Source organism: Streptomyces sp. NPDC048441 (genome assembly GCF_043200235.1).
Taxonomy (GTDB): Bacteria; Actinomycetota; Actinomycetes; order Streptomycetales; family Streptomycetaceae; genus Streptomyces.
Genome location: NZ_JBICXM010000007.1, coordinates 111,401 through 167,356, shown reverse-complemented (window position 1 = coordinate 167,356; position 55,956 = coordinate 111,401). Strand labels below are relative to the sequence as shown.

Annotated in this window: 50 protein-coding genes (2 of these 50 only partly in view); 21 read left to right on the top strand and 29 right to left on the bottom strand. The window is 70.5% G+C overall.

Annotated elements, in window-relative coordinates; genetic code table 11:
* Together ACGFSB_RS19515 and ACGFSB_RS19510 are read right to left on the bottom strand one after the other, a co-directional pair.
* On the bottom strand, window positions 1–790 hold the 5' portion of the coding sequence (locus ACGFSB_RS19515) for a sensor histidine kinase (RefSeq protein WP_393400552.1). The gene continues 518 nt to the left of window position 1, outside the view; only the first 790 of its 1,308 coding nucleotides appear in the window; it begins with the start codon at window positions 788–790; its stop codon lies beyond the left edge, outside the window.
* Between the two features lie 152 nt (window positions 791–942).
* On the bottom strand, window positions 943–1,332 hold the full coding sequence (locus ACGFSB_RS19510) for a VOC family protein (protein WP_393400550.1): 390 nt from the start codon (window positions 1,330–1,332) through the stop codon (window positions 943–945).
* 181 nt (window positions 1,333–1,513) lie between these two features.
* Here ACGFSB_RS19510 and ACGFSB_RS19505 point away from each other — a divergent pair, with 181 nt between their 5' ends.
* Window positions 1,514–1,870, top strand: coding sequence for a DoxX family protein (locus tag ACGFSB_RS19505; RefSeq protein WP_393400548.1), 357 nt, complete (start codon window positions 1,514–1,516; stop codon window positions 1,868–1,870).
* Between the two features lie 30 nt (window positions 1,871–1,900).
* Here the strand turns inward: ACGFSB_RS19505 and ACGFSB_RS19500 are convergent, their stop codons facing one another.
* The gene (locus tag ACGFSB_RS19500; protein WP_393400546.1) at window positions 1,901–3,535 is read right to left on the bottom strand and encodes an AMP-binding protein; all 1,635 of its coding nucleotides are present in this window, start codon (window positions 3,533–3,535) and stop codon (window positions 1,901–1,903) included.
* Window positions 3,536–3,581: 46 nt separating this feature from the next.
* Complete coding sequence (locus ACGFSB_RS19495) at window positions 3,582–4,664, bottom strand: polyprenyl synthetase family protein (protein ID WP_393400544.1); 1,083 nt, start codon at window positions 4,662–4,664, stop codon at window positions 3,582–3,584.
* 333 nt (window positions 4,665–4,997) lie between these two features.
* Between ACGFSB_RS19495 and ACGFSB_RS19490 the strand changes: the two genes are divergently transcribed.
* The 4 genes from ACGFSB_RS19490 to ACGFSB_RS19475 all read left to right on the top strand — a co-directional run bounded on the left by ACGFSB_RS19490 (window position 4,998) and on the right by ACGFSB_RS19475 (window position 8,971).
* Complete coding sequence (locus ACGFSB_RS19490; RefSeq protein ID WP_393400542.1) at window positions 4,998–5,549, top strand: cupin domain-containing protein; 552 nt, start codon at window positions 4,998–5,000, stop codon at window positions 5,547–5,549.
* Window positions 5,549–6,700 (top strand): DegT/DnrJ/EryC1/StrS family aminotransferase, encoded by a 1,152-nt coding sequence (locus ACGFSB_RS19485; RefSeq protein ID WP_393400540.1) that lies wholly within the window; start codon window positions 5,549–5,551, stop codon window positions 6,698–6,700. Before ACGFSB_RS19490 ends, ACGFSB_RS19485 begins: the two co-directional genes overlap by 1 nt.
* 118 nt (window positions 6,701–6,818) lie before the next feature.
* On the top strand, window positions 6,819–7,946 hold the full coding sequence (locus ACGFSB_RS19480; RefSeq protein ID WP_393400538.1) for a type III polyketide synthase: 1,128 nt from the start codon (window positions 6,819–6,821) through the stop codon (window positions 7,944–7,946).
* Window positions 7,943–8,971: a methyltransferase gene (locus ACGFSB_RS19475; protein ID WP_393400536.1), complete on the top strand. Its 1,029-nt coding sequence runs from the start codon at window positions 7,943–7,945 to the stop codon at window positions 8,969–8,971. Before ACGFSB_RS19480 ends, ACGFSB_RS19475 begins: the two co-directional genes overlap by 4 nt.
* A 124-nt stretch (window positions 8,972–9,095) precedes the next feature.
* On the opposite strand, the gene ACGFSB_RS19470 is transcribed toward ACGFSB_RS19475, so the two are convergent.
* The 7 genes from ACGFSB_RS19470 to ACGFSB_RS19440 form a co-directional block, all read right to left on the bottom strand.
* Complete coding sequence (locus tag ACGFSB_RS19470) at window positions 9,096–10,202, bottom strand: BTAD domain-containing putative transcriptional regulator (protein ID WP_393400534.1); 1,107 nt, start codon at window positions 10,200–10,202, stop codon at window positions 9,096–9,098.
* A 171-nt stretch (window positions 10,203–10,373) separates the two neighbouring features.
* Window positions 10,374–12,485, bottom strand: a complete 2,112-nt coding sequence (locus tag ACGFSB_RS19465) for an MMPL family transporter (protein WP_393400532.1) — start codon at window positions 12,483–12,485, stop codon at window positions 10,374–10,376.
* A gap of 69 nt (window positions 12,486–12,554) precedes the next feature.
* Window positions 12,555–14,165, bottom strand: coding sequence for a prenyltransferase/squalene oxidase repeat-containing protein (locus tag ACGFSB_RS19460; RefSeq protein ID WP_393400529.1), 1,611 nt, complete (start codon window positions 14,163–14,165; stop codon window positions 12,555–12,557).
* A gap of 102 nt (window positions 14,166–14,267) precedes the next feature.
* A complete protein-coding gene (locus tag ACGFSB_RS19455) occupies window positions 14,268–15,785 on the bottom strand; it encodes an FAD-binding oxidoreductase (protein ID WP_393400527.1) in 1,518 nt (505 codons plus the stop codon).
* A gap of 49 nt (window positions 15,786–15,834) precedes the next feature.
* The gene (locus ACGFSB_RS19450) at window positions 15,835–17,616 is read right to left on the bottom strand and encodes an FAD-dependent monooxygenase (RefSeq protein WP_393400525.1); all 1,782 of its coding nucleotides are present in this window, start codon (window positions 17,614–17,616) and stop codon (window positions 15,835–15,837) included.
* Window positions 17,617–17,725: 109 nt separating this feature from the next.
* A complete protein-coding gene (locus ACGFSB_RS19445) occupies window positions 17,726–18,658 on the bottom strand; it encodes an aromatic prenyltransferase (RefSeq protein WP_393400522.1) in 933 nt (310 codons plus the stop codon).
* A 114-nt stretch (window positions 18,659–18,772) separates the two neighbouring features.
* Window positions 18,773–20,614, bottom strand: a complete 1,842-nt coding sequence (locus ACGFSB_RS19440) for a BTAD domain-containing putative transcriptional regulator (protein ID WP_393400519.1) — start codon at window positions 20,612–20,614, stop codon at window positions 18,773–18,775.
* A gap of 273 nt (window positions 20,615–20,887) precedes the next feature.
* Here ACGFSB_RS19440 and ACGFSB_RS19435 point away from each other — a divergent pair, with 273 nt between their 5' ends.
* Window positions 20,888–21,049 carry a hypothetical protein gene (locus tag ACGFSB_RS19435; protein ID WP_393400517.1) on the top strand — a complete coding sequence of 54 codons (162 nt, stop codon included), beginning with the start codon at window positions 20,888–20,890 and terminating at the stop codon, window positions 21,047–21,049.
* 42 nt (window positions 21,050–21,091) lie between these two features.
* Here the strand turns inward: ACGFSB_RS19435 and ACGFSB_RS19430 are convergent, their stop codons facing one another.
* Window positions 21,092–24,127 carry a BTAD domain-containing putative transcriptional regulator gene (locus ACGFSB_RS19430; RefSeq protein ID WP_393400515.1) on the bottom strand — a complete coding sequence of 1,012 codons (3,036 nt, stop codon included), beginning with the start codon at window positions 24,125–24,127 and terminating at the stop codon, window positions 21,092–21,094.
* Window positions 24,128–24,234: 107 nt separating this feature from the next.
* Window positions 24,235–26,907, bottom strand: coding sequence for an AMP-binding protein (locus tag ACGFSB_RS19425; protein ID WP_393400512.1), 2,673 nt, complete (start codon window positions 26,905–26,907; stop codon window positions 24,235–24,237).
* Between the two features lie 274 nt (window positions 26,908–27,181).
* Between ACGFSB_RS19425 and ACGFSB_RS19420 the strand changes: the two genes are divergently transcribed.
* On the top strand, window positions 27,182–27,712 hold the full coding sequence (locus ACGFSB_RS19420) for a hypothetical protein (RefSeq protein WP_393400510.1): 531 nt from the start codon (window positions 27,182–27,184) through the stop codon (window positions 27,710–27,712).
* A 467-nt stretch (window positions 27,713–28,179) separates the two neighbouring features.
* Here ACGFSB_RS19420 and ACGFSB_RS19415 read toward each other — a convergent pair whose 3' ends face one another.
* From ACGFSB_RS19415 to ACGFSB_RS19380, 8 genes are all read right to left on the bottom strand, one after another.
* Window positions 28,180–29,160: a DUF2804 domain-containing protein gene (locus ACGFSB_RS19415; RefSeq protein WP_393400508.1), complete on the bottom strand. Its 981-nt coding sequence runs from the start codon at window positions 29,158–29,160 to the stop codon at window positions 28,180–28,182.
* 79 nt (window positions 29,161–29,239) lie between these two features.
* Complete coding sequence (locus ACGFSB_RS19410; RefSeq protein ID WP_393400505.1) at window positions 29,240–30,445, bottom strand: NADH:flavin oxidoreductase; 1,206 nt, start codon at window positions 30,443–30,445, stop codon at window positions 29,240–29,242.
* Between the two features lie 141 nt (window positions 30,446–30,586).
* A complete protein-coding gene (locus tag ACGFSB_RS19405) occupies window positions 30,587–31,264 on the bottom strand; it encodes an N-acetylmannosamine-6-phosphate 2-epimerase (protein WP_393400503.1) in 678 nt (225 codons plus the stop codon).
* Window positions 31,261–32,205: an ROK family protein gene (locus tag ACGFSB_RS19400; protein WP_393400501.1), complete on the bottom strand. Its 945-nt coding sequence runs from the start codon at window positions 32,203–32,205 to the stop codon at window positions 31,261–31,263. Before ACGFSB_RS19400 ends, ACGFSB_RS19405 begins: the two co-directional genes overlap by 4 nt.
* Window positions 32,202–33,161, bottom strand: coding sequence for a dihydrodipicolinate synthase family protein (locus ACGFSB_RS19395; protein ID WP_393400499.1), 960 nt, complete (start codon window positions 33,159–33,161; stop codon window positions 32,202–32,204). Before ACGFSB_RS19395 ends, ACGFSB_RS19400 begins: the two co-directional genes overlap by 4 nt.
* Window positions 33,162–33,227: 66 nt before the next feature.
* Window positions 33,228–34,688 carry an exo-alpha-sialidase gene (locus ACGFSB_RS19390; protein ID WP_393400497.1) on the bottom strand — a complete coding sequence of 487 codons (1,461 nt, stop codon included), beginning with the start codon at window positions 34,686–34,688 and terminating at the stop codon, window positions 33,228–33,230.
* Window positions 34,689–34,714: 26 nt separating this feature from the next.
* On the bottom strand, window positions 34,715–35,728 hold the full coding sequence (locus tag ACGFSB_RS19385) for an acetylxylan esterase (RefSeq protein WP_393401165.1): 1,014 nt from the start codon (window positions 35,726–35,728) through the stop codon (window positions 34,715–34,717).
* Between the two features lie 244 nt (window positions 35,729–35,972).
* Window positions 35,973–36,719, bottom strand: coding sequence for a FadR/GntR family transcriptional regulator (locus tag ACGFSB_RS19380; protein ID WP_393401163.1), 747 nt, complete (start codon window positions 36,717–36,719; stop codon window positions 35,973–35,975).
* A 211-nt stretch (window positions 36,720–36,930) separates the two neighbouring features.
* Here ACGFSB_RS19380 and ACGFSB_RS19375 point away from each other — a divergent pair, with 211 nt between their 5' ends.
* The 5 genes from ACGFSB_RS19375 (at window position 36,931) to ACGFSB_RS19355 (ending at window position 44,086) form a co-directional block, all read left to right on the top strand.
* Entirely contained in the window at window positions 36,931–38,487 is a 1,557-nt protein-coding gene (locus tag ACGFSB_RS19375; protein WP_393400495.1) for an ABC transporter substrate-binding protein, read from the top strand.
* A gap of 107 nt (window positions 38,488–38,594) precedes the next feature.
* Window positions 38,595–39,545, top strand: a complete 951-nt coding sequence (locus ACGFSB_RS19370; RefSeq protein ID WP_393400493.1) for an ABC transporter permease — start codon at window positions 38,595–38,597, stop codon at window positions 39,543–39,545.
* Window positions 39,545–41,524, top strand: a complete 1,980-nt coding sequence (locus ACGFSB_RS19365; RefSeq protein ID WP_393400490.1) for a dipeptide/oligopeptide/nickel ABC transporter permease/ATP-binding protein — start codon at window positions 39,545–39,547, stop codon at window positions 41,522–41,524. Before ACGFSB_RS19370 ends, ACGFSB_RS19365 begins: the two co-directional genes overlap by 1 nt.
* A 110-nt stretch (window positions 41,525–41,634) precedes the next feature.
* A complete protein-coding gene (locus ACGFSB_RS19360) occupies window positions 41,635–42,675 on the top strand; it encodes an oligopeptide/dipeptide ABC transporter ATP-binding protein (protein WP_393401161.1) in 1,041 nt (346 codons plus the stop codon).
* Window positions 42,676–42,694: 19 nt separating this feature from the next.
* Entirely contained in the window at window positions 42,695–44,086 is a 1,392-nt protein-coding gene (locus ACGFSB_RS19355) for a hypothetical protein (RefSeq protein ID WP_393400487.1), read from the top strand.
* A 160-nt stretch (window positions 44,087–44,246) separates the two neighbouring features.
* Here the strand turns inward: ACGFSB_RS19355 and ACGFSB_RS19350 are convergent, their stop codons facing one another.
* The 3 genes from ACGFSB_RS19350 to ACGFSB_RS19340 form a co-directional block, all read right to left on the bottom strand.
* Window positions 44,247–44,660: a DNA-binding protein gene (locus tag ACGFSB_RS19350; RefSeq protein WP_393400484.1), complete on the bottom strand. Its 414-nt coding sequence runs from the start codon at window positions 44,658–44,660 to the stop codon at window positions 44,247–44,249.
* Complete coding sequence (locus ACGFSB_RS19345; RefSeq protein ID WP_393400481.1) at window positions 44,642–44,926, bottom strand: hypothetical protein; 285 nt, start codon at window positions 44,924–44,926, stop codon at window positions 44,642–44,644. The genes ACGFSB_RS19350 and ACGFSB_RS19345 overlap by 19 nt, the downstream gene beginning before the upstream one ends.
* Window positions 44,927–45,470: 544 nt before the next feature.
* A complete protein-coding gene (locus ACGFSB_RS19340; protein ID WP_393400479.1) occupies window positions 45,471–46,082 on the bottom strand; it encodes a TetR/AcrR family transcriptional regulator in 612 nt (203 codons plus the stop codon).
* Between the two features lie 144 nt (window positions 46,083–46,226).
* Here ACGFSB_RS19340 and ACGFSB_RS19335 point away from each other — a divergent pair, with 144 nt between their 5' ends.
* The 7 genes from ACGFSB_RS19335 to ACGFSB_RS19305 all read left to right on the top strand — a co-directional run bounded on the left by ACGFSB_RS19335 (window position 46,227) and on the right by ACGFSB_RS19305 (window position 50,309).
* The gene (locus ACGFSB_RS19335; RefSeq protein WP_393400476.1) at window positions 46,227–46,961 is read left to right on the top strand and encodes an SDR family NAD(P)-dependent oxidoreductase; all 735 of its coding nucleotides are present in this window, start codon (window positions 46,227–46,229) and stop codon (window positions 46,959–46,961) included.
* Between the two features lie 38 nt (window positions 46,962–46,999).
* A complete protein-coding gene (locus ACGFSB_RS19330) occupies window positions 47,000–47,623 on the top strand; it encodes an NADPH-dependent F420 reductase (RefSeq protein WP_393400474.1) in 624 nt (207 codons plus the stop codon).
* Window positions 47,624–47,657: 34 nt separating this feature from the next.
* Window positions 47,658–48,548: a TIGR03619 family F420-dependent LLM class oxidoreductase gene (locus ACGFSB_RS19325; protein WP_393400472.1), complete on the top strand. Its 891-nt coding sequence runs from the start codon at window positions 47,658–47,660 to the stop codon at window positions 48,546–48,548.
* Window positions 48,549–48,760: 212 nt separating this feature from the next.
* Window positions 48,761–49,021, top strand: a complete 261-nt coding sequence (locus tag ACGFSB_RS19320; protein ID WP_393400470.1) for a type II toxin-antitoxin system Phd/YefM family antitoxin — start codon at window positions 48,761–48,763, stop codon at window positions 49,019–49,021.
* Window positions 49,018–49,287 carry a Txe/YoeB family addiction module toxin gene (locus tag ACGFSB_RS19315; RefSeq protein ID WP_164295355.1) on the top strand — a complete coding sequence of 90 codons (270 nt, stop codon included), beginning with the start codon at window positions 49,018–49,020 and terminating at the stop codon, window positions 49,285–49,287. Before ACGFSB_RS19320 ends, ACGFSB_RS19315 begins: the two co-directional genes overlap by 4 nt.
* A gap of 342 nt (window positions 49,288–49,629) precedes the next feature.
* On the top strand, window positions 49,630–49,905 hold the full coding sequence (locus tag ACGFSB_RS19310) for a hypothetical protein (protein ID WP_393400468.1): 276 nt from the start codon (window positions 49,630–49,632) through the stop codon (window positions 49,903–49,905).
* The gene (locus ACGFSB_RS19305; protein ID WP_393400466.1) at window positions 49,902–50,309 is read left to right on the top strand and encodes a PIN domain-containing protein; all 408 of its coding nucleotides are present in this window, start codon (window positions 49,902–49,904) and stop codon (window positions 50,307–50,309) included. The genes ACGFSB_RS19310 and ACGFSB_RS19305 overlap by 4 nt, the downstream gene beginning before the upstream one ends.
* A gap of 238 nt (window positions 50,310–50,547) precedes the next feature.
* On the opposite strand, the gene ACGFSB_RS19300 is transcribed toward ACGFSB_RS19305, so the two are convergent.
* The 3 genes from ACGFSB_RS19300 to ACGFSB_RS19290 all read right to left on the bottom strand — a co-directional run bounded on the left by ACGFSB_RS19300 (window position 50,548) and on the right by ACGFSB_RS19290 (window position 52,734).
* On the bottom strand, window positions 50,548–51,861 hold the full coding sequence (locus ACGFSB_RS19300; protein ID WP_393400463.1) for a replication-associated recombination protein A: 1,314 nt from the start codon (window positions 51,859–51,861) through the stop codon (window positions 50,548–50,550).
* A 103-nt stretch (window positions 51,862–51,964) separates the two neighbouring features.
* Window positions 51,965–52,342, bottom strand: coding sequence for an MmcQ/YjbR family DNA-binding protein (locus ACGFSB_RS19295; protein ID WP_393400460.1), 378 nt, complete (start codon window positions 52,340–52,342; stop codon window positions 51,965–51,967).
* Window positions 52,339–52,734, bottom strand: a complete 396-nt coding sequence (locus ACGFSB_RS19290) for an MmcQ/YjbR family DNA-binding protein (RefSeq protein WP_356856400.1) — start codon at window positions 52,732–52,734, stop codon at window positions 52,339–52,341. Before ACGFSB_RS19290 ends, ACGFSB_RS19295 begins: the two co-directional genes overlap by 4 nt.
* Window positions 52,735–52,822: 88 nt before the next feature.
* Between ACGFSB_RS19290 and ACGFSB_RS19285 the strand changes: the two genes are divergently transcribed.
* Window positions 52,823–53,770 carry a helix-turn-helix domain-containing protein gene (locus tag ACGFSB_RS19285; RefSeq protein ID WP_393400457.1) on the top strand — a complete coding sequence of 316 codons (948 nt, stop codon included), beginning with the start codon at window positions 52,823–52,825 and terminating at the stop codon, window positions 53,768–53,770.
* 69 nt (window positions 53,771–53,839) lie between these two features.
* Here the strand turns inward: ACGFSB_RS19285 and ACGFSB_RS19280 are convergent, their stop codons facing one another.
* Window positions 53,840–54,832, bottom strand: coding sequence for an aldo/keto reductase (locus tag ACGFSB_RS19280; protein ID WP_393400454.1), 993 nt, complete (start codon window positions 54,830–54,832; stop codon window positions 53,840–53,842).
* A 124-nt stretch (window positions 54,833–54,956) separates the two neighbouring features.
* On the opposite strand from ACGFSB_RS19280, the gene ACGFSB_RS19275 reads away from it, so the two are divergent.
* Window positions 54,957–55,580 (top strand): TetR family transcriptional regulator, encoded by a 624-nt coding sequence (locus tag ACGFSB_RS19275; protein ID WP_393400452.1) that lies wholly within the window; start codon window positions 54,957–54,959, stop codon window positions 55,578–55,580.
* Window positions 55,581–55,835: 255 nt separating this feature from the next.
* Here ACGFSB_RS19275 and ACGFSB_RS19270 read toward each other — a convergent pair whose 3' ends face one another.
* Window positions 55,836–55,956, bottom strand: partial view of an alcohol dehydrogenase catalytic domain-containing protein gene (locus tag ACGFSB_RS19270; protein WP_393400450.1) — the final stretch only. The gene runs 902 nt beyond the window's last position; only the last 121 of its 1,023 coding nucleotides appear in the window; the start codon falls outside the window, past its right edge — the gene reads right to left on this strand; the stop codon is at window positions 55,836–55,838.

The window sequence follows — 55,956 nt, the reverse complement described above, 5'->3', positions numbered from 1 at the left end:
CCGCGGCGTCCAGGGTCATGCCCATCGCCACCAGGCGGGCCTGGGCGCCGTCGTGCAGGTCGCGTTCGATGCGGCGGATCTCGGCCATCTGCGTGTCGACGGCGTCGGAGCGGGTCGTGGCGAGGTGCTGGATCCGGCCGGCCATCAGCTCGCTCTCGCTCGGGGCGAGCATCGCGCGGGTGTAGAGGGCGTGTTTGCGTACGGCTCGTGGTGCCGCCCACAGGGACAGCGGCAGTTGCAGCACGCCGAGCACACCCGCGAGCACCGCGGTGGCCTGGCCCTCGATCGGGATGAACTGGTACCAGAGGCCGTCCCATTCCATGGAGAGGGGGACGCCGAAGAACGCGAGGAAGACACCCCAGAGGCCGCTGAGGAGCAGTGCGATCGGGAGAAAGGCCAGGAAGGCGCCGGCCACGGGGTCCACGAGGGCCCAGACCCACTCACGCCGGGTCTGCGGATCGCTCATGATCCACCGGTAGCGGGCGACGGCGCCCGAAGCGCCCGCGGGCACGGGCGGCGGCGGTCCCGCCGGGGCCTGTATCTCCACCCCGGACCAGCGCAGGGCCAGTTCGCGCTGCCGGTCGCCAAGACCGCGTACGCCTTCCATCGCTCGCGGCACCATGCCGAGGCCCGGTCCCACCAGGGCGATCGCCGAGGAGACCGCGAGGGAGCGGCCCAGGGCCGCGGCCGACATCCAGCACAGGCTCATCGCCCGCCGCAGGCCGACCGCCCCTGCCGCGACGGAGAATCCCCTGATCTCTCCTGCCGGGCGGCCTTCTCCGAGCTGCATTGTGCGGTCCACTGGACTCGCCCCCCTCTGACGCCGTTCACCATTCCCGGGCCGATGGGCCCGTGCCCTCATTGTGTCGGCGTACAGACACGGAAATCGGTAGTACTACGTCCCCTCTTCCTGCTTCCGTGTCTTCCCGCGCGTCCGCCGGATCAGGGGCGGCGCCCCGCGAGAACGCAGAACTCGTTCCCCTCCGGATCGGCGAGCGTGACCCAGCTCTCGTCCCCCTTCTGACCGACGTCGGCGTGCCGGGCACCCAGGTCGAGCAGGCGACTGACCTCTTCGTCCTGCTCCCTGTCGGTCGCGTTGACGTCGATGTGGAGCCGGTTCTTGACGACCTTGCCCTCGGGCACGAGCGCGAAGGTCAGCGTCGGCGGCACCGGGCCGAGGCGGCTCCTGCCCTCGGGCACCGCGGGGGAGCCGATGGTGACGACTCCGTCTTCCTCTTCCCGCACCTCGTAGCCGAGGACCGAGCACCAGAACCGGGCGAGAGCGTCAGGGTCGGCACAGTCGATCGCGAGCTCGGTGAACTTACTGGCCATGTCAGGACCTCCAGTGCCTCCTGTGTGCAAAGCCAGTCGCCGGTGCCGGGAGGGCTGTACGATCACCAGCGCACAGGAAGTATCCACAACCCCAACAGAACTATCACGTAGCGGTGTTGAACAGCCGCTGCCAGGCGTTGGGGCACTGGCACAGCAGGCGTCCCCTCAGAGCGGAGAGAACGTGTCCACCGCCTTCGTCACGGTCACCATCCTCGGCGTGCTCTTCAACGGGGCCGCCGCCGTCACGTACCTGATCGGCCACGAATACCCCAAGACCCAGGCGGACATGAAGGGGATTCCCCGGAAGTACGTACCGGTACTGGGGTCCTTGCTGGCAGCGGGTGCCGTGGGGCTGCTGGCCGGGCTCGCCGTACCGCTCCTGGGGACTCTCGCCGCCTGCGGCCTCATCCTGTACTTCATCGGCGCGATCATCGCCCACGTGCGGGTGGGCTCCCGCGACATCGTGGGCGGCATCGCCTTCCTGGCCACCGCTACGGCCGTCCTTGTCCTCGGCCTGCTCGACCACGGCCCCTGGTAGTTCGCGGGGTCCACACGTTCCGCGGCCGTTCTACAGGCCGGCCTCCAGGCGGCGGGAGAGTTCGACCCGGCGGGTCTTCAGCGTGGCGGTGCGCGGCAGTTCGGCCAGCGGGATCTGGACAGGCTCCGCCAGCTGCGGGTACGCGGCCGTGGCGGTGCGCCAGCGGTCCGGGTCGAGCGGCTCGTCCCGGTGGGTGCAGACGACCGGGACCGCATGGGACCCGGGGCCCGGCACCACGACGACCTCGGTCAGCTCCGCAAGGGCGTCCAGGAGGATGTCCTCGATCTCCAGGTTGCTGCCCACCCCGGGGATCGAGTCGAACTCGCGGTCGAGCATGTGCAGGCAGCCGAACGAGGTGCGGTAGCCGACGTCCCCGGTACGCCACCAGCCGTCGTGCAGATTGGCGTCGTAGCGCTCCTGCTCGCCGTGGTACGTCTTCGCTATCCCGTCCCAGCGGACGTCTATGAAGCCGGGGTTCCGCTGCGAGGGCCGCCTGCCGTCCCGGCTCACCAGCCTGACCTGAGCGCTGCCCGGCAGGGGATAGCCCACGCAGCGGCCGTCCATCCGGTGAGCGAACCGGCGGTAGTACGGCCGGCCGACCGCGGGGCCGACCTCGCTCTGCCCGTAGATCTGGAAGAACTGCGCTCGCTGAGCGGACGCCTCCAGCAGACGGCGCACCGTCCTCGGGTGGATCGCGTCGAAGGTGCTGCTGAAGTACTTCACCGACGCGAACGGGCGGCGCGTGTCGTCGGCCAACTCCTCCCAGGCCAGGAAGGAGTTGGGCAGTGCCTCGATCAGCCAGGGGCGGCGCTCGGCGAAGAACCCGGCGATGGCGTCCGGGGTGCCGTCCTTCACCAGCAGCGCCGGCATCCCCAGGAGGAGGCAGAGCGACAGCGCCGCGAACGTCCGGGAGTGGCCGAAGGGGATGTGGATCGCTACGGTCCCCCGCTTCCTCATCAGCCCCAGCAGGAACAGCTGCGGGCGCAGCCGGGACCGCATCGTCCGCGGCGTGTGCACGACCAGCTTGGGCAGCCCTGTCGTGCCGGAGGTGTGCGTGATCATGGCCGGCTCGTCAAGACCGCGCAGCACCGGCCGCACCGGCACCGTGCCGTCAAGATCGGCGAGCGCGACCGCACCCGGACCGGCGTCCCCCACCCCGATCACGCCCCGGGTCAGCTCCGCCAGGTCCACGGCATCCTCGGTCAACGCGCGGAGCTTGGGCCCGTCGGTGACCAGGTGCGGCCGCTCAAGACGGGCCAGCAGCGCGGCGATGGCCTCGGAGTCCAGGTGCTGCGAGAGCATGACAGGGACCGCACCGATGCGCTCCACGGCCGTCGCAAGCAGCCAGAGGTCGAAGTTGGGGGCCTTGCAGATCACCACATGGCCGCCGGGGCGCACCCCGGCGACCGCGAGCCGGTTCGCGATGTCCGCGACGTGTCCCGCGAGTTGACTGACCGTCAGCCGTCGCCCGGACTCCGGCAGGACGTCGAGGTCGTGGTCGAGGACGAGCGGCATGGCGCCGCGGAGGCGCGCGGCTCGCTCCGGTACGACGCCGAGATAGAGGCCGCGCTTGTGTATCGACGTACGGGCCGACGTACGGGCCGACGTACGGGCCGACGCTCGGTTCGGCTTGTGACTCAGCTTGTACAGCAACGTGCTTCCCATCAGATCTCCCTTTGCGTCCGGCTGAGCGGTGGTGCGGGGTACGGCATCAGCGGTCGCGGTGGGCGACCATCTCGGCCAGTTCCTCGAGGCGCAGGCGCCAGCGGCGCGGCAGGCCGGCGTCCACCAGGGCCGCGCGGGCATCGGCGACCAGGGCGTCGATCCGCTCCTCGACCTCCGCACGCACCCCGGAGGCGAGCAGGGCGGCACGGAGTCCGGCCGGGTTCCAGTCCGCGTGGCGGCTGTCCTCGACCAGCCGGGCCACCCGCGGGTCCTTGGCCGCGGCCAGCGCGATCAGCAGCGTCATCTTGTGTTCGCTGAGGTCAAGGCCGGTCGGCTTGCCTGTCATCGCCGCGTCACCGAACACGTCCAGCAGGTCGTCCCGCAGCTGGAACGCCTCACCGGCCGCGACCCCGTACGCCTCGAACACCGCGTGCAGCCCGGGGCGTCCGGCGATGGCCGCGCCGAGGGCGAGGGGGCGGTGGATGGTGTAGCGGCCGGACTTGCAGACGGCGACCCAGCGGGCCAGATCCGGGTCCGGCTCCACCTCGGCGGCCAGGGCGATGTCCAGCTGCTGGCCGATGATCATCTCCGTGACCAGCTCGTGCCACACCTGCGCCGCCGGTCCTGTCAGCCTGCCCGCGAGCCGGTTCGCGTAGCTGAGCGCCAGGTCTCCGGCGAGGATGGCGACACCCTCCCCGTACCTGCGGGACTCCCCCGCCCAGGCGCGCCGTGCGTGGAGGTCCGCGTACGCGACATGGACGGTCGGTGCGCCGCGCCGGGTGGGCGAGTTGTCCATGACGTCGTCGTGGATGAGCGCGAACGCGTGCAGCAGCTCGAGCGCCGCCGCCGCGTCGACGACCGTGTCCTCGTCCCCGGCGGCGCCGGCCGCCAGATAGCCGGTGACGCAGAACAAGGGACGCAGCCGCTTGCCTCCCGCCGCGACCAGCTCCGCGACGACCGCCACCGGCACCGCCACCCGGGCGTCCACGGCACCCCAGCGCTTCTCCTCGGCAGTCAGCAACTCCTCGATCCGCCGGTCGACGCGATCCAGCAGCTTGCCGCAGGTCTCCTCATCGATGCCGCTGGGCTCTTCGAGTTCGGCCGGCTCCACCGGCAGTTTGAACGCCACGTTTCCCCCTCGGGGTGGTCAGAAGAAGAATGCGCCGGACTTCTGAATTCCGTACGGGTGCTGCCGTCCCGACGGCGATCGGCGGACCGCGAAATGCATACTCGACGCCGCCCCTTGCCGGGGAATACGCGGCGAGTTGGCCCCGGCTTGGCGGCAAGCAGGCACCAATCCCGGACCCAGTCGCCGCCAAGTCGCCGCTGGCATTCTCACTGCGGGGGCAGGCCGCCAAGCCCGGGGCGCGGATTTCACGGTGTGCCGCCGCTGTCTCCAGAATTCCGCCGTCTCCCGGCCGCCAAGGCCGCGCCCGCATTCCACCCGAGAGAGCGACACCACATGAGCGGTCTCATAGTCCCGCCCGGTCAGGGCCGAAAACTCCTCACGAAAGCGCAGGACGTGACCTTCAAGGTCACGGCCGCGGACGGCTCCTCCTCCTCCGTGTTCGAGGTGGTCGTGCCGCCGGGGTTCGACGTCGGCGCGCACACCCACAGCCATTCCCAGGAGTTCTTCTACGTCCTGGAAGGGGAGTTGGAGCTCTTCTCGTTCGAGCCCACCGAGCGGACCCCGGACACCTGGCACGGCTGGGAGTCCCCGAGCGGCGACCGCGCCGCCCGCGCGGTCACGGGAAGCTGCATGTTCGTGCCGCCGGGCTGCCCGCACGCCTTTCGCAACCCCACGGACAAGCCGGCCCGGATGCTCTTCCAGAGCTCACCCTCGCCCGACCACGAGCGCTACTTCGAGGAGATCGTCGAGATCTTCGCCGCGGGACCTTCGGTGAGCTCCGAGGCCGTGGAGCGGATGCGCGAGCGCTACGACGTCCAGCAGATCACCCCACTCCGCTTCACCCCACCCACCCCGAGCACGGAAGAGCCGAGGGGCGACCTCTGATGACTGTGACGACCACGGACAGCATCTCGCTCGTGCACGCGAGCCTGGGCGAACAGGAACTCACCGCCGTCGCCGAGGTGTTCGCCTCGGGCTGGCCGGCCGGACAGGGCCCGCGGGGCAAGGCACTCGAGGCCCAGCTGAAGCAGCGCTACGGCGTCGGTGACGCGGTCACGCTGAGCAACTGCGGCGCGGCGCTCCACCTGAGCATGTTGGCGCTCGGCGTCGAGCCCGGCGACGAGGTGATCGTCGCCGACTACACCTTCCCGGCCCCGGCCCACGCGGTGCGCTACGTCGGCGCGACTCCTGTCTTCGCGGACGTACGCCGCGACACCGGCACCGTCGACCCGCAGGCGGTGGCGGATCTGATCGGCCCGCGCACGGTGGGTGTGATCGCGGTGGACACCGTCGGGCTGCCCGCCGACTACACCGAACTGATGGCCGTCGCCGACCGGCACGGCCTGTTCGTCGTCGAGGACGCCGCCTGCGCGGTCGGCGCCACCTACCAGGGCCGCCCGGCGGGCGCGCTCGCGCCGGTGGCCTGCCTCTCCTTCCACGGCCGCAAGGGCGCCACCAGCGGTGAGGGCGGGGCGCTGCTCGCCGCCGACCCGGTGATCGGGGCGGACGCCCGGCTGCGGTCGTCGTTCGGCATCGGGAGCATCTACGACCAGGCGCAGGTGGTCGGCCTGCCGATCCCCTCGTTCACCGACATCGGCTACAACTACAAGCTCTCCGACATCGCCGCCGCGATCCTCCAGGTGCAGCTGGAGCGGGTCGGCGAACTACTGGAGCGCCGGAACGCGATCGCGGCGTCGTACGCGGAGCTGCTCGCCGACGAGGAACTGCTCACGCTGCCGTACGTGCCCGGGGACCGCACCCACGCCTGGCAGTCCTATCTGGTGACCCTCGACCCGCGCGTGGACCGCTCCGGGCTCGCCGCCGCGCTGCGCGCCCAGGGCATCGGCTGCGGGCACGGCACCTGGGCCAGCCACTTGCAGCCGGTGTACGACGCCGTGCAGCGCTGCCCGGTGTCCGCGGATCTCTTCAAGCGCAATCTGGCCATCCCCATGCACGCCGAACTCCGCCCGGACCAGGCCGAACGCGTCGTAGACGTACTGCGGGCCGAGCTGAAGAACAACCTGCGCCCCACCTGACCGAGGTGCCGGACAGCGGCGCGGCCGGAGCCGGCCGCCATGAGCCGCGGCCGCCGACCGAGCGGCCGTGGCAAAGGCAGAAGAAATGTCTTTACTTTCTGAGAGGCAGACGCAGGACATGCCCATCCTTTGCAAGCCCTCGGTCCGCGTACCGGAATACGTCATCACCATGGAGCAGACTCTGGATTTCGCCAGGAAAGCCCATGCGGGAAAACCGCAGCTTCCGCTTGCACTCCGACTGATAGAGAACACCGGAGTGCAGAAGCGGCACCTGGTGCAGCCCATCGAGAAGACCCTGGGCCACCCCGGCTTCGAGAAACGCAACCGCATCTACGAGACCGAATCGAAAAAACGCTGCCCCGAGGCCGTCGAGGAGGCCCTGGCGAACGCGTTGCTGCAAGCCGACGACATCGACGCGATCATCTATGTGTCGTGCACCGGATTCATGATGCCCTCGCTCACCGCATGGCTGATCAACACCATGGGGTTCCGCTACGACACACGGCAGTTGCCCATCGCTCAGCTGGGCTGCGCGGCGGGCGGAGCGGCGATCAACCGCGCCCATGACTTCTGCGCGGCCCACCCCGACAGCAACGTACTGATCGTCTCGTGCGAGATGTGCTCGCTGTGCTACCAGCCCGAAGCCGACGACATCGGCTCGCTGCTGTCCGACGGACTGTTCGGCGACGCGGTCGCGGCGGCCGTGGTGCGCGGCCGTGGCGGCCCCGGCGTCACCGGTGTCCAGCTGCGCCGCAACGCCTCGTACCTCATTCCGAACACCGAGGAGTGGATCTCGTACGCCGTGCGCGACACCGGGTTCCACTTCCAGCTCGACCGCCGGGTGCCGGGCACCATGGAGCCGCTCGCCCCGGTGCTGCGCGACCTCGCGGCGGACCATGGCTGGGACGCCGCGGACCTCGACTTCTACATCGTCCACGCCGGCGGCCCCCGGATCCTGGACGACCTCGCCAAGTACCTCGGCGTCGACCGCTCGGTCTTCCGGCACAGCTGGGGGACGCTGACCGAGTACGGGAACATCGCCAGCGCGGTGGTGTTCGACGCCCTGCGCAGGCGGTTCGAGGAAGGGCCGCTGCCCACGGACGCCACCGGCATGATCGCCGGCTTCGGCCCCGGCATCACCGCCGAGATGGCCTTGGGCACCTGGGTCGACGGCACGGCCCATCACCACGGGGCGCACCCGGCCGCGGAGGCCGCGCCGCGCCCGTACGCAGGGAGGATCGCATGAGCAGCACCGGCATCGACAACACCATCGGCACGCAGGACGGACCCACGTCCGACCGGATCATGCGGATGATCAACGGCTACTGGGCCACCGGAGTGCTGGGCACGGCGGCGACGTACGACCTGTTCACGCATCTGGAGGACGGCGCGGACACGGCGGCGGCGCTGGCCGAGAAGGCCGGGATCGCGCCGCGCGGCGCGCAGGCGCTCCTGGACGGTCTGGTCGCCCTCGGCCTGGTCGAGGTCGCGCGGGGCCGCTACCGCAACACCCCGGAGGCGGCCGCCTTTCTCGTGGCGGGCAGGCCCGCGTCACTGGCCGGGTTCGCCCGCCTCAAGATGGGCCACCTGGGATCACTGGCCGCACTGCCCGACGTCGTACGCGCCGGAGGGCCGGTGGCGGACGCGGTGGTGGAGGTCGCCGACAACCCGCACTGGGAGAACCTCGTCCAGGCCATCGCCGCACAGTCCGTGCCCGTGGCGCACATCGCCGGCGAGGCGCTCGGTCTCGCCGACGCCGGGAAGGTCTCGATCCTCGACATCGGCGGCGGTTCGGGGGTCTGCTCGGCCGTCTGGCTCGGGCTCAACCCCGACGCCCGCGCCACCCAGATCGACTGGGCACCGATCAACGCGATCGCCCGGCGGCTCCTCGCTGAACAGGGCGTGGGCGACCGGGTCGACCACGTCGACGGCGACTTCCACACCGCCGACTTCGGCGATGGCGACCACGACGTCGTCATGTACTCCAACATCGCCCACCAGGAAGGGCCTCAGAGCAACCAGGCGGTCTTCACCCGAATCCGCAGGGCGCTGCGGCCCGGCGGCACGCTCGTCGTCTCCGACTACATCACCGACGACGACCGCACCGGCCCGCCGTTCGCCCTGACCTTCGCCGGGGAGATGCTCCTCAAGAGCCGACAGGGTTCCACGTGGCGGCGCCGCGATTACCACGCGTGGCTCACCGCCGCCGGGTTCGAGGACATCCGCTTCCTGGACACCCCGTCCCCCACCACCCTCGTGCTCGCCCGCTGACCCGCCCTGCCGCGGGGACACGCGGGGACACGGACAGCCGAAGAAGCCTCCGGCCCGGCGGCCCGTTCGAGGACCGCCGGGCCGGAGGCTCGGACGCCGCTTTCGAAACCCGCCCCAGGAGGCCCTAGGAGCGCTCGAGCTCCGGTGCCTGGCGCAGGATCTCCAGTTCCAGGTGCTGCAACGCGGGGCTCGGCGAGATGCCCAGGTCCTCCACCATCTTCTTCTGGTGGGCCCGCAGCACCGACAGTGCGTCGGCCTGCCGGCCCGCCCGGTACAGCGCGAGGCTCAGCAGTTCGCAGCCGTACTCGCGCAGCGGATGGGCCTGGGTGAAGGGCACCAGTTCGGGCACCGCCATCTCGTGGTTGCCCACCGCGATCAGGGTGGCGCAGCGGCCCTCGATCACCGACAGGCGCAGCTCCTCCAGGCGTACCGCCTCGGGTGCGACATGCGGGGCCGCGGCGACCTCCGCGTACGCCTCCCCGCGCCACAGGGCCAGGCCCGCCTCGAACGCGTACAGCGCCCGCTGCGGATCGCCCCGGTCCAGCGCCTGCCATCCGGCGGTGGCGCTCTCCCAGAAGCGGTGGGCATCGACCTCGACGGCCCGGCTGTTCAGCAGATAGCCCCGCCCGCGGGTGCACAGCACCGTCGCCGGGGTGCGCGGTGCCCGGTGGGGTTCCAGGGCGCGCCGCAGATTGGCGATGTACGCGTGCAGCGAAGTGATCGCCGACTGCGGCGGCCGTCCGTCCCACAGCGCCTCCACCAGTACGTCCACCGAGACCGGCTGGCCCACCTGGCTCACAAGCAGCACGAGCGCCGCACGCTGCTTGGGCGCCCCCAGGTCCACCCACCGGCCGCCGACGGCCGCCTCGACCGGGCCGAGCACCCGGAACTCCACCCCGACGCCCGACGCGGGGCGGCGCGGTGGACCGGCACCGTCCGGCCTTTCGTCCCCTGCGGTGTCCGGGACGCGGTCGTCCCGGCGCCGGGGGGAGGCGGTGTCGAGGTCGAGCGCCTTACTGACGTACTGCTTGAGTGTCTCGTTGGCGCGCTTCAACTCCCCTATCTCGCGCTCGAGTTCCGCTATGCGCTGCATACCCGTGGTTTCCGTGCTCCCGGCGCTCCCCCCTGGCCGCTGCTCGGCAACAGCCTGTCGTCCGCGCTGTCCGACGACCACCGGGACGGCGGTCATGGCACTGCGGCGGATTCCCCTGCCCATCGTCTCTGCACTCATAGGGTCTGCCCCGAAAGTGTGTGTCCGGGCATGCCCCGGACTGTGCATGCGGACTGTCCATGCGGTTGCCTCTGCCACAAGGCCCGCCCCTGAGTTCGCGTCGCACGGCCGGGTCCGCTCCCCACGGTCCCCGGGCCGGCCTCCCGCGCCGGGTCCCGGCGCGGGAGTTGTTCACCTGCCGCTGTACGCGGGCACCTGGTCGGGTTCGCCCGCCGAAGCCACGGCGTCGTCGCGCTGCCGGAACAGCTTGCCGGGCCACCACATCCAGCCGCCCACGTCCAGGGTGAGCGCGGTGACCAGCACCGAGCGCACCACGATCGTGTCGAGAAGCACGCCGAACGCCACCGTGAAGCCCAGCTCCACCGCGAAGACCAGCGGCAGCGAGGCCATCGCCGCGAAGGTGCCGGCCAGCACCACACCGGCCGAGGTGATCACACCGCCGGTGGACGAAAGGCCGGTCAGCGCGGCGCGCCGGGTGCCGTACAGCAGGGTGTCCTCGCGGACCCGGGTGACCAGGAAGATGTTGTAGTCGATGCCGAGCGCGACCAGGAACACGAACGCCAGCAGGGGGAACGACGCATCGGCTCCGGCGAGGCCGAGGACGTGCTCGAACACCAGACTGCTCACGCCGAGGGCCGCGCCGAACGACAGCAGCACCGTCGCCATCAGCAGCAGCGGCGCGACCACCGCGCGCAGCAGCAGCCCCAGGATGAGCAGCACCACGAGCAGCACGATCGGGATGATCAACTTGGAGTCGCGAGCCGCCGCGTTCTCCGTGTCGACCATGATCGCGGTGCTGCCGCCGACCTGTGCGTCCGCGCCCTCGATCCGGTGGACCGCGGTCCGGGCCCGGTCGACGGTGCGCATCGCCGCCTCGCTGCTCGGCTCGTCCGCCAGCTGCGCGCTCAGCACCGCCTTGCCGTCCTTGATCACCGGGTCCGCGACGGCGCTCACCCCGGACACCTTGGCCAGCACCGTCTTGACCTGACCGGCCTCGGCGGCCCTGGCCACGACGAAGACGGGGTCGCCGGATCCGGCCGGGAAGTGCGCGGCGCGGATCTCCTCACCGACCGCCATCTGCGGCTTGTCGGTGAACTGGTCCTTGTTGGACAGGCCCGAGGCATCGAGTCCGAGCGTGCCGAGCGCCATCGCCGCGAGCACCAGCACGGTGCCCACCCACACCAGCCGCGGGCGGCCGGAGATGGCGTTCCCGACCCGGCTCCAGATGCTCTCCTTCTGCGCGGCCTCCGCTCCGTACACCGGCTTCACCGGCCAGAAGATCCACCGGCCGCAGGCGACAAGCAGCGCCGGCATCAACGTCACCATGGCGACCAGGCCGACCAGGACGCCGATGGCGCAGGCCGGGCCCATGCCCTTGGTGGAGTTCAGAAGGGCGAGCATCAGCAGCATCAGGCTGATCGCGACGGTCGCCGCGCTGGCCATGATCGCGGGTCCTGAGCGGTACAGGGCCTCCGCCATCGCCTCGTGCCGGTCCTCATGACGCGCCAGCTCTTCCCGGTAGCGGGAAATCAGCAGCAGCGCATAGTCGGTGGCGACGCCGAAGATGAGTACGACCAGGATGAAGCTGGTCTGTTTGTTGATGACGAGGCCGGCGTGCTCGGCCAGCAGATAGATCAGCGCCTCCGCCGCCATCAGGGCGACGCCGACCGTGATCAGCGGCAACAGGGGCAGCACCGGGCTGCGGTAGGTGATCAGCAGGATCGCGACCACGACCAGCGCGGTGATCGTGGTCAGCGCTCCGCCTCCGCCGAACGCCTTGATCGAGTCGGCCCCGTAACCGGCTGGTCCCGCGACGTGGAAGCTGAGGCCGTCCGCGTCTTTCTTGCCGACGTCGGTCATCGAGTCGACGACCTTGCCAAGGCCTTCCCAGCCGGACTTGTCCTTGTGGACCTGGACGATGGTCTGGATGGCCTTGCCGTCCTGGGACTTGACCGGTTCTTGCGGCCGGCCCACGACGTTGTCGATGCTCTGGAACGCCTTGGCGTCCGCCTGCGCCTTGGCCAGGTCGGCGCCGGTGACCCCGCCGGCCCGGTCGTAGATCACGATCGCGGGCACGGAGTCGGCAGGCATCAGCTTCTGGGCCTGCTCGACGACCGCGGTGGACTCCGCGTTGCCCGGCAGCCAGGCCGAGTTGTCGTTCTCTTCCGCGTCACCGAGCTTCCCGGCCAGCATCAGCGCCGGGACCAGTACGACGGCCCAGATCGCGATGACGACCCACTTGCCGACCCTTCCGCTGGGTAGGGCGGCCAGTTTTCGAAGCATGTCTGCCTCTCCGTGTTCCGTGGGGTGAATGGTGTGTTCAGTGGCTGGTGAAACAGGCGGTTCAGGAGTTCACCCGGTGACCCGCGCGCGGACGTGCCCGAGTGCGAGCAGCACCGGTATGTCGGTGAGCAGCGGGAAGCGGTAGGCGAAGGGGCGCGGGCCGACCATGTCGGGCGGGCCGCCATAGCCGCCGTCGGCCTTCTGCCGCTCGAGCAGCCAGGTCAGGGCGGCGCCGACGGGCTGCGGATCGTCGGCGTGGCAGAGCGTGATCAGGCCGTAGGCGGTGCTGATGTCGTCGCTGGGGTCGCCGGGCTGCATACCCCAGCCGCCGTCGGTGTTCTGCGTCTCGCGCGCCGACTGCTCGATCCGTGCGGCCATGGCGGCGGAGCGCAGATCATCCGGGCCCGCCGTGCAGGCGGCGAGCCGCACCCGGAACATGCTGTGCAGGCGGCTGCGGCTCCAGCCCGGCTCGAAGCCGCCGTCGTCAAGCTGGCTGCCGGCGAGGAACGCCAGGGCCTTCTCGCGCTGCGGTGCGGTGGCCGGGTGCGGGCCGAGCGCGCAGACCGCGGCGGCCGTCATGCACGGCTCGGACGAGGCGCCCTGGACGTAGGTCGGGAAGCCGCCGTCCGCGCCCTGCACGGCCAGCAGCGCGGCCACCCCGCTGTGCACCGTCCCGACGTGTGCGACCGGGTCGACCACCTGGAGGAACTCCAGGGCGCAGGAGGTGTCGTCGACGTCGTTCTGCGCGACGATCGGCGACATGGACCAGCCGCCGGTCAGCGTCTGGCCGCGGGAGAGCGAGCGGAGCGCGGCGCCGCCCCGCTGGGCGCTGAGCGTCGCCGCCATCCGGTTCAGCAGCGCCGGGTCGGCGCCCGCCGCGTGCAGGGCGAGACCGCCGGTGGACGTGCACCAGTTGTGCATCTCCAGGACGAACGGGAAGCCGCCGTCGGTGCGCTGATGACGCAGCAGCGTCCCCAGGCCGCGGCGCACGGTCTCCTCGTGGCCGGGCGCCCCGGCGAGCGCGTGCAGCACCAGCAGGTGCATGAGCGCGTAGCCCTCCCACACCGTGGTGCCGGGGTCGGTGGCAAGCAGGGTGTCCAAGGCCGCCTCGGTGACCCCGTTCCGTACGCCGAGGGCGTCGGCCAGGATCCGCGTGATGGCCGCCTGCTGCACGGCGGCCCAGGAGTGCAGCGGGTCGGTGGGTACCCGTCCGCCGCCCGGGAGTTCGGCGTCGGCGGGCAGCGGGCAGCCGAGTACCGAGAGCACCGCGTACACCATGAGGCGGCGGCGGGTGGAGATGAAACCCGGCGCGGCGCCCAGGACGCCCGCCGCCAGGGTGCCGACGAGGGCGCTGTCGCCACCGGGCTCCCGGCCCGCGGCACCCCCGAGGGCGAGCGAGGCGAGCACCCGGTCGAGCTTGTCCGGGGACTCCTGGTGGCCGCGCAGATAGGCGAGGAGGCGGTCCCTGGCCGGGGATTCGGCCCCGGTCCGCGTCATCAGCGAGAGGGCGAGCGCGGACTCGAGCACCCTGCTCTCGCACTGCTCCCGGATCACACCGTCGTCGTCGGTTCGGCCGCTGACGTACGCGACAAGACGGGCCGTGGCCTGTCGTACGTCGTCCGGGCGAATCTCGTCGGGCAGGGTCAGCGGGGCCGGTCGCGCGCGGTCCGCGATCTTCATGGAGTGCTCCTGTCTGGCCGGTCCGAACCGGCGGGATGGCCTGGGGTTACGGGAACGGGCCCGCCCCGCCGGGGCGGGCACCGTGCGGAGCCGGGCAGTGGGTCAGCGGACGCCCTGCTCGAACCGGAAGAACCGGTGCGGGTCGTACTTCGCCTTGACCCGGGACAGCCGTGCGCCGTTCTCGGCGTAGTAGGAGCGCCGCCAGTCCGGCAGGCGCGGGTCGATGAAGTTCTGGTAGGTCTCGCCGTTGGAGTACGGGTCGATCACCGCGAAGCCGGCGTCGACGTACTCCAGTGCGGCGGTCCTCGCTTCGTCCGTGATCGGTGCGGCGGCGTTCGAGGTGAGGTAGCTGACCGAGAAGAGGCTGTCGCGGTGGACATAGGCGGTGGCGTCGCGGGCCACGGTGTTGGCCCGGCCTCCGAGGGCCGAGATCTGCAGCTGGCGCATCTGCCCGGAGAACCGCTTCGCGTTGAACGTCTCGAGCGCCTCTGCCCAGCCCGCGCGCGGCATCTCCCGCTCGAACAGACGGCTGCGCCAGGCGCCGAACGCCGGGCGCTGGAGCTTCCCGTCGGGGGAGGTGTCCGCGCGGTGGCACTGCTGCACCGTGAGCTCGGAGCACTGGTACAGCGACATCAGGACCGACTTGTACGGGGCGGTGAACTTCTGCTGGTACGCCGGGGGGCGGCCGACCAGCGAGATCAGCCGGGCGATCTCGCTGTCGAACGCCGCGCCGGTGTCCACCGAGCCGAGGAACACCGAGGCCGTCGGCACGGTGCCGGGACCGGCGTCGGTGAGCGTGACGTTGACACCGCTGCCGATCGTCCACGGGGCGTCGGACAGCCACTTGTTCCAGCCGTCCAGCATGTCCAGGGCCTGGTCGAAGGTCCATACGAGGTTGATGGCGGCCACGTCGGTCAGCGGCGACGGCGTGACGTCGTACGACGTCACGATCCCGAAGTTGCCACCACCGCCCCCGCGCAGGGCCCAGTACAGATCGCTGTGGCTCTTCGGCGAGGCGGTGACGGTGCGCCCGTCGGCGAGGACCACCTGCGCCGAGGTCACGCTGTCGGAGGCGATACCGACACTGCGGGTGAACAGGCCCATCCCGCCGCCCTGGAAGAACCCGCCGGCCGCGACAGTGGGGCAGTAGCCGCCGGCGATGCCGAGGCCGGCCGGCGCGAGCGTGTTCGTGATGTCGACGAGCTGGGCGCCGGGCCCCATCCGCGCCGAACCGTCGCCGAGGACCACGGAGTTGAGCCCGGAGACATCGATGACCAGGCCCTGGGTGGTGGAGTAGCCGCCCGCACTGTGACCGCCGCTGCGCGCGGCGACGGGTATGCCGTGTGCCTCGGCGAACCGGATGCAGGCGGAGACGTCGGCGGTGGAGGAGCAGTAGGCGACCGCCCTGGGGCTGGTGGCGTCGAACTGGACCTGGTAGAGCTGCTTCGCCCGCTGGTAGTCCGCGTCCGACGGGAGCACGAGACGTCCCTGGAGCCGGTCGGCCAGCCGGTTCCACTGGGAGCCGAGGGCAGTCGACTTGGCCTGCGCGGCGCCGGACAGCACCGTGGTGGCCAGCGCGGCACCGCCGGCACCGGCGAGGAAGGACCTTCTGTTGATCATGTGGTTTCTTCCGTGTTCGTAAGGGAGTTCGGTCTTGTGGTGCGGGCGGTCACGGCGCCCGGCGCCCAAGGACGAGGGAGAGCGCCTCGGTCAGGGCTCCCGCCGGGTCCGCCTCGGCGCCCGTGGCGCGCCAGGCCACGTGCTGGTCGGGCCGGACCAGCACGGCACCCGCCCCGTCCGTCTCGCGCAGGCGCTGCCAGACGCCGTCGGCGTCGGTGAACTCCGTGCCCTCGCCGCCCTCGCCGATCCGGACCGCGGTCACGGGGACGGAGAGCTTCCCGGCGGCCAGTTCGGCGGCCTCGTTCCATGCCGCCCCGTCCGCCCCGGTGATCAGCACGAAGCCGGTGCCCGAGCCGACCAGGTCGTGGGTGGACACCCGCCGGCCGTCCCGCTCGACCCAGGCGTGCGGCAGCAGATGCCCCGGCCGGGTCGTGGGCCGGTACTCGTCGCCCAGCGGCGAGCGGACCGGCGGGCGGCTGCCGTCCGGGACGACCGCGCCCTGCTCATAGGCGAAACCGGTCTCCACGTCGAGGGCCTGGCACTCGGCGCGGTGGGTGGCGAAGATCTCCGCTGCGCGGGCGCGCTGCGCGGCACCGACCGGGGTCGGCGAGAAGTAGGAGAAGAACACCGGCATGCGGCGCTCCGGCGGCACATGCGGGCCGAGACCGACGGCGGCATCGATGACCACCTGGTGGTTCGCGGCGGCGGACATCGCCCAGCCCAGGTTGTACTGGCCGACGGGCCGGCGCTCGGCCTCGTAGGTGTCGAGCAGGCTGTCGCCGGCCCGGCCCGAGAGCACCGCGGCGAGCTTCCAGGCGAGGTTGTGCGCGTCCTGGATGCCGCTGTTGAGGCCGAGGCCGACCGCGGGCGGCTGGCGGTGGGCGGCGTCACCGACGAGGAACGACCGGCCGTGGCGGTAGCGCTCGGCGAGCACCGCCTCCACGCTCCAACTGGTCACATCGTGCAGGGTCAGCTCCAGGTCGGGCAGGCCGAGCACCTCGCGGATGCGGCCGACGACCGCGTCCTCGTCGGTGGGGTCGAGACCGACGAGCGGCAGGTGCAGGCCCCACTCCTCGCAGTGCTTGCCCCAGGTCGGGCCCATCTCGATGAGTGCGCTCGACAGTTCGCGGCGGTAGGGGTTGAGGAACCAGGTGATGATCGATCCCTCGGTCCACCACTGCGACAGATCAGCGGAGAAGTACGCGGTGGTGGCGTCGAACAGGGCGGGCAGGCCCTCCATCCGTACGCCGAGGGCGGGGCCCACCGTGCGGCCGGCGTCCGCCGCGATCACGTACTGCGCGATGACCGTCGTGGTCTCGCCGTTCTCGGCGGAGCGGATCTCCGCGGTGATGCTCTCGCCGTCCTCGTCCTCGGTGAGCGAGACCAGTTCGTGGCCGAACCGGACGCGTCCGGGGTTGCGCTCCTCCGCGTGACGGCGCAGCACCGGTTCGAGGCGCAGCTGCGGCAGCTTGGCCGGCAGCACGGGGCCCGCCGCTTCGTAGGTTTCGCGCAGCGCGCCGCCGCCGAAGCCGTCCATCTCATGGATGACCCGCCCGTCCAGCGGGCCCTGGCCGGTGAGCGTGGTCTGCCAGCGGACCTTGCCGAACTGTTCGGGCGTGGCGGCCGGTCCGGCCACGTCGTCCGCCAGGCCGTACTGGCGGAAGATCTCCATGGTGCGCTGGTTCATGTAGTGCGCCTTCGGCAGGCGCGAGGTGTCCGCGCGGCGCTCCACCAGCAGGTGCTCGACGCCGTGGCCGGACAGGAAGACGGAAGCGGCCAGGCCGGAGCCGCCGCCGCCCACGATCAGTACCGGAACTTCTACGGTGCTCAAGGTTTGTCCTTCCGAAGGAAGATGAGAAGAGAAGAAGGGAAGAGGAGAGAGGAAAGGAGAGGGGAGAGAGGGCGGAGAGGGCGGAGAGGGGCGGAGAGGCGGCGCGAGGTCACACCGGGTCCGCGAGGGCCCCTTCGGGGAGCTGCATGATCTCCGGCACGCCGGAATCCCAGCGGTAGTAGGCCTGGAGCTTGTAGTACTCACCGTCGGGCTGGGAGGCGACGGCGTAGACGAACTTCGTGTTCGGGTCGGCACATTGCATGTGCCGCACGAACAGCCCGATCTGCTCGTCGAGTTCGACGGGCAGAGAGGCCGGGTCCGTCGTCGCCACGGCGAAGCAGATCCGCTCGATCACCGGGGAGTCCCAGTCGAGGGTCACGTAGACGCCGAAGGCCTGGCGGCCGAGCCGGAGCATCTGCTCGCTGGGTTCGGCCTGGTCGACCTCGCGGAGCATGGAGCGTACGGACTCGGGGGAGATGCCCCCGGCGGGCGGCTCGCCGAAGTAGATGTTGACGGTGCGGTTGCGGTAGTCGATGCCGAGCAGACCCACGGTGTCGCCGAGGCCGTGCCGGGCGATGAAGTCGAGGCTCTCGCCCAGGCTGCGCGGCATCGACGGAAGGCCGGCGAGTCTCGTGACGTCCTGGAGGGCGGTGCGCGGCAGCACCACCCATATCTTCTTGAACCCTCCTACGACACCGAAGTCGATGCCGTAGCCGTCGACGGGGCAGTTGTCCCGCAGGTCCGCGAGCAGCTGGGCCACGGGGTGGTCCGTCTTCTCCAACAGGCCGTTGTCCACGGCGAGTTGGTACGGGTCGATACCATCCGGCACCGTGAACCGGCAGTCGAGATCACCCGCGCGGCGCGCGCCGGTCGACACCCGGAACGCGACCAGGGCCTGGGTGAGATCACCTCCGTACAGGTCCAGGATGCGCAGCACGTCGTCGCGCGCGTACTCCACCTCCAGCAGTCCGGCCGCTTCCTCGATGGCCGAGTAGAGGGCCTGTACCGCGTCTTGCCGAGTGATCGGGGCCACCTCACTCATGGCAGTCACCATCCTTACGCTTCATGGCGGCCGGCCTCGGCCGTCCGTCTTGAACAGGGCTTTCGCCGACTTGAACAGGGCTTTCGCCGGACTTGCCGTCGACTTGGCAGGGGGTCACCGGGGCAATTCCCGTCGGGGAGTCGTGTCCGCGTGCAGCAGGACCAGCGGGTGGAAGCGGTAGCGGTCCTCGCCGAGGGATCCTTCGGGCTCCTCGAAGAGCAGGCTGCCGTCGACGAGTTCTTCCAGGGCGCGTTCCGCCTCGGCCTCGGTCAGGCCGGTCACCTCGCCCGCGAGCCGGGCAGTGAAGGGGCCGGGCCCCACCGAGGCCAGCCAGGGCAGCACAGCCGCGGTGGCCGGGCTGAGCCGGGTCAGGGCCCAGCCGAGGGTGCGGGCCAGATCGAGCTTGCCGTAGCTCAGGACGGCGAGCCGGGTGCGCGGGTCGGCGAGTTGGGCGGCGAACCGGGCCACGGTCCGGTGCGGGCGGGCGGCGAGCCGGGCGCCCGCGATCCGCAGCGCGAGCGGCAGCCCGGCGCAGTAGCGCACCAGGTCCCGGACCGCCGCGGGTTCGGCGCGGATACGGTCGGCGCCGACGGCCTCGGCGAGCAGCGCCACGGCGCCCTCATCGCCCAGCGGCCCGAGGCTCATGGTGTGACCGGCGGGCACGGTCGCGAGACGCGCCCGGCTGGTGACGAGCAGCGCGCTGTCCGGTCCTGCGGGCAGCAGCCCGGTCAGTTGTACGTCGCCCGAGGCGTCGTCCAGTACGACGAGCAGCCGGGAGCCCGCGGTCCGGGCGCGGTAGCGCCGCACCAGCTCGCTCAGGCCGTGCCGGGCGGCCTGCCCGGCGGCCTCGGTCCCGCCCAGCGCGGCGAGGATCTCCTCGAGCACGGCCGCGGGCGGCCGGGCGGCCCCGTCGGCGTCCTGGAGTTCGGCATGCACCACGCCGTCCGGGAACGCCTCGGCGCAGCCGTGGGCCACTTCGGCGGCCAGGGCCGTCTTGCCGCTGCCGGGCATCCCCGTGACCAGCGCCGCCCTGAGCCGGGCGCCGGGGCCCGAGGGGCGGCGCAGCAGCATCGACCTGAGCCGGGCCGTCTCGGCGGTGCGCCCGGTGAACGCGGCGGACCTGGGGGGCAGCAGCACGAGCGGCCTGCGCGGTCCTTCGGCGCTCTCGCCGCGCAGCATCCGCACGTAGGCGCCGCTGAGCTGCGGTCCCGGTGCGACGCCGAGCTGTTCGTCGAGGATCCGGCGGCCTTCGCCGTAGACCTGGACGGCCTCGGCCTGCCGGCCGGAGTGGTGCAGCGCGGTGATGAGGTGGGCACGCAGGTTCTCGTCCATGGGGAAGCGGGCCACCAGGGACAGGAGTTCGGGCACCAGGGAGCGGTGCCTGCCGAGCGACAGATCCGCCTCGATCCGGCGCTCAAGCGCCTGCGCCCGCAGGAATTCCAGCCGCGGCCGCTCGAACTGCAGAAGGTGCTCGGTCACGTTCTCCAGGGCGGGGCCGCTCCAGCAGTCGAGTGCGCCACCGAGCAGCCTTCCCGCTTCTTCATGACGGCTCTCCTCAAGGGCCTGGCGGCCGAGCCTGTCGAGCCGTTCGAAGGAGAACAGGTCAACCTCGGCTTCCCGGGCGTCGAGAACGTATCCCGCCCCTTTCCGAAAGATCTGCACGCAGTTCCTGAGTGTTTTCCTGAGCCGGGATACATAGGTATAGATCTGCGAGTTCGAGGTGGGCGGCGGCGTGTCTCCCCACAGGGCGGCGCTCAGCCGGCTGTCGGCGACCAGAGCGCCGCGCGCGAGCAGCAACACCGCGAGCACGGTGTGGATCTTCGCCCCGGACAGCGGCACAAGCGCACCCGCCCGGGTCACGGAGACCGGGCCGAGCAGCCGGAATTCGAGCGCCCCCGAAGCATCGGCGCCCGGCCCTTGCGGCTCGGCGGCACTCTCGGCGGGCTGGACGGCCACACCAGCAGAGTTCAGCACAGCGCAATCCCCGTACCTCAATCCACATCCCCCGTATATCCCGTGTGAATCAATCTCCACAACCGTATCCGGGGGCACTTTTCGCGCGTTATCGAGTGGATTTCGGGTACGCGAAATAGCAGAGAAATCGCATCAAAATGGCGCACCTTCTAGGATGCTTCCAGAAACTCCGCCAGGAATTCCTGCAAGTCATTCCTACAAGCATCACTGCGAGCTCACTGCGAGCATTTCTGGAAACGATGAGGAGAATCCTTGATGCGTAAGCCCCGTACGGTCGCAAGCGCGCTCGCCGGCACCGCGCTCCTCCTGCTTCCACTGCTTCTCGCCATGGACGCCGGGCAGAGCGCGGACGATCTGCCGTGGACCGGGATCAGGGCGCAGGGCAGTGTCACGCAGGGCGACCTGCCCTGGACGTGACGCGTAGGCGGGACGCGGGAGGAAGACCCAGCGGGTCAGCGGTCAGCGGTCGGCGAGCAGACCGGCCAGGACCGGTCCTTCGATGGGACGGGCGGCGTCGTGCGACTCCAGAACCTCGCGCAGCCGGCCCGCGCGCCGCACCCACATCGGCGCGTTGAACGTACGGAACTCCTCCTGGGCCCAGTCCAGGGGCTCGCCCGCACCGACGGCACCACGGATCGCTTCGGCGCAGGCGAGGTGGATGACGATCCGGGCCTGCAAGAACCGGTCGCCCACCTCTTCGGCGAGACGCAGCGCCCGCAGCAGGCTGGCGCGAGCCCTGCGCGGCTCGTTCTGCCGCCATTGCGCCTCGCCGAGGGCGCACAGCCCGTGGGCCTCGCCGAGCCGGTCGCCCTGACCGCGGGTGAGGCCCACCACGTCGTGGCAGATCCGCTCCGCCTGCGCGGAGCGGCCCGTGCCGAGCAGCGCCTCGGCGAGCCGGTAGAGGTTCTGGGTGCGGCTGCGCAGCGACCCGGCCGCGTAACTGACCTCGATCGCCTGGTTGCTCAGCTCCACGCCGCGCTCCGGGTTGCCCTGCTCGATCTCGATCTGGGCGAGCAGCCCCAGCGCGTGGGAGAGGCCCGAGTTGTCCCCGGCCCGCCGGAACAGCACCAGGGACTCCTCGCAGTAGCGGGCCGCCTCGACGAGGTCGCCCAGGAAGCGGGCGCAGACCGCGAGGTTGCGCCGCGCGATGGCCCGGCCCTGGGTGTCGTCGGTCCGCTCCAGATGGGCCAGGGCGGTGAGCAGCCGCCCCCGCGCCTCCTCGTAGCGGCGCTGGTAGATGGCGAGCGTCCCCAGGGAGCGGAGCATGGTGCCCTCCCCGCGGGTGTGGCCCGCGCGCCGGGCGCCGTCCAGGGCGCACTCGGCGGTGCGCCGCCAGTCCTCCAGGTAGTTGCGGGTCTCGTAGAACGGAACCGTCCCCACCACGAGGAGCCAGGCGCGGGCCGCCTGCCCGTCGCGCACTGCCTGTGCCACCAGGGCGTCGAGCGTCTCCCGCTCGCCCTCGAACCACTCGATGGGGTCGGCAACCAGTTCGCTCACCGTCTCGCCCGGGAGCGGCTCGGTGTGCACCGGGCCCCCGCGCGAAGCCTCGCCCTTGCCGTACAGCTGCTCCTTGGCCGCGTACACCAGTGTGAGTACGGCGGCCAGGACCCGCTCCAGGGTCTGCTCGCGCTCCTGCGCGCTGTCCTCGGCCAGGCACCGCTCCCGGGCGAACAGGCGCATCAGTTCCTGGAAGCGGAAGCGGGTCCCGCCGTCCCGCGCGGGACGGGTCTCCAAGAGCTGGGCGCCGACGAGCTGGTGGAGCAGTTCCTCGGAGGCATCGGGCGCGACGCCGAGGACGGGGACACCGATCCAGGCCGGGAAGTCGGGCGCCTCCAACATGCTCAACTGCCGGTAGAGCCGCGCGGCCTGCACCGACAGCGCCCGGTAGCCGAGCCAGACACCCGAACGCAGTCCGCTCTCACCCGGACTGAGCACACCCATGCGCTCACGGCGGTCCTCCATCCGCGCCGCCATCTGGCGCAGCGACCACCGGTGGTCGGACAGCAGCCGGGTGGCGACGACCCGCAAGGCCAGCGGGAGCCGGTCGCACAGGTCCACCAGGCGCTGCGCCGGGGCCGGTTCGGCCGTCACCCGGTGCTCACCGATCGTGGCGGCGAGCAGGTCCAGTGACTCGGCCGAGCTCATGGCGCCGAGTTCCACGCGGAGCACGGCGAACATCCCGGCGAGCTCGTTCAGCGGGTCCCGGCTGGTGACCAGGACCCGGGCGGAGCCGCGGCCGGGCAGCAGCGGGCGGATCTGCTCCACGGAGCGGGCGTTGTCGAGGACGACGAGCAGCCGTTTGCCGTCGATGGTGCTCCGGTAGAGCGCGGCCCGGTCCTCGAGGCCCGCGGGGATCGAGGTGCCGGGCACACCGAGCGCGCGCAGCGCCCGGTCGAGGGCATCCTCGGGTGTACCGGGGCCGCTGTGTCCGTGCGGGCCCTGTAAGTCCAGGTAGAGCTGGCCGTCGGGGAAGCGCCCCGCCACGCCGTCGGCCCAGTGCAGGGCGAGCGCGCTCTTGCCGACTCCGGCGGCGCCGCAGACCGCCGCGACGCGGGCCGTCGTGCCGCCGTTGTACCCCGTCGTCGGCGGCACGAGCCGCCGCAGCAGCTCGATCTCGCCCGCCCGGCCGACGAACGGCTCGGGTGGCAGGGGCAGTTGGCGGGGTACGTCATCCAGATCGGGGCCGGGAGCCGCATCGGGAACAACGGCCTCCGGCGCGGCGGCGGCCCGCACCAGGGCCCGCCCGTCGCCCTCGAGCACCGTGCGGTGCAGGTCCCGCAGTTCGGCGCCCGGCTCGACGCCCAGCTCCGCGACGAGGATGCGGCGCCCTTCGCGGTAACAGTCCAGCGCTTCGGACCGGCGGCCCGACAGGTGGTACGCCTGCATGAGTACGGCGCGGGCGTGCTCGCGCAGCGGGTGCTCGGCGACGACCGGGCCCAGGCCCTCCACCACCGACCGGTAGCGGCCCTGCTGGAGCTGGACGGCGGCGCACTCCTCGGCCAGGTCGATCCGCAGCTCGGAGATCCGGCCGACCGTGCCGCTCAGCGCGCTGCCGTCCATGCCGTCGAGCACCGGCCCCGACCACAGCGCGAGGGCGTCCTCGAAGCGGGCCGCGGCCTCGTTCGCGTCCCCGGCCTCGGCGGCGGCGCGGGCCGCCGCGGCCGACTCGTACAGGTCGGCCACATCGACGTAGTGGCCCTCCCTGTGCAGTGCGTAGCCGGGCATCAGCGTCTCGATGAGGCCGTCGACGCCCGCCTCGTCGCGGAATGTCTTGCGCAGTGCGGAGACACAGATGGCGATCTGGTTGCGGGCGGTGGCAGGCGGATCGCTGTGCCATACGGCGTCCGCGAGCGCGTCCACGGAGACGGCACGCCCCGGGGTGAACAGCAGCACGGCCAGCACCGTGCGCTGTCGTGCGCTGCGCAGCAGCAGTGGCCGACCGTCCACACTTACCTTGAGCGGTCCGAGCACCTGGAACGACAATTGAGGCGCCACACCGCCTCCTTCCAGGACTGCGCACGTCCCGCCCCCCGCGAAGACATTGCGGTGACATTCTGTGGAGTAGACCTGGTCTTGACAACATACTTCCACCCCAACTCACCCTACGTACCGGTAACTTGGTGTCCTTCCTGCGGATCCACCGAGTTCCGCCACGTTCCGTCACCGGCCGTCCGGCGCCCGGCCGCCATCCGGCCCGTGCTTCTCAGCCAGATTTCGATCTCTTTGCGCAACCGTTCCCCGGCCCGTCCGTTGGCCAGCACGACGAAGCCGCGGCCCGCGCGCAGGCCGAGTACCGACGAGGCGTAATGACCGGTCTGGGCCGCCTCGTGCCCGAACTCCATGCCGGAGCCGAAGGCGTCGACGGTCGTGGCAAGGCCGTAGCGGCGGTCCGGGTCCGGAGCCACCATGCGGGCCGCGGTGTCCCGGCCGAGCAGAGCGAGCGGGGCGCCGAGCACGGAACGCCGGATCTCCAACGCCGCCTCGGCCAGATCGGCGGCGGTGGTCCACAGTTCGGCCGGATCCGTGGCCCGGCGGGCGCCGTCGAGCGCGCGACCGGCCGCGTCATGGCCCACCCGGGCCACCAGGGCGCCGGTCCTGCCGTTCGTACGGGGTGGTGGCCCGCCGAAGCAGCTGTCGTCCAGGCCGAGCGGGCCGAGCACCAGGCGCCGCATCAGCGGGCCGAACGCCTCGCCCGTGGCGTCCTCGAGCAGCGCGGGCAGCAGCGCGGCACCCACGTCGGCGCGGCGGCCCAGCAGCTCCGCCAGGGTGACCGGCGTGCCCCCGGTGCGGCCGACCTCGGCGTCCTGTGCCAGCAGCCCCTCGTCCACCAGGCGCAGCGCGCCCAGGGCCACGACGTGCCGGCTCAACTCCCCCGCCGGGAAGGCGGTGCGCGGCGTGATCGGCCTGCCCGCGCCGTCGCAGCCCGCGGCCTCCACCGCCACCAGGGCGCCGTCCTCCAGTACGGCGACGCAGGCACCCGGCACCCGGTGTGCCGCGAGCAGCTCCGCGAGGTCGCGCCCGCCGAGAAGCGTGCTCGGCCCCGGCGCGGCCCGCCGGCCGGCGCGGTCCGGTTCGCCCTGCCCGGGTGGAGCGGGCAGCGCCGCCCGCTCCACCCGCCCGTCGGCGTCGCGCGGCACCTCGTCGAGGAGGGTGAGGCTCCCGGGCACCAGGTGTCCGGGCAGCCGCCGCCCGCAATGGACCGCCAGTGCCGCCGCGTCCAGGCCCTGCGCGCCGGGGCGCGGCACCACATAGGCGGCCAGGCGGACATCGCCCGGCGCGGCCTGTACGCCGATGACGACGGCTTCGCCGACGGCCGGGTGGTCGTGCAGCACCTCCTCGGTCTCCGCCGGGTCCGCCCGTTGGCCGCGCAGCCACAGCTGCCGGTCGGTACGGCCGAGCAGTTGCACCTCCCCCTCCGCCGTCCGGCGCGCGAGCTCCCCGGTGCGGTACATCCGCGTCCCCGCCGGTCCGTAGGGATCGGGGACGAACCGCTGCGCCGTCAGCGCGGCCCGGCCCACATAGCCACGGGCGACGCCAGGACCGGCCACGTACAGCTCGCCCACCGCACCGTCCGGGACCGGCAGCCAGGCGCCGTCGAGCACCCGTAGCCGCCTGTCGTCCGCGCCGGGCCGCACGGGGGTCAGGAAGGCGCCGTACGACGTCTCGGCCGTCCCGTACGCGGTACGCAGCCGGCCGGGGTCGAGCAGCCCGGCGAGCCGCGCCGCCGCGGGCCCCGGCGCTCCGCCCGCGACTACGAACGTCGCGGCCAGCGCCGCACTCCCCGCGTCCCCCAATTGCCTGGTGAGCAACTCCAGATGACTGGGAGTCAATTTCAGGAACGCGAACGAGCCGCCGACCGCCGCGAGCCACTCCCCAAGCTCCGCCAGGTCCAGGGCCTGCGGCGCGAGCAGCACCCGCTGCCCGGCGAACAGCGGAGCCCACAGACCCGTCGCCGCCTGCTCGACGGCGACCGACGCGAACACCGCGGTGCCGCCACCTCCCGAACCGGTCAACTCCCTTGCTGCCCAGGCCACATGGTACGCAAGGCCGCGGTGCGTGACCGCCGCGGCGGCCGACCGCCCGGCCGCCGCGGGCACCTGCGTCACATACGCCACGTCCTCCGGATCCGGCGCCCGGTCGAGCGGCTCGTCCGAGTGCCGGGCGAGCGCGCCGCAGACCTCGGGATCGTCCACGTACCGGACCCGCCCCTCGAATCCGACCGGCCCGTACGCCACTTCGGTGATCAGGACCCGAGCCCCCGCCTCGGCGAGCAGCGCGCGCAGCCGGGCCGCCGGGAGATCCGGGTCCAGCGGCAGACACCCGGCCCCCGCCTTCCACACGCCCAGGGTCACCGCGTGCAGCTCGGCACCCCGCCCGAGCAGCACCCCGACCAGCGCGCCGCGCCCCACACCCAGCGACCGCAGATACCGGGCCCAGCGGTTCGACGCCGCCTCGAGCCCTCCGAAGGACAGCGCGAACCCCTCACCCTGCACGGCCACCTCCCCCGGCATCCGGCGCGCCTGCCGCCCGATGGCACCCGCGACACAGGCGCCCCCCGCGCTCACCCCCTCCGCCGTACGACGGCGCAGCCCCGCCGGGCGCAGATCGGCCCACACCTCTTGCACCCGGGCCAGACACCGCTCCCGCGTCCCACTGGTCCCCTCGACACGCCAGCCCGCGGGCAGTTGACGGTCGGTCAGCCAGATCGAGTACTGCCCCTCGCCGTTCAGCACGACGCGCCACTGAGCGGTGACGACGGCCTGTGGTTCGGACAAGGCTGCTCCTGTCGGGTCCATGCGCGTTCCTGGGTCGGACAAGTCGAGCCCACCCTGCCGGGGCGTGCCATACGTGTCCTATACGAGCCCTGAAGCCCTCAGGGGCCACGGCTCGTCGACGGCAACCAAGAGATCGCCAACCACCAGAAGAGGATCACGGGCTCTACTGCTGTCGAGACGCCGGGCCCGGCACTCGCACGCATCCCAGTTCTGTCAGGAATCACGCATCCCAGTTCTGTCAGGAATACGGCACCTGCCAAGAAGGAGCACCCCCATGCACGGCTTCTCCACGCGACGATGCACCCTGACCGCGATCGCCGCCTCAGGCGCACTCGCGGCGTCCCTGGCCCTGGCCGGCTCCGCCGTCGCTGTCGCTCCGGCGTCGGCGACAGCCTCGTACGACTGCGATTCCGCGGGCAGCGGCACCGTCACGCTCACCGCGGCCGACTCCGGCGGCAAGACGATACGGATCGACTCCACGGACATCCGCACGCAGTTCCCGCTCGATGCCAACACCGTGACCACCACGCTGAAGCTGAACAAGACATCCGGTGGCGCGACGAGCGAGGTGCAGTTCGCCGGCACCGTGCACCCGGCCGCCACCACGGGCGACCCGATCGCGTTCGGTCCGCTCCCGCTCGCCGCCGGATCCCTGGCCGCCGGTGACACCACCGACTCGGTCGCCCTCACGGGGACGCCGAGCGAGAGCAACTGGTCCCTGAAGTTCACCGTCAACAGCCCTGACGGCGCCTTCACCTCCTACTGCACCGCCACCAGCAAGCAGTCAACCGCCCTCACCTGGTAGTCCGTACACACCCTGTGTCCCCGGGAGCCAACGCTCACGGGGACACAGGTCTACCCGTCCGGCTGAACACAGGTGAGATAACGCCAGTGGAGTGGCGGGGATGACCGCGTGGCTCGTCATGCTGTCGGCGGCGGCGGTACATCGACGACTCCCCAAGCATGTCTCATCACCTCAGCGGCCCGAATCTCCGCCCACCCCGCGGAGACTCGCGGCTCGACATGACGGACCTCTTCGCGTTCACCGGACCGGACGACCGAACCGTGCTCATCATGAACGCCCATCATCGCGCCGAGGCGAAGGGCGCGACCGCGACGACTGGTCGAAACTGTGCGGTGACCGCGTACAGATCAAAGATGTGTGAGCTTGGTGCGGCAATCGACAGTAAGGCCAGGGCCCCGGCAGGTTTCCGGGGCGTCCGGTTTGATCATGTGATGCCGTAGCGGGCGAGGATGTGCTCGGTGTGGGCTCTACCACCGGTTGCGTGCTTCCTCGGCCCAGCCGACCAGGCCGTCGAGATCCGTCTTGTGCCCGTCGTCGGTCAGCGCCCAGCCGCTGAAACGGCCGAAGCACTGGTGGGTCTCGTTCGCGACGATGCCCAGGTTCGTACGGGCGGCCTTCTCGTGGAACGGACGGAACTCCACCTCCACCCGCTCCCCGCCGATATGCCACGGGCGCAGCCAGTCCGACCGGTCGTAGCTCCACCGGAGCTCCTCACCGATCTTGTGCAGGCGGCCGTCGACGAACAGGGCGTTCTCGGTGACGCCGGTGCCGTCCGTCCATGCCCCGCCGAGCTGGATCGCCCGGCCCGGCGCCGCTCCGGCCGCCCAGTTCCAGGTGATCGAGTACGGCCACTTGCCGCGGCCGTGGTCGAGCACCGCGAAGGCATCCGGGCCGCCGATGTCGTGCGCGCGCCCGTGCAGCTCCAGCGTGCCGTGAACCGGTCGGCCGACATCCTTGACCGTGTACTGAAACCGTCGGCCACTCCACGGCACCACCACACCGAGCGACTCGCGCCCCCTCGGCAGCGGCACCTCCACGTCCAGCCGGACGTCGGGTGCCGTCGCGCGGATCCTGGTCCCGTCCGGGCGCTGGCTGATACGGAGCGACAGCCCGCGGCCCCGGACGGAGATCTCTCCCTCGCCGCTGCGCGCGGGGAACACCGCCCCACGGGCCGCCGGCACCACCACGTCGGTGCTGGTCTCCTCGCCGGTCGCCCGGTCCAGTACGTACACACCGTGGATGCCCGCGTAGTCCAGCGACGAGGCAACCAGGCCGACGATGTGGTCCGGCGTGACGATGCCCCAGTACTCCCAGCGTTTGGCCCGCCCCCAGCCGCGCAGGTTGGCGGTGTGCAGCGGACGCCGGGTCCAGCCGACGGCGGCCGGGTTCAACCGCCCGTTGTCAAGACAGAGTTCGACGGACGATGTCAGCTCCGGCTCGTCGGTCATCCGCGCAGGATAGCGCCGCAGGCAGCACATCGAGCGCGGCATCCCCGCCCTCCGGTCTGCACGGCTCGCCGGGAAGCAGCTACCGGCCGTCGATCAGAGGGCAGTGGGTGCCGGTGTAAATGGTGGGCATACAGCGGTTGCAGTGGATACAGAGCGAACGGGTTGCCGGGTCGTGGCCGATGCGCCGTGGCAGATCGGGTTCGCGCAGGAGGGCTCGGGCCATGGCGACGAACTCGAAGCCCCCGGCCATGGCCCGGTCCATGCCTTCGCGGTCGGTGACGCCACCGAGAAGGACCAGAGGCAGGGTGAGCGCCTCGCGGAACTGCCGTGCATGCTCAAGGAGATACAGCGGCTCATACGGGTAGGCGCGCAGGAACGACCGGCCGACGGTGCGCAGCCCGATCCGTTGCGGCAGCGGGAACTGGGCGGCGAACTCCTTGAGCGGCACCTCCCCGCGAAACAGGTACATGGGGTTGAGGAGTGAGCTGCCGGCGGTGAGCGTCAGGGCGTCCACCGAGCCGTCTTCCTGTAGCCACTGCGCCACCTGGCGGCTGTCGTCGAGGGAGAGGCCGCCGCGTACGCCGTCGGTCATGTTGAGCTTCGCGGTGATCGCGATCCGGTCGCCGACCTGCTCCCGCACGGCACGTGCGATGCCCAGCGCGAGGCGCGCCCGGTTGGCCAGGGTGCCCCCGTGGGCGTCGGTGCGGCGGTTGAGCCGGGGGCTGAGGAAGGCGCTGGCCAGGTAGTTGTGGCCCAGGTGCAGCTCCACGGCATCGGCCCCGGCGTCCACGGCCAGCTGCGCGGCCGACGCGTGGGCGCGGATCACCCGGTCCAGGTCCTCGGGCGTGGCTGCCCGGTCGCGGCGCAGGCTGACCGGGTTGAAGCCGCCCATCGGGGACAGCGAGGGGAGCTGGTTCGAGCGGGCGTTGGCCACGGGACCGGCGTGCCCGAGCTGCAGCGCGACGGCGGCGCCCGTCTCATGGACGGCCGCGGTGAGCCGGCGCAAGCCGGGCAGCGCCTCGGGTCGCATCCACAACTGCGCACGCTCGGTGCGGCCTTCAGGGGCGACGGCGCAGTAGGCCACGGTGGTCATCGCCACACCTCCGGCGGCGGGGCGACGGTGGTACGCGATCAGCTCGTCGGTGACCAGGGCATCGGGAGTGACACCCTCGAAGGTGGCCGCCTTGATGATCCTGTTGCGCAGCCGCACAGGGCCCAGTCGGGCCGGGGCGAGCACGTCAGGTATCGGACCGGAGGGGCTCGTGGGCGGGGTGGCAGCGGTCATGTGGAGAGCATCCCAGATACCTGACACTGTGTCAGCTCCCACCGGGACCAGAACCCTTGCGGTGGTGAGCTCCGCTCGCCCCGTCCGGTGGACCTCTCGCTCCGCCCGCGCGCCCTGGCGGCTCGCGGCCTCAGTGGGCGCTCACCCGCCGAGCTCCGTCACATACAGCCGGGTCAGCGCGGTCGGCGCGGTGATGGCGGTTCCGACGACCACGCTGGAGGCGCCCGCGGCCAGTGCTTCGGCGGCCTGGGCCGGGGTCGCGATGCGCCCTTCGGCGACGACGGGAGTGGTGATGGCGGCGGCGAGTTCGGTGACGAGGCGCAGGTCCGGTGCGGTCTGCCGCGGAGTTCCGGATACGTAGCCGGAGAGCGTCGTCGAGAGGAAGTCGGCGCCCTGGCGGGCGGCTTCACACCCTTCGGTGACGTTGGAGACGTCGGCCATCACGAGGGCGCCGGCGCCGTGGACCGCGGCGACCAGGTCCGCGAAGGTGCTGCCGTCCGGACGCGGTCGCGCGGTCGCGTCGGCGGCGACGACCGCCGCGCCCGCCTCGACCAGGGCGAGGGCGTGACGCACGGTAGGGGTGATGTAGACGCCGGTGTCGCCGTCCTTCCACAGGCCGATCACTGGAAGGCCAATGGCAGCGACGGTGGCCGCGACGACCTCCGGCTCGTTGACGCGGACGGCGGCGGCACCGCCGTCCTGGGCCGCGCGTGTCATACGCACGAGGGTGTCGGTATGCCGCATCGCGTCGCCGGGCGGGGCCTGGCAGGACACGATGAGGCGGCCGGCGAGGGTGGCGGCCAGCGGGGTGGCGGTCATCGGGGAACTCCGGTCGTGTGTGGGGTGTACAGGGGAAGGGTGCGGGGGAGGGCGGCGGCGCCGAGGACAGCCGCGCTGTGGCCCACGCGCGGCGGGATGGGCCGCAACTCCCGCAAAGGCAGCATGAGTTCGGCGGCGAACGCCTCGCACAACACGTCCCAGTACAGCGCGCCGATCCGTGGGACACCGCCCGCGACGACAACGCGCTCGGGTCCGAGCGCGTTGGCGAGGCCCCCCAGGGCGCTTCCGACGGCCCGCGCACCGAGGGTGATGGCGGACACGGCGTGCGGGTCACCGTGAACGGCGTACGCGGCGACCCGCTGGAGAGGACCGGCCTCTGTCCCCGTGGCACGGGCGTAGTGGGCGGCGATGGCGGGTCCGGCGGCGATGGCTTCGAGGTGCCCCGTCGCTCCGCAGGTGCAGGGCAGCCCGGCGGCCTCGGGGCTCGGCAGGTGGCCGAGGTGCCCGGCGATACCGGTGGCGCCGTGCAGCATGCGGCCCGCGACGGCGACGGCGCCACCGACTCCGGTGCCGACAGCCGCGTAGATGAGCGAGCCGTCCTGGCCGCTCAGCGACGCGAGTTCGGTGGTCGCGGCGGCGCGCACGTCGTTGTCGCAGGCAACCGGGAGACCCGTGCGGGAGGCTAGACCGGCGGCGAGAGCCGTTCCGGCCCAGCCGCGGATGGTGTCGGTGGCGCTGGTGACGGTTCCGGAGAGCGGGTCGATGACGCCGGCCGCGGCGACACCGATGGCGGCGGCCTCCGTTCCGCGCACCGCTTCGGCGGCGGCGGCCAAGGCGTCGAGCACGACCTCGGCGCCCTCCCCGGCCGGGGTGGGCAGACTGTGCCGGGCCAGAACGGTGGTCCCGTCGCCCGCGACCAGGGCGGCGTCGATCTTCGTGCCGCCCAGGTCGAGGCCGATCACCGGCTGGGGGTTCTTCATCGGACGGGAAGCAGGCCGGCGGCCTGCAGGCGCCGCTCGACGAGCGCGACGGAGCCCTCGCTCAACTGGATCTGCGGGTCTGCGGTGGTGCCGTGGGTGAACACGCCGAGCAGGCGCAGGGCGTGCTTGAAGGCGCCGATCGCGGAGGAATTGCGGCCCATCTCGCTCTCCGGACCGGCATCGACGAGGCCGAACAGTTCGACGAGCCGCTCCTGTTCCTTGACGGCGGTGTCCAGGTCGCCGCCGCGCACGGCGTCGTAGAGGCGGACGTATCCGCCGGGGTCGACATTGCCGAGGCCCGGCACGACGCCGTCGGCGCCCGCCAACAGGGCCGCGTCGACGGTCAGTTCGGATCCGGTGAGGATACTGAAGGCCGGCACCGGGCCGTCGAAGCGGCCGTGGCGTCCGCCCAGCTCGACGATGAGCCGTCGCAGGGAGCCTTCGTCGCCGCTGCTGTCCTTGAGCCCGGCGAGCGTGCCGTCCTCGGCCAGTTCCCGCACCAGGGCGGCGGAGAGCTTGCTGTGCACACAGACGGGCAGGTCGTAGGCGAACAGCGGCAGGTCGACCCGCTCCCGCAGGATGCGGAAGTGGCGGGCGATCTCGATGGGGTGCGTACGGGCGTAGAAGGGAGCGGTGGCGACCAGGGCGTCGGCGCCTGCCGCGAGGGCGTCCCGGGCGTGTTCGACCACCCGCGGGGTGGTCATGTCGATGACACCGGCGAGGACCGGGACGCGCCCTTGGACGGCGTCGACGACCGTCTCCAGGGCCAGTGCCCGCTGCTGGTCGGTGAGGAAGGCGACCTCACTGCTGGAGCCCAGCACGAACAGGCCGTGCACTCCCCCGGCCACGAGATGCTCGACGAGCCGTGCGAGGGAGGCCGTGTCGACGTCGCCCGCCGCGTCCAGGGGGGTGCAGACGGGCGGGACGACGCCGCTTAGGGGCTGGGACCAGGACATGTGAACTCCGTTTTGTGCGTGGGTGGTACGGGCTGGGGCGGTGAGTGGCGGGCGGCCCCGCCGGTGTTACGGGGCGGTGATGGTCAATGTGGTGTCGCCGTAGGCGTGCTGCCGGCCACGGACCTGGTAGTCGGCGGTGGCCTTGACGGCTCCGGCGGACGCACCCGCGGGAACGGTGACGGGCACCTTCACGTTGGCGCCCTGTCCCGGGTTGAGCGCCGGAACGGTCACCGCCGGGGCGCCGTATCCCTGCGGCAGTTTCAGCGAGACCGAGCCGGCCGGCAGGGCCACGTCGTTCTGGCTGACGACCCGCACGGTCACCTCGGTGGTGGCGCCGGCGCGCAGACCCGCGGGCGGGGTGACGGTGACGGGCGCGCAGACGCCGCCGACCCACTGCAGGTCGAACGACGAGTAGGTGATGTGCTGGTAGTTGGCACGTTCCCACAGCAGGCCCACGCGCGGGTTCGCCGCGGTGCCGTCGCTGAGGGGCGTGAGCGTCGAGTACGCGGCCGCGCCGGCCTCGACGGTCTTGCGCACCGGCCAGTTCTGTCCGTTGTCGCAGGAGAGGCGGACGGTGAGGTTGCTGCGGCCGCTGGTGGTCGCGGTGTTGCTGAACATCAGCCACTTCGCGCGCGGGTGCGAGGCGTCCACATCCGGGGCGAAGCGGGTGATCGAGCCGTTGTTGGCGGGGTCGGGCAGTTCGGTGTCCTGCTGGAGGGGCGTGTAGGTGACGCCACCGTCGCTGGAGTAGGCCACGGTCCGGTAAGGCGCCGAGCGGTTGTTGAGCATGATGCGGCCGTCGGAGAGTTCGACGGTCTTGTTCTCGTCGCCACCGGGGCCCACGGGTGTGCCCATCTTCCAGGTGGCGCCGTGATCGTCGCTGTAGGCGCTGACCGCGTAGTTGGCGCCGTTGTTACGGATCGCGTACTGCTGGATCAGGCGTCCCTTGTACGTGCCGCGGCGCAGCTGGATGCCCTCGCCGGAGGCCGCGAACATGCCGCCCCAGGCGGGGTTCTTGATGTCGGCGGTGATGCGTTCGTGCTTCCAGGTCAGGCCGTCGTCGTCGGAGTAGCTGTAGTCGGCCTGCAGGACGTTCGGGTCGCTCTCGTCGTTGCCGGTGGCTGAACCCGCGAAGCCCTGGTTCACGGACGCCGCGTAGAAGAGGAAGACGCGGCCGGTCTCCCGGTCCACCAGGGCGCTCGGGTCGCCGTAGCCCTTGGGGGCGGCGTCCTTGCGTACCACCTGCTGGGCCCCCCAGGTGGCGCCGCCATCAGTGCTGCGCCGCACCACGATGCCTATGTTGCCGGGCAGATCGCCGAGGGTGGGCCGGGCGTCGTACGCGGCGAGCACGGTGCCCTTGGTGGTCGTGGTCAGAGCGGGGATGCGGTAGAAGGGCGAGCCGGTGCCCGCGGTCGCCAGGTCCTGCGAGGTGAGCGTGCCGATCGTGGCGCCGTGGGCGGTGGTCATGGTGGTGGTGGCCACGACGGCAAGCGCCGCGGCAAGGGCCAAGGTGACTCTTCGCTGCATGGACGGGCCTCATCTCTGGTGGGGGGTCAGACGAGTTGGGGGTCGTGCGGGGATGGAGTACCGACACTGCGGGCGGGGGTGAACAACTCCCTGACCCAGGTGAGCTGTTCGCGCCGGTGGCGGCCGCCGCCGCCCTCATGGCCGTTGAACTCGTAGACGCGTACGTCCTTGGGGCCGGCGTAGCGGTGGTAGGCGGCGAAACAGGTGGAGGGCGGGCAGATGTCGTCCATCATCGCGATGGAGAACAGGGCCGGGGCCGTGGCCCGGGAGGCCAGCAGCGCGGCGTCGACGTAGGACAGGGTGCGGAAGACGGTGTCGGTGCGGTCGCGGTGCAGGCGCAGGTACTCGGCGATCTCGGTGTACGGGCCGGCGGCGGAGATCCGTGCGGCGCGCCGGATGTCGCACAGGAACGGGACGTCCGGCATCACTCCGGCAAGGCCCGGCACGAGCGCGGCGACCGCGAGGGCGATGCCGCCGCCCTGGCTGATGCCGGTCACCACGATCTTGTCCGGGTCGACGGCGGGGTGAGTGCGTACCGCGTCGACGCAGCGGACCCCGTCCGTGAACAACCTTCGGTAGTAGTGCTGTTGCGGACTCTCCACGCCACGGGTCAGGAAGCCTGGGACCGTGCCGCCGAGCGTCGCCGTGTCCAGGGTGTCTCCGCCGGCCGTCGACCAGCCCTGGCCCCGGGTGTCCATGATGAAGTGCGCGTATCCGGCGTTCGCCCACAGCACTTGCTCGTGCGGCAGACCACGCCCGCGCCCGTACCCGAGGAACTCCACGACGCAGCCGAGGGGTTCACTCGCCCCGGCCGGCAGATGAAGCCAGCCGCGCACGGGCTGGCCGTCGTGGCCCGGCACGGTCGCGTCGTAGGTCGTGACCTGCGTCAGACCGGTGTCCACCGGGGTGAACCGCGGGCGGGCGCCGACGGCACGGGCCCCGTCCAGGACCTGGGTCCAGAACCGGTCGAGGTCGGCCGGCTCGTCGCAGTTGGGCCGCAGTGCCAGGCACTGGGCGAGGGTGAGGTCCGTCAGGGGCATGGAAGGGGCCTCGCTGGGTGAGGCGTGCGCGCGGCGCAGCGCGGAGGAGAGGAGTGCGGCGGTGATCCACACCGTGGAACAGCAGACGTCTGATGTCTGCTGTCCTGGGACTCTAAGATTCCCCTCGACGCGCGTCAAGTGTCCAGCGGCGAGAAGCAGTTCAGCGAGGGCTGCGTCGCGAAAGGGCACAGCCGAGCGGCGCACGCCTCGGTCGAGGCGTGCGCCGCAGGTCGGGATCGCCGCTTCAGCGGCGGGCGCGCGCCTCCGCGATCCGGTGGCGCACCGGCGCGTAGTGGTCGGTCAGCGCGGCGGCGAACTCCGCGGCGTCACGGGTGCGCACGGCGTCCACGATGCGCTGGTGGTTCGCGATGGTGGACGCCTCGTGCTCGTGCGTGAAGACGTCGAGGTGCGGGGCGACGATAACGTAGACATCCCAGAACGCCGCGGACAGCTGTCCAATGAGGTCATTGCCGAGCGGAGCGACGAGCAGGGTGTGGAAGGAGCGGTCGGCGTCGACGAAGCCGTGCCCCTTGTCCGCGCCGGCCGCGCACATCGTGTCGACGAATCCCTGAAGGCGGTCGATCTGTTCCTCGTCGAGCGCCCCGACGAGCCGATCAGCCATGCCGCGCTCGAACAGTTCACGCACCTCGACAAGGTCGGCCATCACCTGGAAGTCGTCGTCGGGACTGAGCAGCCCGCGGAAGGTCAGGCTCTCCACGAGGGCGGACAGGCTCAGTCGGCCGACGTACGTGCCGTGACCGTGGCGCACCTCGACGATGTCGAGCGCGGTGAGGATCCTGATGGCCTCGCGCACACTGCTACGGCTCGCACCGAGGGCCTCGCACAAGGCCGTCTCGCTGGGCAGCGGGTCGCCGGGACGGAGCTTGTTGCGCAGGATGTACGACTTGACGCCGTCGACGACCTCCTGCCGCAGCGGCTGTCGCGCCGCCTTGGGTTCCGGCGTGGCCGACCTCTCCGCCCCGTGTTTCAACGTCACCCCTTGACCCCTCTCACCCGTCGGACTACCTTCCCACACTATCAAGGCATCAGACATCAGACGTCTGATGCCCAAGCGGTGGGGTTCTGGTCACATTTCCCGCCGGAACGGCCATTCCTCTGGCCATCCTTAGTCACTCTTCTTCTGCCTGGAGGACCCCCTCTTGTCCGCGCGCAGCTCTGCCGGCGTCGATCGCCGCACCCTCATGAGATACACGAGCGCCATCGGTGTGACGACCGCGATCACCGCCGGTCTGTCGGCCTGCGGCGGCCCCGCCTCCAACGGCGACGGATCGCAGGGTTCCGCCGGTGCCGACGCCGGAACGATCGAGGCCGGCCTCTCCTACGCCCTGTCCACGGGCTTCGACCCGATGATCACCTCCGGCGCCACACCGTACGCCGCGAACATGCACATCTTCGAGGGCCTGGTGGACCTCGATCCGGTCACGCTCGTGGCACGGCCCGCGCTGGCCACCGGCATGCCGAAGAAGATCAACGCGACGACGTACCGCGCCACCCTGCGCAAGGGGGCCACCTTCCACGATGGCTCCCCCGTCACCGCCGACGACGTCGTCTTCAGCTTCGAGCGCGTCCTCGACCCGAAGAACGCCTCGCTGATGGCGCAGTTCGTGCCGTTCATCGACAAGGTGAGCGCGGTCGACACGGGCACCGTCGAGTTCAAACTCAAGCACCCCTTCGCCCTGTTCCCCTCCCGGATATCCGTGGTGCGGATCGTGCCGAAGAAGATCGCGGGGGCGGACGCCAAGGCATTCGACGCCAAGCCGGTCGGCTCGGGCCCCTACAGCTTCGTCTCCGCGGTACGCGAGGACAAGATCGTCATGGCGGCGTACGACAAGTACAACGGGCCGCGCCCCGCAAAGGCCAAGAAGATGGTCTGGCGCCTCATGTCCGACCCCTCCGCCCGCGTCAGCGCCCTGCAGTCCGGCCGTGTGCAGGCCATCGAGGATGTGCCCTACATCGACATGAAGGGCTTCACGGGCAAGAACAAGGTCGAGTCGGTGCAGTCCTTCGGGCTGCTCTTCCTGATGTTCAACTGCGCGGACGAGCGGTTCGCGGACAAGCGGGTCCGCCAGGCGCTGCACTACGCCCTGGACACGGAGAAGATCATCGAGACGGCGCTGCTCGGCAATGCCGCGCCCGCCACCGGCTACGTCCCGGCGACCCACCCGGACTACCACAAGGCCGCCACCGTCTACGGGCACGACGTCGCCAAGGCGAAGAAGCTGCTCGCCGACGCCGGGGCGAAGAACCTCGCCTTCACCCTGCTGCTCACGGACACGGGCTGGGTCAAGGACATCGCCCCGCTCATCAAGGAGAGCTGGGCCGCGGTCGGCATCGACGCCAAGCTCGACATCGCGCAGTCCGCCGCCCAGTACGCCAAGGTCGACAAGGGGAACTTCGACGCAGTGGCCGCGCCCGGCGACCCGTCCGTGTTCGGCAACGACGCCGATCTGCTGCTGCGCTGGTTCTACTACGGCTTCTGGCCCGAGAATCGCTACGGCTGGGCCGGATCGGCCGCGTACAAGAAGACCAAGCAACTGCTCGACCAGGCTGCGAGCGCCGTCGACGAAGGCAAGCGCAAGGAGCTGTGGGGTCAGGTCACCGACCTGGTCGCCGAGGAGGCCGCTCTTTACCCGGTGCTGCACCGCAAGCTGCCCACCGCCTGGAACACCGACGCGCTCACCGGTTTCAAGCCGCTGCCCACAACCGGTCTGTCCTTCGTCGGCGCCGGCCGGGCCTGAGCGCCGCCTCTGAGCGCCGCCTCTGAGCGCCGTACCGCAAGGCCGCAGGGCTCGCCGCGCTTCAGGCGGCGCGGCGGTCCCTGCCCCCAACCTCTAGGAACCTCACGATGGTTGCTTTCCTCCGGCTCGCGCTGCGCCGCGTCGCGATGATGCCGGTGATGATCCTCGGCATCGCACTCCTTGTCTTCGTGGTCCTGCAATTCTCGCCGGTCGACCCCGCGTACAACGCGCTCGGCGACAGCGCGAGCCCCGAGGCGCGGTCCGCGTTCGCCGAGTCCCAGGGCCTCAACGACCCGTTTCCGGTACGGTACTTCACCTTCCTCGGCCAGCTCATCCAGGGCGATCTCGGTGTCACCATGGCACCCAGCCAGCCCGTCACCGACCGCATCGCCACCGCGTTTCCGCTCACCTTCCAGCTGACCCTGCTCGGTCTCGTCCTCGCGATCGTGCTCGCGCTGGCCATGGGCGTCACCAGTGCCGTGTACCGCGACCGCTGGCCCGACCAGGTCTTCCGCGTCCTGTCGATGGCCGGCATCGCCCTGCCCTCCTTTTGGCTCGGCGTCCTGCTGATCCAGCAGTTCGCGCTGAACACGCCGCTCTTCCCGACCGGCGGCTACGTCAACCCGGCGGACTCCTTCACAGGCTGGCTGAACTCCATGGCCCTGCCCGCGATCTCCCTCGCGGTACCGGTCGCGGCGTCGCTCGCCCGCCTCATCCGCACGTCGATGGTGGCCGAACTCGACCGCGACTACGTGCGCACAGCGAAGGGCAGCGGCCTGCCGCCGTTCCTCATCATCCGGTCGGTGCTGCGCAACGCCCTGGTCACCCCGCTCACCGTGCTCGGTGTGAAGGTCGGCTATCTGCTCAGCGGCGCCGTCGTCATCGAGGCCATCTTCGACCTGCCCGGCATGGGCAAGCTGATCCTCGAAGGCGTCACCGGCGGCGATGTCGCCCTCGTGCAGGGCACCGTCCTCACCATCGCCATCGCGTTCCTCGTGGTCAACGTCGTCGTCGACCTGCTCTATCTGCTCGTCAACCCGCGTATCAGGACGGTGTGATGCTCGCCCCCCGCTCCCTCGCCGAGCGTCTCGCCCGGCCCGGCACCCGGCTGCGCCGCCTGCCGCTGACCTCCCGGATCGCGCTCGGCGTGCTCCTGGCGGTCGCCCTCGGCGCTATCCTCGCGCCCCTGCTCACCCAGGACCCGCTCGCCACCGGCACCCCGGCCCAAGCACCCAGCGGCGACCACTGGTTCGGCACCGACCGGGCCGGCCGCGACGTCTTCGCCCGCGTCGTGCACGGCGCCCGCTACTCGCTCACCATCGGCTTCGGCGCCACGTTCCTGGCCCTCGTGCTCGGCTCGCTGCTCGGCTCCCTGGCCGCGACCACGCGCAAGCTCGCGGACGAGGGCGTGATGCGCTCGCTCGACGTCATCATGTCGTTCCCGCCGATCGCCCTCGCGGCCGTCCTCGTCGCGGTGTTCGGCCCGAGCGTCCCGGTCATCATCTTCACCATCGCCTTCGTGTACGCGCCGTCCCTGGCCCGCGTCGTCCGCGCCAACGTCCTTGAGCAGTACGGCGAGGACTACGTAGCCGCCGAGCACGTCATCGGCGCACGGCGCGGCTACATCGTCACCCGGCACGTCGCCATCAACTGCGCCGCCCCGATCCTAGTGTTCGCCACCGTCATGGTCGCCGACTCGATCATCTTCGAGGCAAGCCTGTCCTTCATCGGCGCCGGTGTGCAGGACCCCGACCCCAGCTGGGGCAGCGTCCTCGCCTACGGCCGGCAGATCATGCTGTCCGGCGGCTGGTGGGCCACCTTCTTCCCCGGCCTGTGCCTGCTGATCACCGTGCTCGCTCTGAACATTCTCTCCGAGGGCATGACGGACACGGCGGCCTCGCCCGACAAGTCCCGTACCGGGGGCGGCGACCGCGACGAGGCGCCCGCGGCGGCCGTCGCGGACCAGGACGACGTGAACGCGGCGCTGGCCGAACTCGCCCAGCGCCGGGCCGAGACCGAACCCGCGGTGCCACCGGTCCCTGCCGACGCCCCCGAACTTCTCGTCGTACGGGATCTGACGATCCGCTTCCCCGATCGGTACGGCGACACCCGCGTCGTCGACGGCATCTCGTTGACCGTACGCGAGGGCGAGACGCTGGGTCTGGTGGGCGAGTCCGGCTGCGGAAAGTCCATCACCAGCCTCGCCGTCATGGGCCTGCTGGCCCGCAACGCCGAGGTCCAGGGCGAGATCCTCTACCGTGGTCGCGACCTGCTGAAGCTGGCGCCGAAGGAGCGCCGCGCCCTGATGGGCCCGGAGATTGCCATGGTCTACCAGGACGCCATGTCGTCCCTGAACCCGTCCGTCCTGATCGGCACCCAGCTGAAGCGGCTCACCTCGCGCGGCGGCACCCGCACCCCGGCCGAACTCCTCGACCTGGTCGACCTCTCCTCCGAACGCACCCTGCGCAGCTACCCCCACGAGCTGTCCGGCGGCCAGCGCCAGCGCGTCCTGATCGCCATGGCCCTCTCCCGCAACCCCCGCCTGCTCATCGCCGACGAGCCGACCACCGCGCTCGACGTCACGGTGCAGGCCCAAGTCGTCGAGCTCCTGGTGCAGTTGCGCGATGAACTGGGCTTCGCCATGGTCCTCGTCTCGCACGACCTCGCGCTCGTCGGCGACCTCGCCCACCGGGTCGCCGTGATGTACGCGGGCCAGGTAGCGGAGATCGGCGCCACTCGTTCGCTGCTCGCCGACCCGGCCCACCACTACAGCCGTGGCCTGCTCGGTTCCGTGGTCTCACTGGAAGCGGGCGCTGACCGGCTGCACCAGATCCGCGGCGTCGTGCCCGCGCCCAAGGCGTTCGGCGCCGGGTGCCGGTTCGTCTCGCGGTGCGCCGCCGCCGGCGAACTCTGCGCCACGGCCCCGCCGCCCACCGTCGGCCGGGGCACCGCCGACGACCATCGATTCGCCTGCCACCACCCCGCATCCGCGACACGACCGGCGCCGTCGGCACAGGCCCTGGGGAGCACCCGATGACCACGACGCAGCACACACCGGACAGCCCGCACACTCAGGGCTCCCCTGGCACCCTGGGTGTCCTGGATATCCGGGACACCCAGGACGCTCAGGACACCGCCATGGACCCGCTGATCCGCCTCAACAACATTCATGTGCGGCACAAGGCCCGCAGCGGCGGCGTTCTGCGCCGGGACTCCGTCTACGCCCTAACCGACGTCTCCCTCCAGGTCCGCCGCGGCGAGATCCTCGGCCTCGTCGGGGAGTCCGGCTGCGGCAAATCCACGTTGGCCCGCGCGGTCACCGGGCTGCAGCGACCCACGGAGGGACAAGTCCTCTTCCGCGGCCGGGATGTGTGGGAGATGTCGGCAGCCGAACGCCGCACGGACTTCGGGCCCTCCGTGGGCGTCGTCTTCCAGGACCCGTCCACCGCACTCAACCCACGCCTGCCCGTCCGCCGCATCCTGCGCGACCCCTTGGACGTGCACCGGCGTGGCACGAGGGAAGCCCGCGAGGCGCGCGTCGCGGAACTCCTGGACCTGGTCGGCCTGCCCGGCCACACACTCGACGCCCTGCCCGGCCAGCTCTCCGGCGGCCAACGCCAACGCGTGGCCATCGCCCGCGCCCTCGCCCTCGAACCCGAGCTCATCGTCGCCGACGAACCCACCAGCGCCCTCGACGTATCGGTGCGCGCCCAGATCCTCAACCTCCTCAGCGATCTGCGCGAACGCCTGGGCCTCGGCATGGTGTTCATCTCCCACGACGTCCAGACCGTGCGCTACCTCGCGGACCGCATCGCCGTGCTCTACCTGGGCCGCGTCGTCGAGGAGGGGCCGGCCGAACAGGTCACGGAGCAAACCCGGCACCCGTACACGGAGGCTCTATTGTCGGCGACGCCGAGCCTGCTGGAACGCCCGGAGCGCATCGTGCTGCACGGCCCGGTGCCCTCCGCCACCCACCCGCCCACCGGCTGCCCCTTCCGAACCCGCTGCTGGAAGGCGGACGACGCGTGCGCAACCGCGTTCCCCGACCAGGCAGGCGACGCCGAGGCACACCGGTGGCACTGCGTACACCCGCAGGGCGAGGCAGACGTCATCCGATCGAAGGCTCTCTCAGGTCGTCTGGAATTCCCGCGGAAGCTGCGGGCATTGTCTCCAGGGCAGCGCAGCTAGAAACCGCAGGGGGGACCACATGCACCAGGCCCTCAATGAGCGGCAGCAGGCCGTGCTCGACTGGGTGGGCCAGGGGTGTCCCGACGGAGTCTGGCCGGACAGCACGTACAAGACCAGCGGACAGGCCCTGCAGAACCGAGGGCTCATCAAAGTCACGAAACGCCGCGGGCATTGGAGCGCCCACCTCACCGAGAAGGGGCGGCAGCACCTCACCGAACGCGGCATCCATCCCTTGGAGCAGAGCACCCCACCGCCGGAACGGCCCGCTCGAAAACCGGCACCGCCGCGCCCCAGAGCCGCGCCGAAGGCCCTTACGAACTACGCGGATCAGCTACTCGAAGAACTGGCCGCTGCGAACGACGGCTGTCTCATCAAGCCCATCGAATCCGGCCCGCACGCGGTGAATTGGGCGACACGGGTCAACGCCGCCCGCAAGTCCGGCAAGATCCCACACACGCAGGAACTCCACGGATACCGCACCCACCGCGGCTACGAGATCAAGCTGGTCGACATCCCTGCCTGGCGCCTCGCGGAACTCACCCCGCTCCATGTTCCGGCCAGACTCACCAAACCCCATGCCGTCGTGGCCGCCCTCCAAAAGCAGCCGCAGCCCATGGGCCTGACCAAACCCCTCCAGGGCCGAGCCCTGCGCATCATCCAAACCCTCATCACCGCCACCGAAGCACAAGGCCACAAGGCAGCGCTCGGAACCACACAAGGCGCTCCCCCACCCCATCGGCGCCGCAAGGCACCACCGCACTTCTCCATCACCGCCCAAGGCGAAAGCGTCGGATTCCTCGTCCTTCAAGAACAAGATCGCAGCGAACACGTCCCCACTGACAAGGAGCTCGCCGAGGCCAAGAAGTACTCATGGATGCGCATCGCCCGCTTCGACTACACCCCCTCCAGCCGAGTGCGTTTCATGCTCCGCGGCGGCAGCCCGCACCGCGCAAGCGAATGGGCGGATCTCCCCGACCGGCCTCTGGAAGAACAACTCGCCGAGATCGCGCAGGAGGTCGGTCTACGCGGCGAAGCCGCGGAGCGTAAACGCCTTGCAGACCAGAAAGCCAGAGAGGTACAGCAAAAGCGCTGGGAAGCCGCCATGCAGGAAGCCCACGCCGCCTACGCCCACGCCTACCGCGTCAAACGCCTCGGAGAACAGGCAGACACCTGGTGCCAGGCCAGCCGCCTGACCGAATACATCGCAGCAGTACGCGACCACGCCACATCACTTCCGCCCGGGCAGGAGCGGACCGAGATCGAGGCGTGGCTCGCGTTCGCGGACGCGCACCTCCAAATCCTCACCGAATCGGTCTCAGCACCGAAACTGCCCACGCCGCCGAAGCCCAGCGGCGACGACCTCAAGCCCTTCCTCGGTCACTGGAGCCCCTACGGGCCCCGCTCCTACTGAGCTTTGACTCCGCCCGCGACCTACGGAATTTCACCAGGCGGAAGAGCGGCAACATAGCGGCGGATCGCCGGTTACCGAAACCGGTGGTCCGCCGAATACTGGTAGTTCCACCGCCACTCACTGATCAACCGTCGAAAGGCAGAAGCCGAACCAGGGGAAATCACACCGCCACGAGCCGGACCCGCTCGCCGCACAGCTTCGTCATGTCGTCGATATCGGAAGTCAGCATGACCACGGGGCGGTGCTGTCGCAGCGCGGCCTCGGCGACGGCCGCATCGATCGCGTACTTGTGTCCGTGCAACCCGGTATTCATCAGCAACTTCGAGGCCGCCCTCGCCTCCTCGTCGCCCACCGGGACCACGCGCAGTCCGGAAAGCACCCAGTTCAGGCGGGACTTGTTCGTACGGGCGTGGACGGCTTCGATGATGGTGAGCGCACTGATCACGACCTCCATGCCACGCGAGCGCGCCTCAGCGATCAGAGCCACCACCTGCTCGTCGTCGGCGAGCAGCTTCGAGAGTCCCTCGCTGTCGAGGACCAGCGTCCCCTCGTGACTCAGCCTGCGGCGGGCCACTCGGCCTCCTCGGCGAACACCTCGTCGAACACCTGCCGCGCCCGCTGACGAGTCGTCTCGGACACCGGCCCCTTGCGGCTCTCGTAGTCCGCCAGATACTCGTCAAGGACCTGCCCGCGCAGCTCACGCTCGACTGCCTCGGCGATGAACGCGGAGAACTCCCGCTTCCCCACCCGAGCCCGGATCGCCTCCGCCGTCCCCTCCGGCAGCGACAGGCTCACCCGCGTCGCCGGGCCTTCCCCGATGCTGTACGTCGTCTCAGCCATGCCCCCGATTGTGTCAAACGAGTAGGAAAAGCGCCACGTCCGCACTACCTTCACAGCTCGGTCAGCGCCCTGCTCGCACAAATCCCAGCACGGACACCCTCATCCCATCCCAGCACGATCCCAGCACGGTAGGGATGAGCAGGGGTGATGACAGGTGACGAGGGGTCAGCTATCCCAGCACCATCCCAGCACGGGAAAAAACTAAGGGCCCGACTCCGAAGAGTCGGACCCCTTCTGACCTGCATGTTTGCCAGATCAGCGACGCGGTGGCATGTCACCCACTACACATTGAAGCGAAATGTTTGATGCAGGGCTCCCACCTGCGGAAACGTCGTTTCCGAGGGGTCTCTCCCAGCACCATCCCAGCACGGGAGTTCCGCCCCAGCACCGTGCAGCTCGTAGTTGCGACGAGTCGTGTCGCCGATAGCTCGTCGCTCGACCCAGCCCTGCGCCCAGACCTGCAGGCACACGGCTCCCCGAGCGGGGTCCAAGCCGGCGCCCGAGTTCTTGTCACGCGCGTCCAGCCCGGCCGCGGAGTGCCACGTCAACTCGGCACTTCCTCCCGTCGCCGGTCATCGCCGGCTGTGGCGGGGATGGCGTTGTCGATGAGGACGGCGGCGATGGCGGCGGCAGTGGGGAAGGCGTCGGCGTCGAGGACCCGGGTGCGGGCCGCGGCGCCGTCGATGAGCAGCGCGAGCTGCTCGCCGAGTTGTTCGGGGTCGGCGGCGCCGGCTTCGCGGGCGGCGTCGGCGAGCCGCGCGGCGACGGCTTTCTTGTACTCGCGTGCGTACTGCGATGCGGGGTGCTGGGGGTCGTGGAGTTCGACGGCGGCGGCGATGTAGGGGCACAGGGGGGTGGTGGGGGGGATGTCGAAGGCGGCGAGGAGCCGTTCGCGGGGCGTGAGGTCGGTGCGGTCGAACACGCCGGACAGAACGGAGGGGTCGAACCGGCGCAGGTACTCGGCGACGAGTTCGTCCTTGCCGGTGAAGTGCTGGTAGGCGGTGCGCTTGGACACCTGGGCCGCCGCGCAGAGCTGGTCCATGCCGGTGCCGTTGATGCCCTGCTCGCGGAACAGCTGCTGGGACGCGCCGAGGATGCGCTCGCGGGCGCCCCGTCCGCGGCGGCTACCCGTGGGGCCCTTCTCCAACTCCGTCATGGGCTCAGCGTACCGCAGCTAGGTAACGAGCGGTGTACATAGCTTGCGCCCCGACCGCCCACCCCGTACGTTAAGCACACAGGGCGGTGTACTTAAAGTCGACGCCCCAGGTACATACGGCACCACCGACCCAAGGGAATGACTATGGGAAAGCTCGACGGCAAGGTCGCGGTCATCACCGGCGGCACCACCGGCATGGCCCTGGCCGGCGCGAAGCTGTTCGTCGACGAGGGAGCGCACGTCTTCATCACCGGCCGCCGCCAGGAAGCCCTGGACGAGGCCGTGAAGCAGATCGGCCGCAACGTCACCGGCGTTCAGGGTGACGCCGCCGACCTGGACGACCTGGACCGCCTGTACGACACCGTCAAGCGGGAGAAGGGCAGTCTCGACGTGCTGTGGGCCAGCGCCGGCGGGGGCGAGCCCGCTCCGCTCGGCGAGATCACCGAGGCCCAGTTCGACACCTGGTTCGGGCTCAACGCCCGCGGCACCCTGTTCACCGTCCAGAAGGCCCTCCCGCTCTTCAACGACGGCGGCTCCATCCTCATGACCGGCTCCAACGCCTCCCTCGGCGCCTTTCCCGGCTGGAGCGTCTACGCCGGCAGCAAGGCAGTCCAGCAGGCATGGGCCCGCGTCTGGCTCAACGAGCTCAAGGACCGCCGCATCCGCGTCAACGTCCTGACCCCCGGACAGGTCGCCACCGCCAAGCAGGCAGAGCTCTTCGACGAGGCCACCAAGCGCCAGTTCGAGTCCCTCATCCCCCGCGGCCAGATGGGCCGCCCCGACGAAATCGCCACCGCCGCCCTCTTCCTCGCCTCCGACGACTCCAGCTACGTCAACGGCATGGAACTCGTCGCCGACGGCGGCACCACCGCCATCTGAACCGAACAACCCACAACCAGCACAGGACAGGAAATCTCATGAGCAGCATCAGCATCATCGGCACCGGGAACATGGCCCGCACCATCGGCGCGCGGGCAATAGCGGGCGGCAACACCGTCGAGGTCATGGGCCGCGATCAGTCCAAGGCCGCCGACCTGGCCAAGGCTCTCGGCGGCGGCGCCACGACGGGAGAATGGGGCACCGCCCCCGCCGGGGACATCGTCATCGTGGCCCTGCTGCACGACGGCGTCGTGCCTGTCGTCACCCAGTACGGAGACGCTCTCGCGGGCAAGGTCATCGTCGACATCAGCAATCCCTTCAACAGCACGTTCGACGGTCTTGCCCACCGCGAGGAGACCTCGATCGCGCAGGAAGTCGCCAAGGCGGCCCCGGCCGGCGCCACCGTGGTGAAGGCGTTCAACACCGTCTTCCGTCATGTCCTGGAGAAGGGCCGGCCCGACGTCTTCCTCGCCGGTGACAACGCGCAGGCCAAGGCAAGCGTGGAAGCGTTCGTCGAAAGCCTCGGGATGCGCCCGCTGGACGTCGGCGGCCTGAAAATGGCGCACTGGCTGGAAGGAGCGGGCGTGGTCACGGTGGGCCTCGCCAACAACGGGGTGGGGAACTTGGACTTCGCCCTCAGCATCACCGAGCTTCCCGTCTGACCAAACGGTTGACGGAACACCGAAGGGGCTCGCCATGAAGCTTGGTTTCACACTTCCCATAATCGGGCCCGCTATCAGCAGCGCAGCTGGCCTGAGCGCGTTCTGCCGCGGGATCGAGGACCTTGGCTACGACACGCTGTGGGTCGGCGATCGCCTGGTCCAGCCGGTCGATATGCACAGCACCTATCCGGGCAAAGAGCAGCCGTACCCGCCACAGATGAAGCGTTACCTCGACCCGGTGCTGCTGTGGACCGTCGCCGCGACGGCGACCAGCCGGGTGCGGCTGAATGCCAGCACGCTCAGCACCTTCTACTACGAGCCGCCGCACCTGGCCCGGATGCTGACCACGCTCGACGTGCTCAGCGACGGCCGTCTCGATGTCGGCGTGGGACTCGGGTGGATGAAGGACGAGCACGACATCTCCCGCAGCGCGGACTGGCGCCGGCGCGGACGGATGCTCGATGACCTGCTGGCGTTCCTGCACGAGTGGTGGACGGCCAACCCGGTCTCCTGGGAAAGCGAGTTCTTCTCGCTGCCGGCGGTCCACGCCGACCTGCGCCCGGTGCAAGCGGGTGGGCCGCCCATCTGGATCGGCGGTGCCAGCGAGGCCGCGATGCGCCGGGTCGGCCGCAGCGCCACCGGCTGGCTCGGGATCGATCTTCTGCCGGACGAGGTCGCCGACCGATTGTGGTCGCTCGCGCGCCAGGCGGCGCAAGAGGCCGGCCGCGATCCCGACGCGCTGAAGAAGGCCATACGCATCAACCTCGAACCGGGCACGTCCGTTGGTGCGCTGGCCGACAAGCTCAAGCGCTTCGCAGAGTCCGGTGCGGACGAGGCGTTCGTGGACGCCTTCGCACTGTTCCCCGACCTTGACCAGATGCTTGACTTCGCCTGCCAGGTGATCGAGCGCACCGGTCGGTTGTGACCACCCGAGAGCCGGACGACCAAGGACGTCCTCGCCTGCTTGTTCGCCGAGAACGCGGAGTTGACCATCCCGCTCGGCGATGAGCCGCCCATTGGCCGCGAGGCCGTCGTGGAAAAGGCCGGTAGCCTCCTCCCTTGGTACCGAAATCCGTACCGATGGTGTACATTTTTCAGTACCATATGAGGGTGGCCGGAACGAAAGGGACAACAGCAATGACGATCACCGGAACCGAGGCGCGGAGGGACTTCTTCCCCCTGCTGAAGAAGGTCAACGACGATCACGCGCCGGTGCGGATCGCCTCCAAGCAGGGAAACGCCGTCCTCATGGCGGAGTCCGACTACGAAGCGTGGACGGAGACCATGTACCTGCTCGGCAACGCGCGCACCGCCGCTGAGCTGATGGAGTCCGTTGCCGAGCTGGACGCCGGACGCGGCACTGCGCGCGACCTGATCGACCCGGAGGCGGCGGAGTGAAGGTCATGTTCTCCACTCGCGCGTGGGAGCAGTACGCGCAGTGGGCCATGACCGACCGGCGCACCCTCAAACGCATCAACGTCCTGATCGCGGACATCCAGCGCAACCCCGATGACGGCAACGGCCTCGGGAAGCCCGAGATGCTGAAAGGCGCACTCAAGGGCTGGTGCTCACGACGCATCACCGAGGAACACCGCCTCGTGTACCGGGTGAGCGGTGACGTACTGGAGATCGCCCGCGTCTACGGCCACTACACCGACCGCTAGTTAGTGGGTCAGCCCCGGATCGCCTCACAGGTGACGAGGGGGCAGCTGTCCCAGCACCATCCCAGTACGGGAAATACAAAGGGCCCGACTCCGAAGAGTCGGGCCCCATCTGAGCTGCATGTTTGCCAGATCAGCGACGTGGTGTTACGTCACCCGCTACACGTTGAAGCGGGATTCCACGACAAGGCTCTGACCTGCGGGTATGCGGGCGCATCCCAGCACCATCCCAGCACGGGAGCCGCGACAAAGTACAAGAAGATCCGGAGCGCCAAGACTATGCGTCACCGATGCAGCCTGCACAGCACCCCGACGATGTAATAGTTCCTGTACTAGACTGGCTTCATGAAGTCACCCCGCCCCGGAGGCACGGAGAACATCTCCGTCTCGATGCCCTCGGAACTCCTCGGTGTTCTGCGTACGCGCACCGGCAAACGCGGCGTGTCCGCCTACGTGACCGCGGCGGTCCGGCATCAGCTGGCGATGGACGGCCTCGCCGAGATCGTGGCCGCCTACGAAGCCGAGCACGAACCGTTGAGCGAGGCCGAGATCCAGGCCGCGCAGCACGAGTTGTTCGGTGACGCACCGGCGCCGTACGCATCCGGCGACAGTGCCGCATGAAGGAACCCACAGCCAGGTCCCTGGTTCTGGACTCCCAGGCACTCTCGCTGCTCTTGCGCAACGACCGCCAGATGATCACCCGGATCGAGGCCGCCCGGCGCGTAGGCGTGCCCGTCCTCGTATCGGCCCTGACCGTGGTGGAGGCCGTCTACGGGAAGACAGATACCGCCCGGCTGCGCTGGGTGCTCTCCCGCCTTCAAGTCCAAGACGTCACCCAGGTGGACAGTCTCACTGCGGTGCAGCTCCTGAGCGACGCCGGCGGCCTGCACGGCCACAAGTACGCCATCGACGCCCTCGTAGCCGCGATGGCGCTCCGCTCCCCGGCACCCGTCCTCGTAATGACCTCGGACCGCGACGACTGGTCGAAACTGTGCGGCGACGGAGTACAGATCAAGGACGTCTGACCTTGGGATTTACCCCTTCCAACGAAGACGACTCGCGACCCGAGAACGGCTAACGCCGATGTTAGTAACATCGGCGTTAGTCCCATGCGTGGGGAATCCACTTCGCCAGCTGTCCCTCACGGTCGCGAGTCGTGGATCCGCACACCTCCGGACCGCGCGGCATCGAATGCGCGGATCGCACGACGACTCATCACCCTTCTGTCGTGTGCGGGCTCTGTCCGCTGCCCATACGTCCACGTCAGCCGCTGCGCCTACGAGCGCGCAAGCCGGTCCAGTGGCGCAGGCGCTCGGATATCTGGGACTCGTAGCCGTTGCGGGTGGGCTGGTAGTAGGTCTCGTGGTCCATGCCGTCGGGGAAGTAGTCGGCGCCGGAGAAGCCGTCGGTGGTGTCGGGGTCGTACTGGTAGTCCTTGCCGTAGCCGATGTCCTTCATCAGCCGGGTCGGGGCGTTGAGGATGTGGGCGGGCGGCATGAGTGAGCCGGTGCGGCGAGCGGATCGGTGGGCCGCATTGAAGCCGCGGTAGACGGCGATGGACTTGGGGGCCGTGGCGAGGTACACGACGGCCTGGGCGATCGCCAACTCGCCCTCGGGTGAGCCGAGTCGCTCGTACACGTCCCAGGCGGCAAGGGCCTGCTGGATGGCGTGCGGGTCGGCGATACCGATGTCCTCGTTCGCGAAGCGGACCAGGCGGCGGGCCGCGAACAGGGGGTCCTCGCCGCCGTCGAGCATGCGGGCGAGCCAGTACAGGGCCGCGTCCGGGTCGGAGCCGCGCATCGACTTGTGGAGGGCGGAGATCAGGTTGTAGTGGCCCTCCTGCGCCTTGTCGTACAGAGGGGCGCGCTGCTGGATGTGGTGGGCGAGCGCGGCGGCGTCCAGGGGGGTGCCGGGGGCCGGGAGGGCCTGGAGCTGTTCGGCGATGTTGAGGAGGTAGCGGCCGTCGCCGTCGGCCATGGCGATCAGGGCGCGGCGGGCGTCGTCGTCCAGTGGCAGCCGGTGGCCGGTGAGGTCCTCGGCGCGGTCGAGAAGTGTGGACAGGCCGGCTTCGTCGAGGCGTTTGAGGACGAGGACCTGGGTGCGGGAGAGGAGGGCGCCGTTGAGTTCGAAGCTGGGGTTCTCCGTGGTGGCGCCGACCAGGGTGATCGTGCCGTCCTCGACGTAGGGCAGGAAGCTGTCCTGTTGGGCGCGGTTGAAGCGGTGGATCTCGTCGACGAACAGCAGGGTGCCTTGGCCGATGGTGCGCCGGCTGCGGGCGGCGGCGAAGACCTTGCGCAGCTCGGCCACGCCGGAGAAGGTGGCCGACACCGGTTCGAAGGCCAGGTTGCTGCCGTCCGCGAGGAGGCGGGCGATGGTCGTTTTCCCCACGCCGGGTGGGCCCCACAGGATGGCGGAACCGAGGCGCCGCTGGGCGACCATGCGGCCCAGCGGGGCGTCCGGGGCCAAGAGGTGGTCCTGCCCGACGACGTCCTCCAGTCGGGTGGGACGCAGCCGGTCGGCCAGTGGCCGGGCGGGCTCCTCGTCGAAGAGCGGCAGGGTCGCTTCGGTCGGTTCCATCGGTCTCTCAGATTGCGGGCGGAGCTGTGCGGGCGTGGCGAGCCTTGCACAGGGCACTGACAAGCGCGGGCTCAGCGGCTCGTGCGCGCGCTTGCGGTGCTCATCAGGTACGGGGATGGGGCCGGGGGCGGTCGCGTTGCGGCAGCCGCGCGACCGCCAGGTCGTAGGAATCCTCGACTGCGCCGGTGACCAGCCGCTTGGTGATGCCGGGGCCTGGTCCGAGCGAGATCCAGTGCCGTTTGTCGAGGTAGCGGCCCGGTGTGATCGAGGCGTGGGCGTGCATGTGCGCGCGGGCGTGTTCGGGTTCGCACTTGACCGTGATGATCTGCTCGTCCGGGTCGTCGGTGACGATCAGGAACACCTTGCCCGCGACCTTGTAGACGTCCAGGTGCTCGGTGAACGGGTAACCGTGGTCCGTCCCGGGCAGCGCGAGGGCCGCGTGGCGGGCGGTGTCCTGGACCCGGTCGCCGGCCGCGCTCACCGGGCCGCCCGCATGCGGATGCCGTAGGTGTGCGGGTCGACGGGCCGCTCGGCCCTGGGCAGGCGAGCGACCACAAGTCGGTAGGAGTCGGTGACGAGCTCATCGACGAGTTCCCTGTCGACGCCGTCCCCGCCCTCCAGCGTGATCCAATGTTTCTTGTTCATGTGGTAGCCGGGGGTGATGTGGCTGTACTGCTCCCGCAGGGCGTGGGCCTCGCCGGGGTCCGCCTTGAGGATCACGACCGGGCGCCCCGGGACCTCGGTCATCAGCATGAACACCTTGCCGCGCACCTTGAAGACCTCCCAGTCGTCGCCGAAGGGATGCTCCAGCTGGGCTCCGGGAAGCCCCTCGGCGCGGTCGGCGGCGGTCTTGTGCAGGGTCGTTCCGTTCATGGGGCGTTGCCTTCCTCACGGGGTGGTCGCGGCGGCACACCCCATCCTTCCTTCGAAGCCGACAAATAGGGCAGTAGGCTGCGGACACATGATGGTCGACAAGCGACAACCCAGCCCGAGCGGACAGGCCGGACGGGCCGCGGTCCCGTTGTACGGTTTCCAGCCCCCGGTCGGCACCCCGTACGGCCTGGAGGTGAGCACCGTCGAGGACTTCTTCGCCCAGCACGAGGACTGGCCGTGGAACCCGCCGCGTCCGGGCCGCGCCACCTTCCACTACCTCATCGCCGTCACCGAAGGCGAGTTGCGGCACGACGTCGACCACCTCACGCGGATCGTCAGCCCCGGCCAGTGGCTGTGGGTGCGCCCCGGGCATGCACAGTGCTGGCATCCGCCCAGCGCCGCTCGCGGCACGTTCATCCTGTTCGAACCGGATGTGCTGCGGCCCGACATCGCCCGCCTGCTGGCCCCGCTCACCGCACACGGGGCTCCTTGCGTGCTGAGCCCGCACCCCGACGACGCCGCCTGGCTCCAGCAGACGGCACTCCAGCTTCTGGACGAACACCGCGCACTCGGGCGTCGGCCCCTCGACGTCCACCACGCCCTGCGGCGCAGCCTGCTCGAATCGCTGCTGCTGCGCCTGGCCAACGCCCCCGGGATCACCCCCGCCGACACGAGTGCCGGCACGAGCCGTGGTGACACCTACAGACGGTTCACGGACGCCCTGGAGCTGCACTTCCGCGAACTGCACCAAGCCGCGGACTACGCGGAGTTGCTCGGCTGCTCGGTCCGCACCCTCAGCCGCGCCGCCCGGGAAACCACCGGCAAGGGGGTACGTGAACTCATCGACGAACGGCGCCTGCTCGAAGCCCGGCGCCTGCTGGGAAGCGCCCGATGGGATGCCCGGTCCGTGGCCGGCCACCTCGGCTTCACCGATCCCGCGAACTTCGGCCGCTTCTTCCGCGACCGCACCGGTCTCACCCCGACCGCCTTCGCGGCCGACGAGACCACGACGCTCCCCCCGCCTCCCGCTGGTTGAGGTTCCCGAGCCCCCGCGTGCCGCCTTTGACCGACGGGCCCAGCCTCGTACGCGCGGGTGTCGGCACGGTCAGTCTGTGGTGAAGCTGGACAGCACTGCGGCCGGGAGGCGGCTGCCCGCCGAGCCGTGGGGAAGGATCTCCGTGATGCGGGCCAGATCGGTGGCGGAGAGCCGGACGTCGGTGGCGCCGGCGTTCTCCTCGATGCGCTTGGTGCTGCGGGTGCCGGGAATGGGCGCGATGCCCTCACCCTGGGCGAGCAGCCAGGCCAGCGCGAGCTGGGCGGTGGTGATGCCCTTGGTGTCAGCCAGATCCTTGAGCTGCTCGGTGGCGTGCAGGTTGTAGGTGTAGTTCTCGCCCTGCCAACGTTCGTCCCAGCTGCGCATGTCGTCCGCGGCGTACTCGCTGGCGGGCTTGACCTGGCCGGTGAGGAAGCCGCGGCCGAGCGGGGAGTAGGGCACCAGGCCGATGCCGAGTTCCCGCAGAACGGGAAGGATCTCCTCCTCGACCTCCCGCTCGAAGAGCGAGTACTCGTACTGGAGCACGGAGACCGGGGTGACGGCGTGGGCGCGGCGGATGTACTGGGGGCCGACGTTGCTCAGGCCGAAGTACTTCACCTTGCCTTCGGTGATCAGTTCGCCGACCACGCCGGCGACCTCCTCGACCGGAATGTCGGGGTCGGAGATGTGCTGGTAGAAGAGGTCGATGTGGTCGCTCTGCAGGTAGCGCAGGCTGTTCTCGGCGACGTTGCGGATGTTTTCCGGGCGGCTGTCGAAGGCGGGGCTGGTCACCGGGGCGGTCATGTCGAAGCCGAACTTGGTGGCAAGGACCACCTCCTCGCGGAAGTCCTTGACTGCCTCGCCCAGGAGCATCTCGTTGCTGCCGGTACCGGCGCCGTACAGCTCGGCAGTGTCGAAGAAGTCGACCCCGAGTTCGTGGGCGCGGCGGATGGTCGCGATGCCCTCGTCGTCGTTCGAGGCGCCGTAGGCCATGGACATGCCCATGGTCCCCAGGCCGAGCGCCGAGACGCGCAGACCCTGAGAGCCCAGATTGCGGTGCTGCATGAGTTCACTCCCTGAGTAGTTCGCCGGCTTCACCCGCAGAGGTCAAACCGAACTGTTCCGTTTGACTCTACGCGCCGATCGCCTGGATGCCAAACCAAACGGTTTGGTGCTCTATCCTGGGACCATGTCCCAGTCCCGCGACTCCGGCCAGACCGCAGCGCCCGCAGCCGCCGCCGGCGACACCACGCGCGAGCGCATCCTTACCGCTGCCATGGAGGAGTTCGCCCGCCACGGCATCGCCGGCGCCCGTGTGGACCGCATCGCCAAACTCGCCAAGACCAGCAAAGAACGCGTCTACGCCTACTTCCGCGGTAAAGACGCGCTCTATGCCGCCGTCGCCGCACGGGAGTACGTCGTCATCGCCGAGGCCACCCAGATAGACCCGTGCGACCTCCCTGGCTACGCGGGCCGCCTGTTCGACTACTTCGTCGCCCGTCCAGACCACCACCGCCTGATCACCTGGGGCCGCCTCGAACTGCCGGGCACCACAGCCGTTGCCGACGATCCCGCCCAGGCACTGCTCGTCCGCAAAATCGACCAGCTCCGCCAGGTGCAACAGGCCGGACAGCTCGACCCCGCCTGGGACCCGGCCGACGTCCTCGCCCTGGTCAACCAGATCGCCATGACCTGGGCATCACAACCCGAACTCAGCGAGGCCGCCGCCGCACACGCCGTGGACCCCACCACCGCCGCCCGCCGCGCCGCAGTGGTGACCGCTGTCGAGCAGCTTTTCCCTCGAGCGCGCTGAGGCCCCCCGACCTGCGGCAGCCCTGCCCGAACGTCCCCCGAACGGCGCCGGCCGCCCTTGCCGCTCACCAATGGGCACATCCTGCTGACGAATCAGCGCTCCCGGACCAGGCAACCGAAAAAATCTGCCGCTGTCTGGTCCGTCAGATGTTCTCTCCTTCGGAAACAACGGGCAGGGGCGACGCTCACCGCCGGGCTGAGGCACTCACTGCGCACGATGTGTGCGATGACCTTGTCGTTTCTCGTTGCCCAGGTCTCAGTCGTCCAGGACGACGACGTGCTTGCCCGGCGTGGTGCCGGACTCGACGTCGGCCTGGGCGTCACGGACCTGTTCCAGGCCGTGGTGGACCTTCGCGACCGGGACTTTGAGGCGCCCT

Excerpts from the sequence above, each read along its gene's own strand:
- ACGFSB_RS19470 (WP_393400534.1), bottom strand. The coding sequence starts at position 10,202 with ATGAGTGCAGAGACGATGGGCAGGGGAATCCGCCGCAGTGCCATGACC.
- ACGFSB_RS19395 (WP_393400499.1), bottom strand. The coding sequence starts at position 33,161 with ATGTCCTGGTCCCAGCCCCTAAGCGGCGTCGTCCCGCCCGTCTGCACC.
- ACGFSB_RS19490 (WP_393400542.1), top strand. The coding sequence starts at position 4,998 with ATGAGCGGTCTCATAGTCCCGCCCGGTCAGGGCCGAAAACTCCTCACG.
- ACGFSB_RS19510 (WP_393400550.1), bottom strand. The coding sequence starts at position 1,332 with ATGGCCAGTAAGTTCACCGAGCTCGCGATCGACTGTGCCGACCCTGAC.
- ACGFSB_RS19280 (WP_393400454.1), bottom strand. The coding sequence starts at position 54,832 with ATGCAGCACCGCAATCTGGGCTCTCAGGGTCTGCGCGTCTCGGCGCTC.
- ACGFSB_RS19275 (WP_393400452.1), top strand. The coding sequence starts at position 54,957 with ATGTCCCAGTCCCGCGACTCCGGCCAGACCGCAGCGCCCGCAGCCGCC.
- ACGFSB_RS19300 (WP_393400463.1), bottom strand. The coding sequence starts at position 51,861 with ATGGAACCGACCGAAGCGACCCTGCCGCTCTTCGACGAGGAGCCCGCC.
- ACGFSB_RS19355 (WP_393400487.1), top strand. The coding sequence starts at position 42,695 with ATGCACCAGGCCCTCAATGAGCGGCAGCAGGCCGTGCTCGACTGGGTG.
- ACGFSB_RS19285 (WP_393400457.1), top strand. The coding sequence starts at position 52,823 with ATGATGGTCGACAAGCGACAACCCAGCCCGAGCGGACAGGCCGGACGG.
- ACGFSB_RS19410 (WP_393400505.1), bottom strand. The coding sequence starts at position 30,445 with ATGACCGCTGCCACCCCGCCCACGAGCCCCTCCGGTCCGATACCTGAC.
- ACGFSB_RS19330 (WP_393400474.1), top strand. The coding sequence starts at position 47,000 with ATGAGCAGCATCAGCATCATCGGCACCGGGAACATGGCCCGCACCATC.
- ACGFSB_RS19310 (WP_393400468.1), top strand. The coding sequence starts at position 49,630 with ATGAAGTCACCCCGCCCCGGAGGCACGGAGAACATCTCCGTCTCGATG.
- ACGFSB_RS19465 (WP_393400532.1), bottom strand. The coding sequence starts at position 12,485 with ATGCTTCGAAAACTGGCCGCCCTACCCAGCGGAAGGGTCGGCAAGTGG.
- ACGFSB_RS19325 (WP_393400472.1), top strand. The coding sequence starts at position 47,658 with ATGAAGCTTGGTTTCACACTTCCCATAATCGGGCCCGCTATCAGCAGC.
- ACGFSB_RS19445 (WP_393400522.1), bottom strand. The coding sequence starts at position 18,658 with ATGAGTGAGGTGGCCCCGATCACTCGGCAAGACGCGGTACAGGCCCTC.
- ACGFSB_RS19370 (WP_393400493.1), top strand. The coding sequence starts at position 38,595 with ATGGTTGCTTTCCTCCGGCTCGCGCTGCGCCGCGTCGCGATGATGCCG.
- ACGFSB_RS19405 (WP_393400503.1), bottom strand. The coding sequence starts at position 31,264 with ATGACCGCCACCCCGCTGGCCGCCACCCTCGCCGGCCGCCTCATCGTG.
- ACGFSB_RS19400 (WP_393400501.1), bottom strand. The coding sequence starts at position 32,205 with ATGAAGAACCCCCAGCCGGTGATCGGCCTCGACCTGGGCGGCACGAAG.
- ACGFSB_RS19480 (WP_393400538.1), top strand. The coding sequence starts at position 6,819 with ATGCCCATCCTTTGCAAGCCCTCGGTCCGCGTACCGGAATACGTCATC.
- ACGFSB_RS19435 (WP_393400517.1), top strand. The coding sequence starts at position 20,888 with ATGCGTAAGCCCCGTACGGTCGCAAGCGCGCTCGCCGGCACCGCGCTC.
- ACGFSB_RS19420 (WP_393400510.1), top strand. The coding sequence starts at position 27,182 with ATGCACGGCTTCTCCACGCGACGATGCACCCTGACCGCGATCGCCGCC.
- ACGFSB_RS19305 (WP_393400466.1), top strand. The coding sequence starts at position 49,902 with ATGAAGGAACCCACAGCCAGGTCCCTGGTTCTGGACTCCCAGGCACTC.
- ACGFSB_RS19460 (WP_393400529.1), bottom strand. The coding sequence starts at position 14,165 with ATGAAGATCGCGGACCGCGCGCGACCGGCCCCGCTGACCCTGCCCGAC.
- ACGFSB_RS19385 (WP_393401165.1), bottom strand. The coding sequence starts at position 35,728 with ATGCCCCTGACGGACCTCACCCTCGCCCAGTGCCTGGCACTGCGGCCC.
- ACGFSB_RS19345 (WP_393400481.1), bottom strand. The coding sequence starts at position 44,926 with ATGGCTGAGACGACGTACAGCATCGGGGAAGGCCCGGCGACGCGGGTG.
- ACGFSB_RS19335 (WP_393400476.1), top strand. The coding sequence starts at position 46,227 with ATGGGAAAGCTCGACGGCAAGGTCGCGGTCATCACCGGCGGCACCACC.
- ACGFSB_RS19375 (WP_393400495.1), top strand. The coding sequence starts at position 36,931 with ATGAGATACACGAGCGCCATCGGTGTGACGACCGCGATCACCGCCGGT.
- ACGFSB_RS19500 (WP_393400546.1), bottom strand. The coding sequence starts at position 3,535 with ATGGGAAGCACGTTGCTGTACAAGCTGAGTCACAAGCCGAACCGAGCG.
- ACGFSB_RS19475 (WP_393400536.1), top strand. The coding sequence starts at position 7,943 with ATGAGCAGCACCGGCATCGACAACACCATCGGCACGCAGGACGGACCC.
- ACGFSB_RS19415 (WP_393400508.1), bottom strand. The coding sequence starts at position 29,160 with ATGACCGACGAGCCGGAGCTGACATCGTCCGTCGAACTCTGTCTTGAC.
- ACGFSB_RS19455 (WP_393400527.1), bottom strand. The coding sequence starts at position 15,785 with ATGATCAACAGAAGGTCCTTCCTCGCCGGTGCCGGCGGTGCCGCGCTG.
- ACGFSB_RS19390 (WP_393400497.1), bottom strand. The coding sequence starts at position 34,688 with ATGCAGCGAAGAGTCACCTTGGCCCTTGCCGCGGCGCTTGCCGTCGTG.
- ACGFSB_RS19290 (WP_356856400.1), bottom strand. The coding sequence starts at position 52,734 with ATGAACGGAACGACCCTGCACAAGACCGCCGCCGACCGCGCCGAGGGG.
- ACGFSB_RS19320 (WP_393400470.1), top strand. The coding sequence starts at position 48,761 with ATGACGATCACCGGAACCGAGGCGCGGAGGGACTTCTTCCCCCTGCTG.
- ACGFSB_RS19485 (WP_393400540.1), top strand. The coding sequence starts at position 5,549 with ATGACTGTGACGACCACGGACAGCATCTCGCTCGTGCACGCGAGCCTG.
- ACGFSB_RS19365 (WP_393400490.1), top strand. The coding sequence starts at position 39,545 with ATGCTCGCCCCCCGCTCCCTCGCCGAGCGTCTCGCCCGGCCCGGCACC.
- ACGFSB_RS19340 (WP_393400479.1), bottom strand. The coding sequence starts at position 46,082 with ATGACGGAGTTGGAGAAGGGCCCCACGGGTAGCCGCCGCGGACGGGGC.